Annotated in this window: 55 protein-coding genes (2 of these 55 cut by a window edge); 36 read left to right on the top strand and 19 right to left on the bottom strand. The window is 38.4% G+C overall.

Annotation, left to right across the window (positions count from 1 at the left end):
• Positions 1–390, top strand: the final stretch of a protein-coding gene (gene cydB, locus FAX86_RS12730) for a cytochrome d ubiquinol oxidase subunit II (protein WP_144393792.1). The gene continues 606 nt to the left of window position 1, outside the view; only the last 390 of its 996 coding nucleotides appear in the window; its start codon lies beyond the left edge, outside the window; its stop codon occupies positions 388–390.
• Between the two features lie 64 nt (positions 391–454).
• On the opposite strand, the gene FAX86_RS12725 is transcribed toward cydB, so the two are convergent.
• Both FAX86_RS12725 and FAX86_RS12720 read right to left on the bottom strand, forming a co-directional pair.
• The gene (locus tag FAX86_RS12725) at positions 455–1,771 is read right to left on the bottom strand and encodes a hypothetical protein (RefSeq protein WP_144393791.1); all 1,317 of its coding nucleotides are present in this window, start codon (positions 1,769–1,771) and stop codon (positions 455–457) included.
• A 279-nt stretch (positions 1,772–2,050) separates the two neighbouring features.
• Positions 2,051–3,244 carry an MFS transporter gene (locus FAX86_RS12720; protein ID WP_144393790.1) on the bottom strand — a complete coding sequence of 398 codons (1,194 nt, stop codon included), beginning with the start codon at positions 3,242–3,244 and terminating at the stop codon, positions 2,051–2,053.
• 147 nt (positions 3,245–3,391) lie between these two features.
• Here FAX86_RS12720 and FAX86_RS12715 point away from each other — a divergent pair, with 147 nt between their 5' ends.
• From FAX86_RS12715 to FAX86_RS22205, 6 genes are all read left to right on the top strand, one after another.
• Positions 3,392–3,865: a DUF4920 domain-containing protein gene (locus FAX86_RS12715; protein WP_144393789.1), complete on the top strand. Its 474-nt coding sequence runs from the start codon at positions 3,392–3,394 to the stop codon at positions 3,863–3,865.
• 32 nt (positions 3,866–3,897) lie between these two features.
• Positions 3,898–4,215: a hypothetical protein gene (locus FAX86_RS12710; protein WP_144393788.1), complete on the top strand. Its 318-nt coding sequence runs from the start codon at positions 3,898–3,900 to the stop codon at positions 4,213–4,215.
• A gap of 283 nt (positions 4,216–4,498) precedes the next feature.
• On the top strand, positions 4,499–5,305 hold the full coding sequence (gene imuA / locus FAX86_RS12705) for a translesion DNA synthesis-associated protein ImuA (protein WP_144393787.1): 807 nt from the start codon (positions 4,499–4,501) through the stop codon (positions 5,303–5,305).
• A gap of 10 nt (positions 5,306–5,315) precedes the next feature.
• Positions 5,316–6,821: a Y-family DNA polymerase gene (locus FAX86_RS12700; protein ID WP_144393786.1), complete on the top strand. Its 1,506-nt coding sequence runs from the start codon at positions 5,316–5,318 to the stop codon at positions 6,819–6,821.
• 44 nt (positions 6,822–6,865) lie between these two features.
• Positions 6,866–10,006 (top strand): error-prone DNA polymerase, encoded by a 3,141-nt coding sequence (locus tag FAX86_RS12695; protein ID WP_144393785.1) that lies wholly within the window; start codon positions 6,866–6,868, stop codon positions 10,004–10,006.
• A 427-nt stretch (positions 10,007–10,433) separates the two neighbouring features.
• Positions 10,434–10,607 (top strand): hypothetical protein, encoded by a 174-nt coding sequence (locus FAX86_RS22205; protein WP_164503568.1) that lies wholly within the window; start codon positions 10,434–10,436, stop codon positions 10,605–10,607.
• 235 nt (positions 10,608–10,842) lie between these two features.
• On the opposite strand, the gene FAX86_RS12690 is transcribed toward FAX86_RS22205, so the two are convergent.
• On the bottom strand, positions 10,843–11,682 hold the full coding sequence (locus FAX86_RS12690) for a hypothetical protein (protein WP_144393784.1): 840 nt from the start codon (positions 11,680–11,682) through the stop codon (positions 10,843–10,845).
• Positions 11,683–12,056: 374 nt separating this feature from the next.
• Between FAX86_RS12690 and FAX86_RS12685 the strand changes: the two genes are divergently transcribed.
• Positions 12,057–12,596, top strand: coding sequence for a hypothetical protein (locus FAX86_RS12685; protein WP_144393783.1), 540 nt, complete (start codon positions 12,057–12,059; stop codon positions 12,594–12,596).
• 50 nt (positions 12,597–12,646) lie between these two features.
• Positions 12,647–13,009 (top strand): hypothetical protein, encoded by a 363-nt coding sequence (locus FAX86_RS12680; RefSeq protein ID WP_144393782.1) that lies wholly within the window; start codon positions 12,647–12,649, stop codon positions 13,007–13,009.
• 68 nt (positions 13,010–13,077) lie between these two features.
• Here FAX86_RS12680 and FAX86_RS12675 read toward each other — a convergent pair whose 3' ends face one another.
• Both FAX86_RS12675 and FAX86_RS12670 read right to left on the bottom strand, forming a co-directional pair.
• Positions 13,078–13,794 (bottom strand): YebC/PmpR family DNA-binding transcriptional regulator, encoded by a 717-nt coding sequence (locus FAX86_RS12675; RefSeq protein WP_144393781.1) that lies wholly within the window; start codon positions 13,792–13,794, stop codon positions 13,078–13,080.
• Between the two features lie 213 nt (positions 13,795–14,007).
• Positions 14,008–14,619: a hypothetical protein gene (locus FAX86_RS12670; RefSeq protein ID WP_144393780.1), complete on the bottom strand. Its 612-nt coding sequence runs from the start codon at positions 14,617–14,619 to the stop codon at positions 14,008–14,010.
• Between the two features lie 178 nt (positions 14,620–14,797).
• Between FAX86_RS12670 and FAX86_RS12665 the strand changes: the two genes are divergently transcribed.
• The 3 genes from FAX86_RS12665 (at position 14,798) to FAX86_RS12655 (ending at position 18,770) form a co-directional block, all read left to right on the top strand.
• Positions 14,798–15,757, top strand: coding sequence for an SMP-30/gluconolactonase/LRE family protein (locus FAX86_RS12665; protein WP_144393779.1), 960 nt, complete (start codon positions 14,798–14,800; stop codon positions 15,755–15,757).
• Between the two features lie 336 nt (positions 15,758–16,093).
• Positions 16,094–18,067, top strand: a complete 1,974-nt coding sequence (locus FAX86_RS12660) for a PAS domain-containing hybrid sensor histidine kinase/response regulator (RefSeq protein WP_144393778.1) — start codon at positions 16,094–16,096, stop codon at positions 18,065–18,067.
• Between the two features lie 196 nt (positions 18,068–18,263).
• Positions 18,264–18,770, top strand: a complete 507-nt coding sequence (locus FAX86_RS12655; protein ID WP_144393777.1) for a hypothetical protein — start codon at positions 18,264–18,266, stop codon at positions 18,768–18,770.
• Between the two features lie 83 nt (positions 18,771–18,853).
• Here the strand turns inward: FAX86_RS12655 and FAX86_RS12650 are convergent, their stop codons facing one another.
• Positions 18,854–20,974 carry a tetratricopeptide repeat protein gene (locus FAX86_RS12650; protein WP_144393776.1) on the bottom strand — a complete coding sequence of 707 codons (2,121 nt, stop codon included), beginning with the start codon at positions 20,972–20,974 and terminating at the stop codon, positions 18,854–18,856.
• A gap of 97 nt (positions 20,975–21,071) precedes the next feature.
• Positions 21,072–21,632: a hypothetical protein gene (locus FAX86_RS12645; protein ID WP_144393775.1), complete on the bottom strand. Its 561-nt coding sequence runs from the start codon at positions 21,630–21,632 to the stop codon at positions 21,072–21,074.
• A 326-nt stretch (positions 21,633–21,958) separates the two neighbouring features.
• Here FAX86_RS12645 and FAX86_RS12640 point away from each other — a divergent pair, with 326 nt between their 5' ends.
• Positions 21,959–23,302: an FG-GAP repeat domain-containing protein gene (locus FAX86_RS12640; RefSeq protein WP_144393774.1), complete on the top strand. Its 1,344-nt coding sequence runs from the start codon at positions 21,959–21,961 to the stop codon at positions 23,300–23,302.
• A gap of 52 nt (positions 23,303–23,354) precedes the next feature.
• Here the strand turns inward: FAX86_RS12640 and FAX86_RS12635 are convergent, their stop codons facing one another.
• The 6 genes from FAX86_RS12635 to FAX86_RS12610 all read right to left on the bottom strand — a co-directional run bounded on the left by FAX86_RS12635 (position 23,355) and on the right by FAX86_RS12610 (position 29,033).
• The gene (locus FAX86_RS12635; protein ID WP_144393773.1) at positions 23,355–25,283 is read right to left on the bottom strand and encodes an adenylate/guanylate cyclase domain-containing protein; all 1,929 of its coding nucleotides are present in this window, start codon (positions 25,281–25,283) and stop codon (positions 23,355–23,357) included.
• A 2-nt stretch (positions 25,284–25,285) separates the two neighbouring features.
• Complete coding sequence (locus FAX86_RS12630) at positions 25,286–25,936, bottom strand: methylamine utilization protein (protein WP_144393772.1); 651 nt, start codon at positions 25,934–25,936, stop codon at positions 25,286–25,288.
• Between the two features lie 15 nt (positions 25,937–25,951).
• On the bottom strand, positions 25,952–26,866 hold the full coding sequence (locus FAX86_RS12625) for a hypothetical protein (protein WP_144393771.1): 915 nt from the start codon (positions 26,864–26,866) through the stop codon (positions 25,952–25,954).
• Positions 26,867–26,989: 123 nt separating this feature from the next.
• Positions 26,990–27,502, bottom strand: a complete 513-nt coding sequence (locus FAX86_RS12620; protein WP_144393770.1) for a pilus assembly FimT family protein — start codon at positions 27,500–27,502, stop codon at positions 26,990–26,992.
• Between the two features lie 168 nt (positions 27,503–27,670).
• Complete coding sequence (locus tag FAX86_RS12615) at positions 27,671–28,045, bottom strand: hypothetical protein (protein WP_144393769.1); 375 nt, start codon at positions 28,043–28,045, stop codon at positions 27,671–27,673.
• Positions 28,046–28,130: 85 nt separating this feature from the next.
• Positions 28,131–29,033 carry a patatin-like phospholipase family protein gene (locus tag FAX86_RS12610; RefSeq protein ID WP_144393768.1) on the bottom strand — a complete coding sequence of 301 codons (903 nt, stop codon included), beginning with the start codon at positions 29,031–29,033 and terminating at the stop codon, positions 28,131–28,133.
• Between the two features lie 115 nt (positions 29,034–29,148).
• Between FAX86_RS12610 and FAX86_RS12605 the strand changes: the two genes are divergently transcribed.
• Positions 29,149–29,778 (top strand): DUF2799 domain-containing protein, encoded by a 630-nt coding sequence (locus tag FAX86_RS12605; RefSeq protein WP_144393767.1) that lies wholly within the window; start codon positions 29,149–29,151, stop codon positions 29,776–29,778.
• Positions 29,779–29,799: 21 nt separating this feature from the next.
• Here the strand turns inward: FAX86_RS12605 and FAX86_RS12600 are convergent, their stop codons facing one another.
• From FAX86_RS12600 to FAX86_RS12580, 5 genes are all read right to left on the bottom strand, one after another.
• On the bottom strand, positions 29,800–30,543 hold the full coding sequence (locus FAX86_RS12600; protein ID WP_164503567.1) for an alpha/beta hydrolase: 744 nt from the start codon (positions 30,541–30,543) through the stop codon (positions 29,800–29,802).
• Positions 30,544–30,672: 129 nt separating this feature from the next.
• Entirely contained in the window at positions 30,673–32,514 is a 1,842-nt protein-coding gene (locus FAX86_RS12595; protein ID WP_144393765.1) for an Lnb N-terminal periplasmic domain-containing protein, read from the bottom strand.
• A gap of 68 nt (positions 32,515–32,582) precedes the next feature.
• Positions 32,583–33,053, bottom strand: coding sequence for a DUF3015 domain-containing protein (locus FAX86_RS12590; protein WP_144393764.1), 471 nt, complete (start codon positions 33,051–33,053; stop codon positions 32,583–32,585).
• A 158-nt stretch (positions 33,054–33,211) separates the two neighbouring features.
• Positions 33,212–33,832: a 4'-phosphopantetheinyl transferase family protein gene (locus tag FAX86_RS12585; RefSeq protein WP_144393763.1), complete on the bottom strand. Its 621-nt coding sequence runs from the start codon at positions 33,830–33,832 to the stop codon at positions 33,212–33,214.
• Between the two features lie 909 nt (positions 33,833–34,741).
• Positions 34,742–35,146, bottom strand: coding sequence for a hypothetical protein (locus FAX86_RS12580; protein WP_144393762.1), 405 nt, complete (start codon positions 35,144–35,146; stop codon positions 34,742–34,744).
• A gap of 209 nt (positions 35,147–35,355) precedes the next feature.
• Here FAX86_RS12580 and FAX86_RS12575 point away from each other — a divergent pair, with 209 nt between their 5' ends.
• From FAX86_RS12575 to FAX86_RS12485, 19 genes are all read left to right on the top strand, one after another.
• Positions 35,356–36,084 carry a class I SAM-dependent methyltransferase gene (locus tag FAX86_RS12575; RefSeq protein WP_144393761.1) on the top strand — a complete coding sequence of 243 codons (729 nt, stop codon included), beginning with the start codon at positions 35,356–35,358 and terminating at the stop codon, positions 36,082–36,084.
• A gap of 22 nt (positions 36,085–36,106) precedes the next feature.
• Positions 36,107–36,769: a 4'-phosphopantetheinyl transferase superfamily protein gene (locus FAX86_RS12570; RefSeq protein WP_144393760.1), complete on the top strand. Its 663-nt coding sequence runs from the start codon at positions 36,107–36,109 to the stop codon at positions 36,767–36,769.
• A 245-nt stretch (positions 36,770–37,014) separates the two neighbouring features.
• On the top strand, positions 37,015–37,764 hold the full coding sequence (locus FAX86_RS12565) for a beta-ketoacyl synthase chain length factor (protein ID WP_144393759.1): 750 nt from the start codon (positions 37,015–37,017) through the stop codon (positions 37,762–37,764).
• Complete coding sequence (locus FAX86_RS12560; RefSeq protein ID WP_164503566.1) at positions 37,748–38,524, top strand: lysophospholipid acyltransferase family protein; 777 nt, start codon at positions 37,748–37,750, stop codon at positions 38,522–38,524. Before FAX86_RS12565 ends, FAX86_RS12560 begins: the two co-directional genes overlap by 17 nt.
• On the top strand, positions 38,521–38,775 hold the full coding sequence (locus FAX86_RS12555; RefSeq protein ID WP_144393757.1) for a phosphopantetheine-binding protein: 255 nt from the start codon (positions 38,521–38,523) through the stop codon (positions 38,773–38,775). Before FAX86_RS12560 ends, FAX86_RS12555 begins: the two co-directional genes overlap by 4 nt.
• A 15-nt stretch (positions 38,776–38,790) precedes the next feature.
• On the top strand, positions 38,791–39,036 hold the full coding sequence (locus FAX86_RS12550) for an acyl carrier protein (protein WP_144393756.1): 246 nt from the start codon (positions 38,791–38,793) through the stop codon (positions 39,034–39,036).
• Positions 39,029–39,601 carry a COG4648 family protein gene (locus FAX86_RS12545; RefSeq protein WP_164503565.1) on the top strand — a complete coding sequence of 191 codons (573 nt, stop codon included), beginning with the start codon at positions 39,029–39,031 and terminating at the stop codon, positions 39,599–39,601. The genes FAX86_RS12550 and FAX86_RS12545 overlap by 8 nt, the downstream gene beginning before the upstream one ends.
• A gap of 2 nt (positions 39,602–39,603) precedes the next feature.
• Positions 39,604–41,022, top strand: a complete 1,419-nt coding sequence (locus FAX86_RS12540) for an AMP-binding protein (RefSeq protein ID WP_144393754.1) — start codon at positions 39,604–39,606, stop codon at positions 41,020–41,022.
• A gap of 1 nt (position 41,023) precedes the next feature.
• Positions 41,024–41,383, top strand: coding sequence for an ApeI family dehydratase (locus FAX86_RS12535; RefSeq protein ID WP_144393753.1), 360 nt, complete (start codon positions 41,024–41,026; stop codon positions 41,381–41,383).
• Complete coding sequence (locus FAX86_RS12530) at positions 41,373–43,067, top strand: glycosyltransferase family 2 protein (protein WP_144393752.1); 1,695 nt, start codon at positions 41,373–41,375, stop codon at positions 43,065–43,067. The genes FAX86_RS12535 and FAX86_RS12530 overlap by 11 nt, the downstream gene beginning before the upstream one ends.
• Before the next feature lie 30 nt (positions 43,068–43,097).
• A complete protein-coding gene (locus FAX86_RS12525) occupies positions 43,098–44,642 on the top strand; it encodes an HAL/PAL/TAL family ammonia-lyase (RefSeq protein WP_144393751.1) in 1,545 nt (514 codons plus the stop codon).
• Between the two features lie 10 nt (positions 44,643–44,652).
• Complete coding sequence (locus tag FAX86_RS12520; RefSeq protein ID WP_144393750.1) at positions 44,653–45,078, top strand: acyl-CoA thioesterase; 426 nt, start codon at positions 44,653–44,655, stop codon at positions 45,076–45,078.
• Complete coding sequence (locus tag FAX86_RS12515; RefSeq protein WP_144393749.1) at positions 45,071–45,673, top strand: outer membrane lipoprotein carrier protein LolA; 603 nt, start codon at positions 45,071–45,073, stop codon at positions 45,671–45,673. The genes FAX86_RS12520 and FAX86_RS12515 overlap by 8 nt, the downstream gene beginning before the upstream one ends.
• Positions 45,663–48,014 (top strand): MMPL family transporter, encoded by a 2,352-nt coding sequence (locus tag FAX86_RS12510; protein WP_144393748.1) that lies wholly within the window; start codon positions 45,663–45,665, stop codon positions 48,012–48,014. The genes FAX86_RS12515 and FAX86_RS12510 overlap by 11 nt, the downstream gene beginning before the upstream one ends.
• A gap of 69 nt (positions 48,015–48,083) precedes the next feature.
• Positions 48,084–48,596, top strand: coding sequence for a DUF3261 domain-containing protein (locus tag FAX86_RS12505; RefSeq protein WP_205859191.1), 513 nt, complete (start codon positions 48,084–48,086; stop codon positions 48,594–48,596).
• A gap of 2 nt (positions 48,597–48,598) precedes the next feature.
• Entirely contained in the window at positions 48,599–49,792 is a 1,194-nt protein-coding gene (locus tag FAX86_RS12500) for a beta-ketoacyl-[acyl-carrier-protein] synthase family protein (RefSeq protein WP_144393746.1), read from the top strand.
• Between the two features lie 67 nt (positions 49,793–49,859).
• Complete coding sequence (locus FAX86_RS12495) at positions 49,860–50,330, top strand: hotdog family protein (protein ID WP_144393745.1); 471 nt, start codon at positions 49,860–49,862, stop codon at positions 50,328–50,330.
• A gap of 2 nt (positions 50,331–50,332) precedes the next feature.
• Positions 50,333–51,064 carry a 3-ketoacyl-ACP reductase FabG2 gene (locus FAX86_RS12490; RefSeq protein WP_144393744.1) on the top strand — a complete coding sequence of 244 codons (732 nt, stop codon included), beginning with the start codon at positions 50,333–50,335 and terminating at the stop codon, positions 51,062–51,064.
• Complete coding sequence (locus tag FAX86_RS12485) at positions 51,061–52,290, top strand: beta-ketoacyl-ACP synthase (protein ID WP_144393743.1); 1,230 nt, start codon at positions 51,061–51,063, stop codon at positions 52,288–52,290. Before FAX86_RS12490 ends, FAX86_RS12485 begins: the two co-directional genes overlap by 4 nt.
• Here the strand turns inward: FAX86_RS12485 and FAX86_RS12480 are convergent.
• On the bottom strand, positions 52,287–52,550 hold the full coding sequence (locus tag FAX86_RS12480; protein WP_144393742.1) for an acyl carrier protein: 264 nt from the start codon (positions 52,548–52,550) through the stop codon (positions 52,287–52,289). The two genes, FAX86_RS12485 and FAX86_RS12480, sit on opposite strands and share 4 nt — an antisense overlap.
• 600 nt (positions 52,551–53,150) lie before the next feature.
• Here FAX86_RS12480 and rnr point away from each other — a divergent pair.
• The 3 genes from rnr to FAX86_RS12465 form a co-directional block, all read left to right on the top strand.
• Entirely contained in the window at positions 53,151–55,583 is a 2,433-nt protein-coding gene (gene rnr / locus FAX86_RS12475; RefSeq protein WP_144393741.1) for a ribonuclease R, read from the top strand.
• A 63-nt stretch (positions 55,584–55,646) separates the two neighbouring features.
• The gene (gene rlmB / locus FAX86_RS12470) at positions 55,647–56,393 is read left to right on the top strand and encodes a 23S rRNA (guanosine(2251)-2'-O)-methyltransferase RlmB (RefSeq protein ID WP_144393740.1); all 747 of its coding nucleotides are present in this window, start codon (positions 55,647–55,649) and stop codon (positions 56,391–56,393) included.
• 50 nt (positions 56,394–56,443) lie between these two features.
• Positions 56,444–57,671, top strand: the 5' end (the start) of a protein-coding gene (locus FAX86_RS12465; RefSeq protein ID WP_144393739.1) for a hypothetical protein. Its footprint extends 2,957 nt past the window's final position; only the first 1,228 of its 4,185 coding nucleotides appear in the window; it begins with the start codon at positions 56,444–56,446; its stop codon lies off the right edge, out of view.

Here is a 57,671-nt window from a genome sequence, read left to right as displayed (position 1 = left end):
GTTAATCCATTGATGAATCAATCTGTAGCCGAACGTTGGTTTTCCTTGCCGGGCGCACTAATTGTGTTTTTAATCCCGTTAATGTGCGGACTTATTTTATTAATTGTGGACCAATATTTAAAAAATGTTCCGGTACGTGATGATAAAGCCTGTTGGATTCCTTTTGTTGGAGCTGCAGCACTATTTACTTTTTGTTTGACGGGATTTGCTTACAGCTATTACCCTTATGTGATTCCTGGAAAGTTAATGGCGGAAGATGCGGTGAGTGCGACAGCGTCATTAATGTTTGTGTTTTATGGTGTAGCCATCGTTTTTCCTGTGATTATTGGCTACACGATTTTGTCTTACCGAATATTTCGAGGTAAGACAACGGATTTAACGTACTACTAGTTTTTTGTATATTAACAAGGAGTGATTTCAAAATTCACTCCTTGTTATTTTTAAATAATAAATATTACTCGTTGGTTTCTATCGTCATATCCGCACGATTGAACCGTCGTGGATCGGTACATCGACCATGAACATAGCGGCCATTGGCAGAAAATGGACCAGACTTTTGAATATTCATATAGTCACCAATAATAAATTGATCAATAACACCTGTCGTAATAGATACATCCGTTAATGAGCGTCTTCCTGTAAATGGTGTGTAAGCATCTTCATTATCAAATCCCCACCAGGGTTTATCTACCCACCACATTAAATATAAAGAAACTTTCTCGTCTTCATCGACAAAGAAGATATCATTATTGTTATAGTGTTTGGATAACTCGCCGGTTTCATCTGCTAGACACTTTTCAAAGTTATCGATACATTCAACCACAGAGTCTGGAGCAAGTAACCATCCATTTTGTGCAAAACCAGAAGCGTAACCCAATCGAGGATTACGAGGTGTTGGATAAAAGGTATCGGGCTCTTTTAATCGAATGCCATAGTTTTCTGGCAAACTATCACGCACCTCTTGAGGTAACTTTCTAAATTCAGATAATGGCTTAAAAAGTTGTTCTCCACTTCGTGCATCTTTCATTGTGAGTGGTCCTGCGTAAGCAAAAGTCACAAAAGTTGTTAAGTTTTCACTACAGGCTGGAACTTGTGGCGCACCAACAATGGGCTGTTGTCCATACACTGGATCGTAATGATAAACACCCCAGTCGACATCATCAGCACCAGTTAATGTACTGAATAAAACAGAACTCTCACGCGGACGTGGCGCACCAGGAAGTACGGCGCAGTGATATTTGCCATCAGGAAGATCTGAATTCCATGGATCATCAGGTTGACCTAAATCAACGCATCGTCCAGGAATGTTAATCTTTGTTCCATCGACAGGATTTGAAAATTCTCTGGGGCATTGAAATGGATTTTGGCTTTGAACATCGCAAGGAATGTAACCTTCTTCAATAGTTAAACCGAGATCTTCGGGGTTAGGAGCTGGTGTTCGAGAAATTTCTATAATGTCGACGGGACGCTCGAATGTCCAATCATCTTGAGTGGTGTAGTTACAAAAGAAGTTAGGTGGTGTGTTTCCATCGCCAAGAAATATATTAGCTGAACCTGCTTCAGGATCGGTAGGACCAACGGCATCAATGTCACATTCACCACGTACAGGTTGTGAAAACCCATTCGTTACAAAGTGGTTCGAGTTTCTAACGCGTTCTCCTTCATAAGCTGGAAGGTGAGAATAACTGAGTTGACTTGCAGTGATAAATGTAAATAGACAAATGTACTTGGCTTTGATTTTCTTTGGCGTTCTTCGAAATATAGAATTCATTTTTTTTCCTTATTCGAAAAGTTGGTTTGAAAAAACGCCGCCAGTGTATATTGAGAGTTTGTTTGATAACTATACAAGTTTTGAGTTATTCGAGAAATTAACTCAAGTCGAGTAGTTTTTTTATTGAGAGACCATAATTAAAAAGTGGTAATTAAAGCTCTTTACATGCTTTCTATTCGTTTTTGATCTGATTTGAATTCTATTGCGTACAAATGAGGTTTTGTATACAACTAGCTTTACTTTTATATGGCTATTAATTTTTCTTTACTGTGATTAATATTAAGTTGCTTCTTTAGTCATTGATTTTTTCATTAGGTAAAAGTCAATTCGATTTTCTTGTGTAGGGTTGTAAGGAACAAATCGGCTAAGTAATAAGGATGTCAAGGCCATACCTGAGCCAATTAAAAATACTAGCGAAGGAGACTGCAACCAAATCAATCCGAATATAACAGGAATAACAACCGCAGCAATGTGATTAATGGTAAACGACACCGCTGAAGTGGATGCCATATCTCCGGGTTCTGCAATTTTTTGAAAGTAGGTTTTTATAGCGATGGCCATTGCAAAAAATAGATGATCAATGACATATAACCCTGCTGCAATATATTTATCACTAACAAAAGCGTAACTGGTAAACACACAGGCGAGACCAATATATTCTAAAAGCAATGCACGACGTTCTCCAACTCTGCCAATCCAACGACCAATTTTCTCGGCGAAAAAGAAATTGAATAGATGATTAACTAAGTAGAGTAATGCAATATCTCCAACATCATATCCGAACTTCTCAACCATCATAAACCCGGCAAAAACAACGAAAATTTGTCGGCGAGCACCGCTCATAAATGTAAGCGCATAATATAGCCAGTATTTTTTCCGTAAAATGATTTTCTTATGTTGCTCGACGGGAGCTTTAAAAAGTGGGAACCGCAGCATCATATAAAGGACGAGTAGTAATGATGCGCCCGCAGTGACTAAGTAAATTTGCAAATAGGTTAGTTCAAAAACATGATTAGCGAGCCAGATAAAGGAGTAAACACCTAAAGATGAAACCGAGCCGATAGCAACCAACTTGCCCATTTGCTGCGCTGCATGCTCTTTACTCAGCCATTGCCATTTGAGAGATTGATTAAGAGTTTCAAAGTAGTGGAAGCCAACGGACATTATAAAGGTGGTTGTTAATAATCCAGCGGTTGATGGAAAGAATGGGGTTGCCAATACGCCTGCTGCAAGCAGTAACAGACTCAGTAGAGCAAATCGCTGTTCATGCAGTAGAGCCAGTATAAACACCGCTGTAAATGCAAGAAATCCCGGCACTTCACGAATGCTTTGTAACAACCCAATTTCTTTACCCGTAAACTGCGCAACTTCTACAGTAAAATTATTGAGTAATGTCATCCAGCTGGCAAAGGCCAGAGGCATCGCAATGGCCATTAGTTTGAGTAGTTGAAAAGGCTGCTGGATTGTTGTCATATTTGAGTATTCGTAATGTATTTCGAGATATTGCAAGAGAGAGTTATTGTAGAGGCGAGCGTTATTTGCTACAACTGCGTTTCTCGATATCATCGATGAATTTTTTCGATATAGAATTTTAATAATAAATCAATAGAGAGCAATACCATGAAGAATATTTCCTATTTATCTATTTTCGGTTTCATTTTGGCATTACTGGGGACGAGTTCTTTGGCTCAAGCAAAAAGTGATGTTTTTGGAACTGGGGCAAAAGAAGCAGACGCTTTAGCGGTGAATCAAGTTTTGGAGACTCCCGATAGCTTTTTGGATAAAGAAGTTACTGTTGCAGGAGAAATTGTTTCAGTATGTGATAAAAAAGGCTGCTGGATGATGTTGTCTTCTGGCGATGAACGACTTCGCATTAAAGTGAAAGATGGAGAAATGGTTTTTCCGTTTAATGCCAAAGGTAAAACAGCTTTTGCGACAGGTAAGTTAGAAAAAATGGAAATGACTCGGGAGAAAGCCATTGCCTATTTAAAACACATGGCAGAAGATGCTGGCAAAGAATTTGATGAGTCTACAGTTAAAGGCGACATGACCTTTTATCAACTTCGGCCTGTCGGCGTGACCATCAAGCGATAATACTCATTGTTAAAGCCTCGAGGTAAATACTAATGACAAAGAATATTCAGTATTGTCGGGGCTTTAGACATCTAATTTTACTATCTATTCTTTCTTTTTGTGTCTTACCGCTGCTTGCTGATAGTGAGCAAGAAGATAAACCGCTAGAGCTTTCTTGCCAAGATTTTGAGTGGCAGGATGTTGAAGAGTTGGTAAGGCCTCATCTTGACGATACGCTTTACACTGCCTTGGTTATGCAAGGGCAAAGCTCTGAATATCGAACTTCAGCCGCGGCTCGCCAGGTTATTCATGAATCCTTACCTCACGTCATTCAGCGCATTCTGCAGGCTTTAATCGATGCTGATTGTTAGGCTAAAAAATAGCTGCAGAGTTTAATTCTTTAAATATGTTTCTGGATTAGCGTTTAATAATTTTAACGGCACTTATCTTAGTTTTACTCTTATTATCCTGTTCATCACTTGTTCTTCTATTAAGCCACCAGTGCCCGTATTTTTCTCGAAAATAAAGATCCTTACCTTTCAAACAGTTAGCTTTTTCGCTCTAAAAACCGCTGGATCGCTTATTAAATAAATGCTACTTATATAAGTAGTTATTGTTGGTTTATTGCTCGATGGAGAAGTTATTTAAAATATCATGTCAGAGAAAAGTTCAATTAATCAAATACTTAAAAATCCATCCGTATGGCAAGCATCGCGTTCAGAGCGTTCTCGACCGGTCATTGAAACTGGTTTTTCGAAACTGGATGCTTTGTTGCACGATGGCGGCTGGCCGCAAGGCGCATTAACTGAACTGTTGTTGGAAACTCATGGTGTTGGCGAGTTGCGCTTATTAGCGCCGTTATTAAAACGATTATCTCAGGAGTCGGGATTTCTGGTTTTGGTGGATCCTCCTTTTACGCCTTATGGTCCGGCCTTGGCGATGATGGGGATTGATATTTCCAAGTTGTTTGTTGTGCAAACCTGCCGCGTTAATCGAAAAGTTTGGGCGGCTTATCAGGCACTAACTTCTCGAGCGTGCGCAACGGTGTTGGTGTGGTTTGATGGTAAAGCACCTTATAAGAATGAAATTCGTAAGTTATCGCTCGGCGCTAGAGAGGGGCAATGTTGGGGAATCATTTTTCGTCAAGTCGATGCTAGTGAGCATCCTTCATCGGCGCGCTTGAGAATGACATTATTCGCCGAGAAAAGTGGTCGCTGCCATTTAACTATCCTTAAACAAGCGGGAGGCTGGAGTGGTCAACAACTCACGTTAGATTTAATGCCAGAGAGCTCAGGATGGACATCAATACAAGGAAAAGATTGGCCGGTTTATTCTCCAATCCTTAAGCAAAACCGATCGGTTGCCTTTCGTGGCATCAATTCAGATAAGGTGGCATCGTTTGACGAAGCCGTTACGAATACTCAACGAAATAAAAGCAGACGTCCCTTAATAACGCATTAAGGTAAAGCTTATGTGGTTATGTGTTCGTTTTGCTTTATTGCCTTTAGAATCTTTTTGGTTGAACAATAGTGAACAATCAGAAGCTTCTCCTTTTGATCATCAAGCCGTTGCCGTTAGTGAAAAACAAAGGATTATTTGTTGTAATCAAGTTGCTTACCAAAAAGGAATTCGAGAAGGTCAGACTGTATCAACGGGATATGCGTTGCTGGATGAGTTGTTTGTTATTGAGCGAAATCTATTACAAGAGCAACAACGACTGAACCAATTCGCGATGCAGGCTTATTCTTTTTCACCTGTTTTATCAGTGTGGGATCCCGACTGTTTAGTCCTGGAAGTGGGACGAAGCTTGAGTCTCTTTGGTGGTCTTGCTAATTTACTTCAGCATATTGAAGGTAACTTTCAGCAACAGGATATCAGTTATTGTTTAGGTATCGGACCAACGCCAAAAGCAGCAGAAGTTTTTTCTTACTCGCCTTTACCTTATTCGTATGAACTGTGGGATTCTTATGATGGCAGTTTAAATCAAGAATTGTTTCGAGAGCGGATTTATCAGCTGCCCATACATCAGTTAACCATTGAATCAAAAGCGTTAGAAAAAATCAGTACGATAGGCCTTAAGAAAGTGAGCGAGCTTTTTCTATTGCCAGAATCTTCTTTAGAGAAAAGACTTGGGCGAGACGTCGTGCATTATCTTCAACAGCTCATGGGAAAAAGGCCCGATGTTCAAACAAACTTTAAGCCAAAGATTTTTTTTGACCAGTGTCTCGAGTTTATCGATGTGATTCACCATCAAAAAGCATTGTTATTTCCTATGAAGCGTTTGCTTGATGAACTTATCCGATTTCTTCGGCTTTATCAAAAAAGTGGTCAATCATTAAAGTGGACCTTAAAAGATATCTACCAAAAAGAAACCTATTTTAATGTTTACCTGGCTCAAGATGAACTGAATCTTAGTCGGTATACGGAGTTAACCCGGTTGTCTCTTGAGTCTATAAAGCTAACAGGGCCAATCGAAAGCATTCGTTTAACCGTTGACGATTTAATTGATTCGCAAGTTGTAGAAACCTCTTTGTTTGCTCAAACAGAAGCCTTTAAAACAGATCGACACTTCGCTCATAAGATCATTGCTCGCCTAGGAAAAGAAAACTGTTATTGGTTAAAAGGGAGAGATGAAGTTATTCCAGAGTTGGCTCAAAATAAAGTGGAAGAAGCAAGTTCTGTAACATATCAAGTTAATAGAAAGAGAACTGTCAAAAATAAATTCAAGCCATTCGATTATACTCTACGACCGAATTGGTTATTGTCGGTGCCTCAACCCATTGGGTGCGATGAAGATAAGCTCTATTGGCGAGGGCATTTAACATTAGTTTCTCAGCCAGAGCGTATCGTCCATTATTGGTGGAAAAAGCCAGTCGTTCGAGATTATTTTATCGCCCAACATGAGCGAGGAAATCACTATTGGGTTTTTTTTGATGGGTTAAAGCAATATTGGTTTTTGCACGGTATTTTTTCCTAAGTTTATGTATTTGATTTTTCTTTAAATGGAGTTTGGCGAGCTTTATGAAGTACTACGAATTATTTTGTCAAAGTAACTTTTCTTTTTTAGTCGGGGCATCTCATCCCGAGGAGCTTGTTTATAAAGCGAAGGAGCAAGGTTATTCGGGACTTGCTATTACCGATGAGTGCTCTTTTGCTGGCTGTGTTCGAGCTCATGTTACCGCAAAGAAAGTGAAGATTCATTTGATTATTGGTAGCTTTTTCCGAGTCAATCTTGAAACTGAAAAAGATATGGAAGTTATTTTATTATGTCCCAATAAAGCTGCTTATTCTGAAGTTTCTCAATTGATTACTCGAACGCGGCGTCGGACAGAAAAAGGAAAGTACCAAATGAGAATGAGCGACCTTGATGGTTATATAGAGAATGCGCTTGCTATTTGGTTGCCCCCTAAAACAGAACACCAACAAAAAAGTCAGTTATTTCATCTAATGAAAATTTTTAATGGTCGCCTATGGATTGGTTATGAGCGCTTATTAAAGCATGATGACTTTATTCGTTATCAGCAGTGTATTGAACTCAGTCAACAGTATAAAGTGCCGATAGTGGCGCAAAATAGAGTGTTAATGCACTCATCAGAACGTTTGTCGTTACAACATTGCTTAACGGCCATTAAACATAATCAACCGGTTCAACATTTGGGTACGCAATTAATTTCTAATGGCGAACAGACTCTTAGATGTATCGAACAACTTAACGATTTATATCCCTATGAACTATTAAAAGAGACCGAGTATATTGCTCGTCGCTGTCACTTTGAAATGGGAGAATTGAAGTATCACTATCCGAATGAAGTGATTCCTGAGGGATTATTGCCCATTAATTACTTAAGAGAGTTGTGTTTGACCGGCGCAAAAAAGCGCTGGCCTGAAGGACCATCTGAAAAAACATTAAGCACACTGAAAAAGGAATTAAAACTCATACGAGAATTAAGTTATGAGCATTATTTTTTGACGGTTTACGATATTGTTGCATTTGCTCGACGTGAAGGTATTTTATGTCAGGGGCGAGGGTCGGCAGCTAACTCTGTTGTGTGTTACTGCTTATTTATAACCGAAGTGGATCCCGAACAAAGTGATTTATTGTTTGAGCGCTTTATATCAAAAGAGCGCGATGAGCCTCCCGATATCGATGTCGACTTTGAGCATCAACGCCGTGAAGAAGTCATTCAATACATTTATAAAAAATATTCTCGAGAACGAGCCGCTATTGCCGCGACGGTTATTACTTATAGAATGAAAAGTGCGATTCGTGATGTTGGAAAAGCATTAGATATTGATGAATCCATTATTGATTACTTATCCAAATCATTAGCCTGGTGGGATAAGCCCGATAAACTGAAAGAGTACTTTCAATCTCGTCGGTTATCCAATACGGCATTGTTGGCGAAACACTATCACAAATTAGTAATGGATATACTCGGGTTTCCACGACATCTTTCGCAACATGTGGGTGGCTTTGTTATTACTAATCAACCGATTGCCTCTTTGGTTCCTGTTGAAAATGCATCAATGCCTGATCGTACCGTTATTCAATGGGATAAGTATGACATTGAAGCACTGCAATTATTAAAAATTGATGTTTTAGGCTTAGGCATGCTGACGATGATCCGTAAAGCATTAGAGTTAACGCAATGTTATTCGTCTATTAAAACGTTATCCGACATTCCTAAAGAAGATGCTGCGACTTATCGTATGTTATGTAACGGCGACTCCGTTGGTGTTTTTCAGGTAGAGTCTCGGGCACAAATGAGTATGCTACCGCGTTTAAAACCAAAAACATTTTATGATTTAGTGATTGAAATAGCCATTGTTCGGCCTGGGCCTATTCAGGGGGATATGGTGCATCCTTATTTGCGTCGGCGTGACGGACTTGAATCTACGGAGTATCCCAATGAAGCCATTAAGTCTGTACTCGATCGAACGCTGGGAGTGCCAATTTTTCAAGAGCAGGTGATTCAGTTGGCAATGGTAGCTGCTGGATTTTCCGGAGGTGAAGCCGATCAACTGCGTCGAGCAATGGCTAGCTGGGGACGAAATGGTGATTTATATAAATTTAAAGATAATTTAATTAATGGCATGTTAATTAATGGTTACAGTAAAGATTATGCCAATCGAGTTTTTGAGCAAATGAAAGGGTTTGGTAGTTATGGTTTTCCAGAGTCTCATTCAGCCAGTTTTGCCATTCTTGCGTATTTTTCGGCATGGTTAAAACGTCATCATTCAGCAGCGTTTTATTGCGCGTTATTGAACAGTCATCCTATGGGGTTTTATTCACCTTCTCAGCTTATTCAAGATGCACGGCGACATAATATTTTGGTATATCCCATTGATGTTGATCACAGTGAGTGGGCATCGACCTTAGAAATTATCGATCAAGGAAAATTAACTCACTCGTCGGAGAGAATTGAATATCCACATAACCGCTTGGCCATTCGCCTGGGTCTGCATTTAGTGAAAGGTTTTAATGCAAAAGCGGCAGAGCGTTTGGTTAATGAAAGAAAAAAGAACGCTTTTATAAACTTGCAAGACTTAGTCAATCGAGCGCAGCTCAATAAAATTGAACGTGAAGCTTTGGTTAAAGCCGATGCATTAAAACGTATAGCAAAGCATCGTTATCAAGGACAGTGGCAAGTGCTTGCATTGGAGGAGAAGAAACCCTTACTCGACGAAGTTGATCGTCAAACATCGAACTCTTTGGATGAAGACATTGAACTTCTTCCTCCTCAAGAAGTGGACAATCTGTTAATGGATTATCAAACAACCGGTTTAACACTCAATCGCCATCCGCTGGCTATTTTACGTGAGAAAGCGCCTGTTGCTGATTGTAAGCGAGCGCTCGATTTACGAACTTTGCATCAAGGACAGTTCGTAAAAATAGCCGGTGTCGTCACTTGCCGACAGCGACCAGGAACCGCTGCTGGGGTTCTGTTTCTTACCTTGGAAGATGAAACCGGGAATATCAATGTCATCGTTTGGAAGGACAAAGTTGAGAAGTTTCGAAAAGCAATTATGGGCAGTCGTTTATTACTGATTAAAGGAACGATAGAAAGAGAAAGGAAAGTGGTTCATGTGGTAGCTGGATACGTCGAAGATATCAGTGGGCAATTACCACATTTTCGTCGTGTGTCTCGAGATTTTCACTAACCTCTCGATAAGAGAAAGCATTAATTAACATTGAGAGTAAACCAAAAATGTACCATTCAAGTCTAAAAGAAAGAATAAAGAAGCAAATGCCAAGCTATCTGTGTTGTTTGAGCTTTGTTCATTTTGACCGACATTCGATTATCTGATCATCAATATATCGAATATTCTTTAACTCGAGACTGAAATATCCTGAAAGACTTCTAATGTATTGAAATATAAGAATAAATTCGTCACAACCTAACTTGCTACTCAGTTCACAGTTTTAGCCAATAGGGTTAATATCTCACAAGGAAAATGTGAATATTACAGGTGAGTGTGCGAACGGAATCACAGTATAATTTTGCCTGTTTAATACAGAGCTCTTTGAGCAGATTTCGGTGGTTAATAAGGACGCTTGCGTCACCCAATTTTCGACGGAGATAATAGGATGAATATACGAGATAATGGAAGTTCAGTAAGTTACTCAATTTTTAACCAAGATACTTGCTGGTTTATTAAGTTGGCTGAGAATAATGTAATAGGCCCTTATACATCGTTTAAAAATGCACAAAATTACGCACAGACATTAAGCTTGTTGTCTGAAGTTAAAAAAGTAGCTTAGTCTTTGTGACGCGACGATAACTTACTAACAATCACTGGCTTTTAAAAAAAGTTTCTCTATTTGGTTTTTACGTACTGCCTGATGCTTTTAGCATCAGGCTTTTTTTTGCTTAAAAATTATGATGGATTGAGTATTTGTATGGCTTAACAGTAAAGAGAATGAGTGTTGGTTTGGGGGAAGGAAAGCCCAGCTAATCAGTTGGGCTTTGAGAGCATGCTAACGTTCTTTGATAACTCTAGTAAGGAGTGCGGTAAGCTTCTTCTAGCAGAATTCGGAGAGGTTGTATATTTGTTGTTTGGCTGCTATTACTAAATTTATCTTCGTAACGAATTTGTAAGTCGTATTCAACCATGCCATCGTGTAATGGAATTTCTTCTAAAATAAGTTCCACAGCATTGAAGTGATGGAAGGCATCGTGACCGAATGGTGTATCTACATAAATTGTTCTCTCCCCTTTGCCAAGCCAGTTGGTTTTAATAACAAAACCTGATTTACCAAAGTCATCGGTACTAGCGCGCTGTAATAAGTTAAGGTTAAGGCGTTTTTCATCGAGAACAATCGATGCACGATCGGCTAGCTTATTAGCACTTTTGTCGACTAGTGGACCGTTTGCATTTAACAACTCAGGACCTAAATAATCCTCTGGATGATTCAAGTAATTATTTCTTTCGACAACATTGAGCTTTACTTCAACTGGAGAGCCAGATTGAAGAGGGGTAGGCATTCTAACCTCGACAGCAACTTCACGAAAAACCCAAGCATTTTTAAGTATGCCTTTATAGACACCACTATCTGAGTGACCATATTGGTTTGATTGGGAAGAAAGGTTGTATAAAGTGATATTGCTCGCTTTAGGAAAGTCAAATGTAATGCGCTTTATCGTTGGCTCAGGATTCTCGATTGATTTCTCAACAATTAAACTAATTTTGTTGAGATCCGATAAATCCAGCCCAGGGTACACGGGTGTTGGCGATGAACTCGGCATTGGAACTTCAAAGGTGTAGGTTTCGGCGGTAACTACGTTTGCAGTGATAGTCAATAATAATATTGTAAAAAATGTCGATAACGATTTCATAATATATTCCTTGATTAATTTTCAGCCAACAGCAAAAGCTATCGGAAATAAATTTTACGTTAGCTTGTAAGGGCATTCAATGAGTCCTGTTAAAACTGTAAATATTACTCTTAGTGATATTTATCTTGAGTAAAAATTAAGCAGAACGTCCTATTGCTGTAGAAATATATTGATAGTAAAAAAGTTACTTGTATGAGATGTATTTGGTTTTGGTATTTTTCATAGCCTGCATTGTCGATATTTTTTAGTTGATGTCTTACAAATTGTTTAACTCGCCAGTCATTTCTTAATGTGTTAAACGAAATTCGACCTAGTTTATCTCACGTTATCTTAATTAAAATTTGTCCATACTCTTTGAACAAGGACGAATTCAAATGCGACGGATCGATTATTTTATTTTAGTTTTTCTAATTCTTAATACTCTATTGCTCGCAGTTTCTTTAATTCAAAATAAAGAGCGCAACAAAAATTTTCTTCCTGAAAATAAAGTGAGTGAAGCAATCGAATCTTCTGATGCTGTCAAAGGTTTTAATACAGTTTCCAATAATCAAAAGGTTGAACAGCTTAACCGTTCGATAAGTCAACTTTTAGTAGAAACGAGCGACTTGAAATTTAAACTCGGAAAGATAGAGAAAGCACTTTCGAAATCTCAGTACTTAGAAACCGTGACTCAATCTAATCATGAAGAGTCTGTTAATGAGCAGCTAAAGGCTAAGTATGAGTTAAACGATCAAAAAGCAGAATCTTACATTGATGAGCTTTTTTCAGCTGGCGTGATGAATCAGAACGATGTACATACCTTGAGACAAAGAATGGTAAACATGTCGCCCGAGGCGCACGATCGTGAACTACAACGTATTATTATGGCGCTGAATCGAGGTGATATTGAATTGCCACCCGGTGTTATTTTTTAAATGGGAACAAACAAGACGGAATTTTAACCAAAACGTAAAGGAGCAATACTATGAAAAACTTAGTTATATTCGTTGCAACAATTATGTCGACCGGTCTTTTTGCTGGATTTATTAATCACTATCAAGTGAATGTTAGTGGAAATACCGCTTACGGTTCTTTTATTGGTGCTCGAAATAGTGCTGACAATACTCAATATATTTCATGTTCGTTTGTGGGGCGCGAGCCGAGTCCTTATGGGATATGTTCTGCAAGAAATACAGCTGGAGATCGTTTTTATTGTACTACCACTAAAGATTACCATTTAGAGCAGATTCGAGGACTCAGCAACGAATCTTATTTGTATATGCAAAAAGATGATGCTGGAAAATGTGAATACATTTATTCTGCCACAGGCTCAATGTTTCATGAATAAGAATTAAAAAACAAAAGTGTTTTTAGATTACCGAAGCGAAAGCGCTCGATCGCTTCGGTATTTTTTATTTATAGCTCTGCGTTGTGATAAACGTTTTGCACGTCTTCTAAATCATCAAGCATTTCTAAAAACTTATCGAACATTTCCACATCGTCGCCTTCAATAGGAGTTGATGTTTGAGGCACAAATTGAATTTCGTCGATTTCAAACTCAATTTCGCCGAGAGCATCAACCAAAGCTTGCTTTGCTTTAAAGTATTCTGTGTGCGGGGTAAATACGGTAATGACGTCATCTTCACTTTCAATGTCGGTAACATCGACATCGGCTTCCATTAACGCATCCAACACAGCTTCTTCGTCACTGCCCTTAAAGACAAAAATTGCGCAGTGGTCAAACATATGACTGACACTACCTTGGGTGCCAATTTTACACTTGGTTTTGGTGAAGCACTGACGAACGTCGCCAAATGTACGGTTGGGATTATCGGTTAAACAATCGACAATAACCATGGCGTTACCCGGACCAAAGCCCTCGTAGCGCGCAATGGCGAAATCTTCACCACCACCACCTTTGGCTTTATCAATGGCCTTTTCAATAACGTGTGCGGGAACTTGGCTACGTTTTGCTCGATCTAAAAGGCTTCTGAGGGCCAAATTGCCATCTGGGTCGATGCCGCCCGATTTCGCACAGACGTATATTTCTCGGCTGAATTTACTATAAAGCTTGGCGTTGGCATTCGAGGTTTTTGCCATCGAATCTTTTCTATTCTGGTAAGCGCGACCCATGAGGATTCCTGTTGTGATTATTTCTATGAGCCAATTTTACTCCGAACGCTATAAATAGAAAAGAGTATGAATTCGGTGTGATCTATTGATGCTAATAATTGCTCTCGGGGCAGATAAAAGGGCCTGCTATCTCCCGTGGTAGTTAGAGATAGCAATTTTTAAATGGGCGTCTGTTCAGTGCTCTTAAAAGTGAGGCGTGCAGTAGTGGTGAGGCTATTCAAAATACCAATAACCGGCGCAAGGACCAATTTGGGAGAATGCGATTTCGGCAAATACCGCGAGTTCCATCATGTATTTGGTGAGATCTTCCGCACCATTAGAGTTATTTAGGTAAATACCCTCTCCAGTAGTTTCGTAGAGAATGAACTCTTCGTAATTTTGTGTCGATGGGTCTTGAACATAAAAGCCATAGCGATAGTTTCCTGCATCTTGGCAACTTGATGGGCTGACTTGCTCAAGAGAATCTTTCTCGACGGTAGCACTCCAAGCACTTAATTGATCCATTTGTGCTTCGGCAATGGCTAGAATGAGTGAGCGATTATGGAAGTAAAAACTATCCAATTCATCCTGTGTGTATTCTCCGTCGACAGTCAGCTCTGGTATGGTAGAGTCTTCGGCTGTTACTGCTTCACCTTCGGCATTGATGTAAACGGCCTTGAATGACTCACCAAATGCGGCGTTGGTGTACTGCACAAAAAAGACAAATTTTTCATTACTCGAAAAAGTCGAAGTTTCTGTATTACACGCTGATAGTAATAAAGAAAAAACAACAACAATAGGTAAACTCAGTGAAGGCAAAAAATCTCGTTTTCTTTTATTAATCATAGTTTTTCACTCACATTTTGCGGTTAATTTTAGAGGTGACTATAGCATTTTAAAAATCAAGCGAGTCATTCTTTTTTATACTAACAATCGCTTTGAGATAAATATCTCAATATGAAACTTGTGTAAGAAAAAATACGCGGATAGCCTCCATAAAAAACAAAAACATCAAGGTAACGCAATGCAAAATCAACGGAATCTATCTCAAAGTACTTTCTTTAGAGCATTAACGTGTGTCATCACTTTAGGTTTACTGAGTGCATGTTATGTTAAAGAGCAGCATGTTGTTATTCCCGATGCAGAGAATATGCATTTTACGAGCGACGGTCGATTATTTGTCAGTGGTGGTAGCCAATTCTTTGAGTTGGTAGCCGAATCTGATGGGTACTCAGCGAAAGTAATCGAGTCGCCAAAGTGTGCATTTACTGGAATTACACAAATTCGGGATGTTTTGTTTGTTATATGCAATGAAAAAAAATTAATTAATGCGGAGAATGCGTTACTCGCTCTTAACTTATCAAGTGAAGAAGGAAAACTTGAGAAAGTCGCGAGCTTAACGGGGATCAATTTACCTAACGGAATGACTACCGATGGAAGAAATACATTATACATTGCGAATACTGCCTATTTTGGCCGAGGCACCTTGGTTAAAATTGAAGTTGAGCAAGATAACCCTGAAAATATTCTAAGTATCGACAAGGAATGGGCCAGTGAAGTAGAAAATGTCTTTCATCCCAATGGAATTTTCTATATCGATAATACACTTTGGTTTACCGACGGTGGTTCAATTAAGCGTTTATCCTTAGGTAATGAAATTCAAGAAGGAGAATTAGGTCAAGCTGAGCTCTTCTATCATCGCAACACGATATTTGATGACCTAACGCCCTATTGTGGAGGCGTTATTGTTACTGATTACTTGGGTGGTCGGGCAATGTACATTGATGAAGATGGAGAGAAACAATACGATACCGGTATCGCTAGTTTTGCAGGGGCTTCCTCCGTATTAATCGGTCGGGCACCTTTGTTTAACTCGAATGAAGCAGTAATTACAGAGAAAGGGATTTTGTTTGATGAGAGCTCTTCCATCGGAAATCGTCTGAGTACGGCCTCTTTTAAATTTGACCTTTCGAGCTGCCAATAAATAATAAGTTTTAATGAGTTCAACCGTCGATGTGATAATTGCAACTTAAAGCACTTGCAATAAGTAAGTGCTTTAAGTTGAGAATTCATTAGCCAGCGTTAATGTTTTTGCATTTTATGTGTTTTTTGTAGTAGTGAACAGAGCTCTAAGTGTTTACTCAAAAATGTGTATCGACTATCTAAAGAAAATAGACTTAGAGTAACGCAGTGAGAAATGGAATGCCTATGAGCTTTGAGTTTTCTTGGCAAATTTGAACACGCAAAACTAACGCTTTGCGTTTCGCTGATCGCTCGAGTAATATCTACTAAGATATTATGTAAGTTGAGTCAATATTAAATGGATAAGAGTCAGACCCTCGATAGTGCATTACTCGATCATCTTTTTAATAACCCTTATTCTCCCATAGCCCTTCTGGATATAGAATTCAATTTTATCCGTGTTAATTCGGCTTACGCTGCCGCAGATCAAAAAACGCCGATAAACTTTGTCGGTAAAAATCATTTTGAACTTTTCCCTAATGATGAAAATAAATTGATATTTGAAAAAGTACGAGATACCGGAAAGCCTTATCACGCGTTTGCAAAACCCTTTGAATATGAAGCTAACCCCGAACGTGGTGTTTCGCATTGGGATTGGACATTAACACCTGTCTTTGATGACTCTAAAGCTGTTTCTGGGTTATTACTGGTTTTGATTGATGTAACTGAGCACGTTAATGCTCTGATTTCTGCTGAGAGAGAGCGTAAATTCAGTAAAAGCATCATGGATTTAGCAGGAGAGTTGGTCATTGTTTTAGACGCTCAAGGCAAAATTAATTTCTTCAATAAAGCTTGTGAGCAATTAACGGGATATTCGAGAGAAGAAGTATGTGGAAAGTTTGTTTGGGACTTTCTTTTAAAATCTGAAGAATGCGAAGCAGTAAAGAAAACCTTTGAGAACATATCTAAGACACAAAAACCGAGTCATTTTGAAAATTATTGGGTTGGAAAAGATGGAAGCTCTTATTTAGTTCGTTGGAGTAATACTACGATAGTTAATGAGCTCAGTCGCAATGTTGATTATGTGATTTCTGTTGGTTCAGATATTACTGATCAAAAAGAACAAGAGCAGATTTTGGCTAACTACCGTACATTATTAGAAAGAAGAGTCAACGAGAGAACCGAAGAGCTGGTTAAAGCAAAAGAAGAAGCTGAAAGTGCCAATGCTCAAAAGTCGGTGTTTCTTGGTCGAATGAGTCATGAACTTCGAACTCCCATGAATGCTGTACTTGGTTTTGGTCAGCTCCTGGAAGAAAAAGAGCTCGATGAAGATACTAAGTCGTGCGTTGATGAAATAATGAAAGCAAGTCGCCACTTGTACGAGCTCATTTCAGATTTATTAGATTTGTCTCAAATTGAATCGGGTAATATCAAGATTGAGTATAAAGAAACACAGATTTTCGACTTCATTGAAAGTTGTATTTCTATTGTTTCGAATTTGGCACAAAAAAAGAACGTTTCTATCATTCAATCGACAGAAAAAAATATGCCACACTCTGCTTTCATTGATGAAAAAAGATTGAAGGAAGTTTTAGTCAATATACTGACGAATTCAATTAAATACAGTTCTGATGATAGCCATGTAATGCTGTCTTTAAAATACTTAAATAGTGGCTGTATTCGTGTAGAGGTATGCGATTCAGGTTATGGTATATCAGACGATGATATTTCTTACATTTTTGAACCTTTTCGACGTTCATCATACCACAGTAATCATATCGAAGGCGTTGGTATAGGTTTATCTGTTGCAAAACAATTGATAGAGCTTATGGGGGGGACGATAGGTGTTAGAAGTCAGCTTGGCAAAGGCAGTCTATTTTGGTTTGAGATCCCTGTAAGAAAACAGCTTGAAATGATGATTGAGAAAGAGAATAACTTACCCATCAAAAATATTAAATCTACGGGACGCATATTGTATGTTGAAGACAATCCGGCAAATTTAAGATTAATCCAGCAAATTCTAAAACCATATTCTCAATATGAGTTGGCAGTGGCCTCTAGCGGTAATCAAGGTTTGGAATTGCTAAAAAGTGAAGTTTTTGATCTTGTATTATTGGATATCAATTTGCCCGATATTGATGGCTTTTCAATACTGGAAACTATAAGAAGTTCACCCAGATCGAAAGATACTACAGTGGTTGCTATTAGCGCGGCGGCTCGTGAGCAAGATATTAATAACGGCTTATCGGCTGGGTTTAAACGTTATTTGACCAAGCCAATTGATATCAATGAATTTATTGAACTCGTTAAAGAAGAGCTTTCTCATAAATAGTGACGATGAGTTATAAAGCGATTAATAAAGTATCTCAAAAATGAGTAGGTATTAAATATCAATTGGTTACTGAATTTCAACCCAGTTTCTCCCGGTAAAAAGATTGGGGACTAATAATGTCACGTTTAAGATGACGACTGACCATAAGAGTTAATTTGTTCAATCAGTAAATAAATATTTTAATAGGTGAGTTGTTATGTTTATTAGGAAGAAAATATCGGTATTTAAATTATCAGTGATAGCGCTATCTGCTGTTTTATCTCATAGTTCAATGGCGCATGAAGAGCCGATGGAAGCAGGGTGGTGTGAAAGCGGGCAAATTCAAGTGCTCGGTACTTTCAATTTAAATGAGCGTCTTTTGGTAAAATTTCGTGATGAACAAGATGCAGTCTGTGCAAACTATAATTACCGGAGTTGTGGTCAATTTGATGACGATTACGGTTTGGCAACGCGCATTGCGGGATCGATGTGTCACTCTTTCAGTAGCGATGAAATATCTGGACGGTCTAACGGTGATCACAGAACCGTTCGTCCAATTTTTCATGGACCGGTCACAATAATGAACGCGCAAAGTGCACATCATTCTATTTACACTTTGTCACAAGGGTTGCACTTTAGCTGTGGATATTGTGAAGCGGATGGGGTTGCTGTTGAAGCTGAAGTGGAAGTGGAAGTTGAGCAGGCACCGGCTGAATTTGAATAATTAAATATCCTGACTTGTTTCTATCCGGCTCTATAATAGTCATAGAGCTGGTTTCAATTAAATAAAAAAACAAATAAGGGAGTTTATAACAGTGCTTCAGCGCGCACATGCTCAGTGACTGAGTTTAACTTGCTTTCGAGCGTTTGCTTAGTGTCGTTGTCCAGTGAGCATTCCGCTAAAACATAATGAGCGGTTCTAAGCACCTCTCGCCAACGCGGTTTTTTGGGTAGCGATTTAATAGATAAGTAGCGATCAAGTGAGCGTGTTCTTAATCGCCCATCATCTATAGATACTCTCCATATACCACTTTTCTCTGCCAGCTCTAATTTTGTTGATTGCGTTGCTAGTTCCCAGGAATGCAGGCAATAATTCATTAGATCAACTAATTGTTGGTGAAAGCTCGCTTTCGGCAATAATGCATTAAGAGGAACTTGCTCTGACTCTTGCTGTTCGTCACACAGAACAATGACTCCAATAGATTCTTCTCGATGCATGGTTGAAATCAGTATGTTATGCTTGGCTGCAATGTCTCCTTGCTGGAATGTGACATTTTTCAAATACTGATTGTCAATTTCTTCATTTCCCAGCCAGGTATTCCAGAATATTTCTTCCGATTTTGGAATAAGATATTGAAGTGTTAGTAATGAGTCATCATTTTTAATGTTGAATATTTCATTTAATGCAGCGTTTGTAAAAATAAGTTCTTGCCTATTATTGATGATCATAATGGGTTGTTTGAATTGTCCAAATCCATGCTTTAGTGATTCGTAGTTAGTGCCTAATGTTTTTACTTTTTCTCTATGATAATTGATGGCTTCATTATATTTATGGGAAAGTTCTTTTCGCTTTTTCCAAAGCCATACTATAGCTACGATCATTAATATTAGGCTTAGTAAGCCCGCAAGTATAATGCTAGACAATTGTGCTCGCTTGTTTTCTAATTCTAACGTTTGAATTTCTTTATTCTTATTGAGCAACGCGATCTCTTTTTGTTGCTGCTCGTATTCGAAAGCTGCTCGTTTATGCGCTAATGCATCGGTAAAAGCAATTTTTCGTACCAATAGGCTTTTTGCTGTCAGTTCTTGTTGATAATGAAATGCTTTTTTCCATTGTTTGAAAATTGTTGCGTTATTAATAAGGGCTCTTAATAGCTCCAGTTGATTGTCTCTTTGGTGATTGTCGACTGCATTTTCTAGAGCTGTAAGCAATAGCGATTCTGCTTGTTGATACTCACCATTTAAACTGGCCAGGCGTCCGAGTTGAAGTTTTAGCCGATTGGTTTGATCGGTTTCTCCTAGTTTTATGTCCAGTTTTGATGCTTTTTGTAAAATATTTTCAGCCAGAGACGGTTTTTCAAGTTCAATGTAGGATTGTCCCAGGAGTATGTAGAGACGTAGTTGAGCATGTTCATTGTTTTTTTGGTGAAAGTAAGCAAGCGATTGCTCAAACAATGTGAGTGCATCATTGACGTTATTATTTTTCAGATAGATTAATCCCAAGTTTTCTTGTGAATGAGCAATTCGACTAGGCTTATTGGCGGTACTATAGAGATCTATTGCTTTTTGATAGTAGGATTCGGCTTGCGTCCAATCTTCCATCCTTCGATAAACTGAACCGATATTGTTTAGGGTAACGGCAACTGATTCGGGCGGTCCAAGTTTTTCTTTAAGTGCCAGGCTTTGTTTGTATGCATCGAGTGCTTCCGGAAATTCCATCATGGCCAAGTGTGCGGTGCCAATGTCGGAAAGAGACTTTGCGATGTTATCTTCCATCGATTGCTGTTTTGCGAGTTCGAGTGCGAAACGGAATTGTTTTAATGCTGCTGGTAATTGTCCTTGTCGATACTCCAGTATTCCTTCGTAACGCTTCAGTCGATAGTTCTGTTCGGGACTGATAGAGGAATAAAGTTCTTGTTTGAGTTCCTTAACTGCAGTAACTGACGAGTCGAAGTCGCCTTGATGGTTGTTAAGTCTAATAAACTCTAAATAGTGTTCTATTAATTGACCTTTTTGTTTATCTGTTAAGTTTTCTTGTTTCAGTTGTTCGATATTTTCCTGGCAGTTCTTTATTGCTTGAATGGTGTCTGCTTGCCGGTCTAGACAATCTGTTTTTAATTGGTTCGAATGCTCTTGTGCGAAAACTGATGGTAAAGTAACCAGAGCAAGTGTCGTTGAGAAAATAAGTTGGAGAAAACGTAAATTCATTAGGTAATGTGTTTAGCCGCTAGATGGCTTCACACATTACCCAATAACAGCGCATTTTTAAATTAATTCCGATGTTTTATCAAAGCACAGGCTTGAATTAGCGCTCAATTCTTTGAGTCTCTTCTGCTTCGAAGTCTTCATCTTCGTCGGGATCGGTAATAGGACTTGTCCAGTATCTTTCCATTTCTTGTAATCCGTCATAAGGTTTAACAATAATACCTCCGCTATCATCGCCTGGCTCAAGCTCTCGAACTTCAAGATGAGCCGTCAAAGGTGGAATGGTATAACATTTCTCCATCTTGAAACTCACACCTTGGCTGGTGTAATAGTGACCAGGCCCAACCATGTTGGTATAAGTATAAGGTGCATAAGGAGTAACTCTAACTTGACCGGAACCAGGCACGGAATAACCACCAAAGCCGCCGCCTCCACCAGCAAATCCTGCGGCATAATTGTGCGTTGCGGTGTATGTGGTGTAATACTCAGGATCTAAAACACCGGAAGGAATTCCTCCACTAAAGTTTGCCAAAATTTGCGCTTGTGACCAATTAACATCGGCAATTTCGACAATGGTGCCACGATGACACCAAGGCACTGCGCTGGCCGTTGTAGATAATAAAGCAGCGCCCACGGCGATTGAAATCATTGAATTTTTCATTTTTAACTCCTCTTGGTGAGAAACATATTCTCTGTTAAGAATGGTTAAAGCTGATGCGCAACAGCCGAAAGCCAATTGTTGGCTGACAAATCCAAACTAACGTTGATTTTCCTTTTGCTCAATAAAAAGAGAGGGCATTTCTGGGTGCTTTATCTATACTTTTACCCGTTTTTCCATTGTTTCCAGATTATTTCAACGATAATAACTTAATGGCCTATAATAAGAGGGATTATGACTCTCAGGAGATAGTTTGTTTGCAAAAAGGACTTCCTGAGATATTATATGCTAAGTATGTCTCACATTTTGAAGCCTTTGTTGGAGTTTGCATGAAAAAGTACTTTTTGATTTTATTTAGTTGCTTCACTTCACAGATTGTTATTTCTCAAGAGTCTTTACCTAGCGATATTTATCCGGCGAAAGACCCAAGCTTGTTTACTAGTGAAAATGTAGCGTTAAAATCCGATCCAGATGGTTTTGAAACCGGTGGTAGTGGTGCAAATAACAACGACTCGTTTGCGTTAAGAGAAACGACTCAGCTTGGTAGCAGTTCTCCCAGTGCGGTAGCTTTTGGAGATGTTGATGGTGATGGTGACTTAGAGTTGGTAGCCGTCACTTCTTCAAATGCTGATGTTGAAAATGATTATTCGATTTTCGTGTTCAATCCTACTACAGATGGGTTGGGTGAAGCTGTTCGTATGTCTTATGGGGCTCAGGCAGAGAAGAACGGTATAGAAATTGTTGACTTGGATGAAGATGGAGCTAGTGAAATTATTGTTGGTCATGGCTCCGGCATTTCGATTTTCTCCAGTGATGGAGCGGGGGGATTTGATATGCAATTGGTTACCTCCGGCGAAGCTGAAGTTTTGGCTTCAACGGATATTAATCAAGATGGGAATGTCGATATAGTCGGCATTACTTCTGTTGATAGGGCAAACTTCTATTTTGGCGATGGAAACAAGAATATTTCTTCCGTTGGTGGTTTTTTTATAAATACTTTAGGTGGTAATGACCTTGCCGTTGGCGACTTCGATGATGACGGTTTTGAAGACCTACTAGTCATGTCTGGAGAAGGAGATGTACCAAACTTTAATATTCATTTTCACGATGGTGTTAATGCATTTGAGGCTGAACCAAGTGTCTTTTTTGCAGATGTGGGACAAAATTCCGGAGGTGTTGGTGTCGGTGATATCGATGGTGATGGTAGGCATGATATTGTTTTAAGTCGACGTGCGGAAGTGCCAACTTCTATTTGGTCTTATATCCAAGGAGACAATGGTCAACTTTCGGGTCCATCCTCAACGGATTCGAGTTTCGGTAATCCGGAACCAGTTACAGTGCTGGACTTAAATAATGACGGATATGACGATGCGTTAGTGCTGCATAGTGGTGGTGAGGCTATGACGAGCTATATGGGAAGTATTGCGGGAATGGGAGGGGGAGGAATGCTTCAAATACCTCTTTCCACTAATTACGGGAAAGAATCTATCGCTGGTGGGGACATTGATAATGATGGTTGCCCTGAACTGATTGTAATTGCAGACGGTGATAATGGTCTTTTGTCGGTAAGAAATAAGAATTGTTTTAGTAGTGGTGGTGGAGCGTTTGATTTCAGCTTTTTACTGTTATTGCTTGCACCTTTATTTCGACAAAGAAAAGCAGATAGTATTTAGTTTGGAATGTAGATTCTTGAAATGAGTTTTTAAGTACTAATAAGTTTGATATCTATTTGGTATCAAACTTATTTGAAAAATCCCAGTTATTCGGTGGAGGCGTATTTAGGAAGCTATCTACTCTTTTCTGATAAATTTGTCCAAATTTAGAATCATCATATAGTTTAATTTGCTCAATAACTTCTTTAGCTTTGTCCCATTCTCGGTTTCTATAGTGAAAGAGTATTTTTCTATTTAACTCTAACTGTAAAGTTTGTTGCTCTGATAACTGTCCCTTTGTTGCTATAGGTTGAAATATAATAATGGGTTCTGCTTTTCCCTTAACGATAACTTTATCCAGCTCTAAAAACTCCCAGTTTGTTGCACGGTTTCTTGTAGACTCGCTGACAATAATATTGACACCATAATATTTGGTTAACCCTTCGAGTCGAGAAGCCAAATTAACTGCGTCGCCAATAACTGTATAATTGAGTCGATTAGGAGAACCCATATTTCCTGCAACGACAAGCCCTGTATTAATTCCTATACCCATTTGAAAATTGAGTTGTCCGAGCTGCGATTTTTCCGTCAATTTTTTTAGATTTTCAATCATCGACATGGCCGCTGAAACGGATTGATTGGCATCTGTATTGTTCGATAGTGGAATTCCAAACAATGCCATAATAGCATCGCCGATATATTTATCGATCACGCCTTTATTGTTTTCGATAGCTTCACTCATTGATGTAAGATAAATATTCAGGACATTTAATATTTCTTTTGCAGAATATCCTTCGCAAAGCGTTGTAAACTGACGAATATCAGAAAATAAAATTGTGGCTTCTTTTTCCTCTCCGCCAAGCTCAATATCTTTACTAAGCAACTCTTCTGCAATCTCTGAGGAAACGACTTTTCCCAATAAGTTTCTAACTTTTTCTTTTTCTTCGAGTCCTTTAGCCATTTTATTGAATGAGTCGGCAAGTTCTCCAATCTCGTCTTTTAAGTTTATATTGATTCGTGCTGTATAGTTACCTGACTCAATGTTTTTAGCACTTTTAGTTAATTCTTTAACGGGCTTTGTGACTTTTCTTGCCAATGCGATAACCAAAGCGATGGACAAAATTAACGTTATCCAGAAGAGTGTCTGTAGCGTTGCTTGCAATTTGAGGTAAGGTGCTAGTGCCTTATTAAGAGAACGTTGAAGTAAAGCCGTCACTTTAAGCTTCTTATCAATAGGTTGGACAAAGGTAATTAGTTCATCTTCGCCATACTGAATACTTCCCAAAGAGTGCTTTTTATCAAAAATAGTTTGAGTAATAAGATGCTTTATCTGATTTTGGTAGTCTTCAGTTGTCATTGGAAGGGTTGTTGATGAAATCTTCCAGTCGTTGCTCTTAGTATGAGTCAAAAAGCTCACCTCACTTTGAATCACTGACTTAATATCATCTGCAACAGATTGGTCGATAGCAAATCCAATAATAACCCAGGCACTAATGTCGGGGGAGAAGTAGGGAACAACAATCATCTGATAGGGAGTGTCGCCGATCATTTCTATTGATGTTGCTTCGGCATATTCATTTTGCTCTGCCTGTTTAATCAGTTCTGGCCAGACAAACTTTATATTTGTTTGTAGGGGAGCCAGTGTTTTGGCGATAACATTATTATCGAGGTCGACGAGAGTCATTAGTTGAGCCCCCTCTAACCGAGCCAGATGATTTTCCATCGCCGATAATATGGTTGGATGATCGCCTGAGTGGAAAGCTGGTTTAAATGCATAGTCTGCTGAAAGTAAGCGAGCATACTGAAATAAATTTTGTGTGCGCTCAGTCAATATTCGATTAAAAACACCGGCGCCAACTTTTAAGTTGTCACTTATTTCGACTTTCGCATGTTGTATATTGGCTGTACGTACGCTGATATAAATTGCCAGTTGTAAAGAAAGTAGTAATAGAACCAGAAAAAAGAGCAGTCGAGTTTGAAATTTTCTAAATCGGAAAAGCATGGTCACTCTTCGTATCGGCGGCCGTGCCGACCTTTGGGGCGACGTATTTTAACCATGGGTTTTAGAGTGATTGAGATTGCTTTTTCAATTATCGATTTATCCTTAAATGAAAAGTCGACGGGTTGAAAGTCTCCTTTTATTTGTGGGTGCCACAACTCAAGCTGATAATTGCCGTCTGGAAAATTCTTGATTGATGTTTTTCCGGACTCATTTGTAATAGCAATATAGGGAGAGTCGCTAACGTAAATGTAACCACGCATCCAGTCATGAATATTGCATCCTAAAACAACGATGCCTGGATTATCAAAAACAACAGGGTTTGCTGGGGTTCCTTCATATAAAGGTAGCTCAAAAGGTTTGGCATCAGAAAAAGAATAAACGTGATGTTTTATATTGTCTTTATTAGGAAATGTTACCTTGCTTCCTTGAGTGATAGCGATGACTTGAGGTACGTACTCTTTATTGACTTGATCTATGATGGCTTTTTGGGGTTGTGGTTTTGTTTGACTATTATTTGAAAGTAATTTGACAACGGTATTTGGTAGCGCCTTCTTATTTTGATCATAAACGGTAATTATTAGATCATTCGCCACTAGCGATGGTGAAAACTGAAAAGTATAAATAAAAAGATATGGAAAAAAATATTTAATCATTGAATATTCTTTGAGTTATAAAATTATAATTAAGTTTAGGGATGTAATTCCCGTTTTATAGTACACTTTCGCACTGTTTGCCTGAGCATCACGATATTGATATTTTGCACTCAATGAGTATGTTTCGTTAATGGCATAATCCCATGAAAAGGTTCGAACTTCTGTCTTTGCATCCAGTTGGTAAGCAAAGACGCCATCATCTAAAGCGTTATCGGGAGTAATGGCTGTAGATGCATTGACAATATTTTCATTGGGTGCCGCACTTGATACAACATCGCCGTTCATCCAGGTTGTATCAAGTTTAAAGTAATGACTGTCGCCAAGCGCGTATCCTATGGACAAAGATAGATTCAAGCGTGAGAGATCGTAAACATCGCCTGGTTTATCCATTCCCATTATTGGACCATCACCCGAGTCCGTTCCAGAGGGACCTGCTTTCTCATTATTTTCCGCGAAAGATTTAAATACGCTTAAACGAGTTTGTATGTCCCAGTTTTCATCGATGCGTTTTAGCCAAAATAATCCCAAGTCTATTTCAGTACGATTGCGAACATCTTTATTGTAAGTTCGATTAGCGACCGAAAAATCGGCACCAATATTGGAGACATAAGGTCCTAGTCCGAGTTTTTTCTTGAGTTTAAGGTTAGCTATTAAATCGAAATGACTAAATTCAGACCAGTCTTGATAATGAAAATAGTCTGCAGTACCGAGCGTGGTAAGGCTTAAACCATTATCAAAGTCAGTAAACAATCCAAAATTATAATTGGCATAAATAACAGAATCTGAAATTTTTTCTGCGCTGGACTGGGTATCTGAAAGGTTATTGTTATTGTGAATGCCAAAGCTTGCATCACTAAAGGTTTCTGCAGTTAACTGTAGCGAACATAAACCTATCAATAAAAGAAAAAGCGAAGACTTTGAGTCAACCATTTGGGCGGCCTTTCCATCGTAATGTAAGAGTTACCGTTTTCTCACACAGTATAGGCGATAGGGGAGGGACTGCCAGTTACGAGCATTAACTGTTATTGATGGTGATTCAGAATGACTCTGTATTTAACAGTCAACGGTGACAACAGTGATGGTGCAATTGGGATCGCCAAAAGAATCATAAATGACATAACAACCTTGGTTGGTTGGAGCAGAGAGATTTGGAATATCATACCCAATTAAAGTGTACTGGTTGTTAATTTGAGTTTGTAAATCGTCTCCTGAAAAGCTTATAAAGTCGAGCATCGTCAGGTTGTCACCAAGTTCAGCCCGGGATTCTGGGCATAAATTTCGCCAATCTACCTCCGCACTTCCAAACGGGAAGTCGACGATAAACCCAGTCTGCGTTGAGCCTCCTGGATTTGAGTTTGCAGGCGATAAACCTTTAACTCGAGCTTTTGCTCGAACCATTGACGTTGTTGAGCGTATTGCACCGGCTATTCCTTCGAGCACCTCTATTCGGGAATCCTTTGATAGGGCTGTCAGTTTGGGGATTGCAACAGCCGTAAGTACTGAGATAATGACGATAACGGTTATTAACTCAATTAGAGTAAAACCTTTTTGGGAATAGACAAGCACAGACCAAAAGCCTTATAAAAAACTGAAATAATATAAGAAAACGAGTTAAGTATATCTCATAATTGATATATGTTCAAAAAATGTACTTCCGATTATAGGATTGGGAGCTGGTTGAAACACCGGCAGGGATTGTTATTCCACAGATTGGTTTGGGTTGCGAAGTGTAAACTAATTGCTGGTTTGTCGTTTTAACTCCGCAACTCTCGAATGATGACGAAAAATACCCATAGCGACTGCTTGGTCTGGGTTTTTTAAGTTAAAGATCAAAATTTTTCCTTTAAAATCAAGGGTATTATCGTTAAGTCTTTTACCGCGTATGGTTTTTTTCTGAAATCCACCGCCAATAAATTCTTCCCATTCGTAAAACGCAGAAAAGTAGCCGTCATGCTTGTCGATCGTGAAACAGGTTTGAAATTTATCATCCCATTCGCCGCACCAGCGGCCTTTAAACTCTATTGTACCGTTTGACTCTTTCGCCTTTACGACGCTAAACATCGATACCAGAACGAGTAATAACGTAAAGTTAATTTTTTTTAATCTCATTGTTTTATATCTTATCATGGCGTGAAATCACATTTGGACGCTGCTAATACTACTAATATCGCGTTTGTCTTCTTAATTCTGCCGATTAATTCAAATAACCGAGTTGATCAATATTTCGGAGGACGCAACGTTCGCCTTCCTGAATAATTTCATCGGCTTTATCGGTTTCCAGAAAGCCAATATGCGAGAGCCTTGGATTAAATATAGCATCAGCTGGATCTCCAGCGAGTCGACTTCGGGTAATTCGGTCTTGCATTACATTAACTGTGCACGACATCACATCCATAATACTTGGGCGATACTCTCTCGATTTGGTTGGAAATTTAAGCTTGTCACCAAAAGTATCGATGATTTTATCGCGCACTTTGCCAATAATTGGGTAGTCCAGGTTGATTAAGCCATTTTTTTCTTTTTCTTTGCGTTCTTGAGGAGCCAATAAGTCGTGATTTAAATTTACGCCAATAACATGAGTCGCTCCCAATGCACGACATACTGTAACAGGAACGGGATTTACGATACCTCCGTCAAGCAACCACTGGCCATCGCGATTGACGGGAGTTAGTAATCCAGGATAGGCACCAGATGCTCTTACTGCATCCCAAATCGATCCTTCGGTTATCCAGACTTCTTTTCCTGAATTCATATCGCAAGCAACAGCAGCAAATGGGATGGGTAGATCTTCGATTTTATAGTCGCCAAACTCTGTCTTTAAAATGTGAATAAATTGTTCGCCGTCAGCCAACCCGCCACTGGCAAACAATTTTATGTCGAGGTGACTTAGCATTTTCCGAGATGACTGCTCGCGAAACCAAGATTCAAGCGAGTTTAGGTGATCGGTAACGTAAGCTGCGCCGACAAGTGCGCCGACAGATGTACCGCAAATGACGTCGGGACGGATACCTTCATTAAGCAATGCTTTTAAGACACCGAAGTGACAGATTCCTCTTGCGGCGCCACTTCCAAGAGCAATTCCGAGCTTTTTCTTCATATTTGTGTGTGTTTTCTCTTTGATGAATCCAGTTTATTTACTTTATCATTAACACAGACTTAACAAAAAGTGCTATGTTTCTACTGTTAAATAAGATCAGAAATTCGAGGGTGCAATGCGACTTAAATTTATACGAACATGTTTTTTAGCGATGATGTCTATGATGCTTTTGTCGAGCTGCGCTACGTTATCGGAAGAAGAGTGTCGGATAGCCGATTGGCAGACGATAGGGTATGAAGATGGTTTACGTGGACTTCTAACAAGTCGCATCAGTCAGCATCGAGAGGCATGTGCTGATGTTGGTGTTAAGCCTGATTTACAATCTTATTTGGCAGGACATAAAAGAGGTCTTGTCCAGTTTTGTGTCCCCAACAAGGGGTTTGACTTAGGGCGTCGTGGTGGTCGATATAATGGCGTCTGTTCTGGTCCAGCTGAACATGAGTTTTTAAGAGGTTATCGTTCCGGTCAGCAGATTCATCAGCTGGTCACGAAGATAAACAACTTAAAGCGATCTATGGATCAGCTGCACAAAGAGCAGCATGAATTTGAAGATGAAATTAAAAGTAATGAAGAATTGATAGTGGCAGACTCGACATCGCCAAAATTACGTAAAGAATTATTAAAACAAAATAAAAAGCTAGAGCAGCTAATCTTGGAAAAAGATATTCAAATTCGTAACCTTGATAGCAGAGTGCATCGTTTGCAGTACCAAGCTGATCGACTAACAGCCAACTTTCAACCTTAGGTTAACTTTAATTATAAAAAATTAATCATCTGAGAGTGATTGATGCTTTAGAAAATACAAAAGCTTTTCTCGATAGGCCTTGTAAAGTAATGAGCGAATATGTTTATCGTGGGTTTTTAGTAAATAGGACTTTTGGGAATTGAGTTTTTTATTTAACTGTTTGTAATGATGAAAAGGAATAATTTGGTCTTCTTCGCTGTAGATGAATAGAACGGGCCGGTCTCTCAGCTTATGGATGGTATCTTCAGGATTATAATTATTAGTGATTGTCCATGATAACGGATATTGTAATGGCCAGGTTAACCAGTTTTTTCCTAATGCGTCTCTCGTGATTTGTCTAAAGTTTGCGAAGGGAGCTTCAAGTATATAGCCATCTATTTTTTCCATTAAATGTTCAGAGTGTGTAAGTGCTGTTATTGCCAAAGATGCTCCAAGACTTTGTCCAAGAATATATGTTGGTACGTTTTTTTTATTCCTAATTTTATTCAAAGTAAAATCTACTGTATTTACGACGTCATTAAGTGCTCCTTCTAAACTTGCTGTCCCAGTTGAACGCCCATACCCCTGATAGTCAATTATCACAATTTGATAACCAAACTTGACCAACCAATATACACTTCGAATATGAGTACTGATGTTTTCTGCATTACCATGAAGAAAAATAATAGTGCCAATACTTGGTTCTTTAGTCTTTAAGTGCCAGCCATGTAATAAGTTTTTGTCCGTTGTTGGAATGAATATATCGGAATATTCTATATTGAGCATATCCGGCGTAAGTAGTAATTCTCTCTCGGGGTGAAAAAATAAGTGTGTACAAGATGAGAGTGTTAACACTATAAAGGATGTCATTACTATTTTTTTAAAAGAGTTCTTACAGCCACACATTTGTGTTCTCTATAAAAAGTAGTGGTAAACAACGTTTATGTTTGAGTTGTATTTGTCTACAACGCGCTCTCTTACTAGTTGTACGTTAAAGCTCTGATCTTTACTAATGTTTTTTGTATAGCTTAATCGAAAATTGTTGATGTCAAATGAATCGTTACTTAAATCATTATGGGAATTAAATTCTAGTAATAGCTGAGTCAGATCATAGTTAATTAGCCAGCCTGCTTTTACTGACCATTGAAAATAAGTTGTACTAATTGATTGCTCATTATTGAATATTTGTCCACCGAGTAGAAAGTAAGTACGATTTATCTCATTTCCATAAGTGAATCCTGCACCACCTTGTATGTGGTTAAATAACTCACTTTTATCAGAGCTGAAAGTAAAGCGCTCGGAACCAATATCAATATTCCAGGAGAGTGGTTTAAAAAAGTCGTTTCGAGGAGAAAGTGACATTAAGTTAAGTAGCGTTAGTTTCTCAAGTTTTAAAGACTTATTATCATTAATTGAAGCCTGTAAATTGAAAAACTCTATTTGTGCGCCATTGAGATAACCTGGAGATGGATCATCTAGACTGTGGTATGCTGAGCGTATAGAAAAGAGGGCTAAACTCTTTTCGTCTCGCTGCTTTAATCCAAATGACATTCTTAGTGTGTTATGACCTTGGTCATCACGAACTTTTGGTTTTGGGACTTTTTTTAATGGTGATTCTTCTGGCAGCTTACTTCTTTTTAGTAACAACTTATAGCCTTCTCGAGCGTGACTTTTATCACTTGGCATATCACTGAGTTTATAACGAATCCATTGAGTTGTAACTTCTAGTATTGCTGCTTTTTGAGACGGTAAGAGTTGCTTAAACTCATCAGTATCTGAAAAGTCAGGGTTTGAAAAAAACTTAATAACCCATACCTTTTCTTGATTAGACAATTGCTTTATTTTATTGGCTAAATCGGTAGCAAGAGAAGGGCGATAGTTTATTTTATTGACTAAGTCTACTTGGTTTATGGCTTTAATTACATCAGCAGGAATAGCTCTCCCATAAAAAGAGGAAAGCAAGTCGAGCTCTGGGCGTGCAACTTCTAGTAAAGCTAGTATTCGATATGCGCAATTTTCGTCAATAAAATAATAATCAAAGTGAATTTGTTTGAGTTCCCAGACGTGAAGTATGAGTCGATAAATTTCTTTTTGAGAAAGATTTAACGAATACTCCCAAATATCACGGTTTTCGATATCACTATATTCTTTGACTTTTTCATAATAAGGGACGATGGAAACAACGCCTGGATAGCCACCAAAAAGTCCTTTAAACATATAAGTTAAAGACCCGTCTTCATTATCTACGTTAGCTCCAAAATTTATACTATGGGCTAAGAGATCGTTTCTTTGTGCATTTGAGTCAATTCTTATAAATAAATGACCGAACATTGAGGATGGGCTATTCATATAGGAAGCCGGGAATATCACAGAAGCACTTTGGGGATTTATCGTATTAAACCAAGCTTTTAGTTTTTTACATTGATTCATGAGACTGCCAAAGTCACTATTCCAATTCAGTTGTTCTGAGAGCCATAAGTATCGAGCCGGATATTGACAAGCTGTTTTTGGATTGTGCTTGAAGCTATTTAGAGTTGCTTTTAGTTCTTTCTGTAACGAATATTTTCCCTCTGGACTCAGGAAGAAGTCAGGGTCATCTACTTCGCTCTGGTAATTTAATAAGCTGCTTTTATGATAATGTAAAAGCTTACGCCACTGTTCAGATTCAGATAGCGTTTTGATCAGATTTTTATCAATTTGAGAGCTTGGTGATAAAGTAGAATAGAGCAGCGCAAATAAAGTAAAAATGTATTTCACTATTTTTCTTTTTATTATTTTGTAAAAAACATAGAGAGGAGGAAAGACTCCTCTCTGTGGACTATAAACTAGCTGATATATACGTTGAGTATACTATCCTTCTCCATAAGAGCAACGATATTATTTATAGCTTCATTTGATGTGGTTTCTTCCGAAGCGAATACCTGGTTAAAGTTCTCTTTTAGCAATTGATTAAAGTGTGCTTTATGTTTAGCGTCTACTCCTAACAACTCGGCTAAAGCATTTAGTGATTCTCCTTTTCCAATTGACATTTCTGCAGCGACTTTATCGACATTAGAGTCCATATAAAGACTAGCGACTTGAATGGTCTGGTTAGCATCACAACCAAGAGTACCTGATGTCATTCCAAAAGTTTGGTTGCCTGAAGTACCATTAGTGGTCGCTGCCAGAACATGAGAAAAAACACCTTTCTTTCCTTTAAACACTTGAGAGCCTAAGCCACAACCTGGTCCTGTTTCTGATGCAAAGGTAAATGAAGACACTGAAATTACTAACGCTCCGATTAATACACGTTTCATTTTTTGTTGCTCCTTTTTTTGGGGTTCATTTCAAAAATACATCACGTTTGTCAAATGTCAATTAATTCGCTTATATAGTGTCGAACAATATTTTGGAAAATAATTATTACCTAACGAATGAGATATTTTACCTGGTCTAGCTGTCACCTGCGTGCGTATTAGGCATTTATTGATTCAGATAAGCAGTTGACTTCGACTGGAGCATTCGAATGCAAAGCAATCGACAAAGTTGAGTTGTCATTTTCATCGGTATAAAAGTACCATGACTTCTCATTAAATACGCCGTGTATCAACTTTTCTTTTGGTAGTGAAAGTAGTTTTTCGGTTATGTACTGACTCTCAACTATCGAACTTCCTTGGGCTTTGGTGTAAGCTTCAAGTTGAGTCCAAACTGCATAAAATCGCTCAGCGGTTAAAGACTCTTCAAATCGATTCAATTTTTCCCACAACATGTTTAAGTTTTTTTTGGGAATTTTCTTCTCTAAGTCGATACCCATTTCGGGTATTGATGATATTGCAAAAGAGGCAAGCTCAAAAGAGTGGCTAATGCTGATATTCACCTTATCGGCTAGGTTACTAAGGTAAGGTTTACCACTATCATGATAATCAATATGAGCTTCTTCTTTCGATAATCCATATTGCGATATTAAAATGTCATCTATCCAGTCATGAGTGAGTTTTTGCCATGATTTCTTTTGTTCTCTGACAGGCTGCGATGTCGTCACAGGAAACTGCGTGCGCCATAAATGTATTTTATTATCGTCGGGTAATGAGTGCATATCGTTTCTATATTAATACCAACACATTTAGTGTAGACGGTTTATTCAGATTATGTGAAGTTAATCAGTGATGTTTATAAGCTAATATCATAAGTATTAAGGCTCACTTATCAGGCCCACTATATCGATATTTGGCGTAAATAGATTGAACTTTCTTAAATCAAATAATTACAGGAATTTTATGAGTCCTTTGCTTGCGAATCCGCATGTTAGCTTTTCGTTATTTTCGCAGGAAACGAATGGTCTGCTCGATGGCCTGACGAATCATGAGTTGGACCTCGAGCGGACCAATCGTTCTACAGCATTGAAAAACAAGATCTTCTCAGGCAATCATTGCTGGTATCTCGTCAACCACCGACTATAGTTGTACCCAAAAGGGGAAAGTATCATCAAGTTTTCCTAAAGGGTTGGATGATATGCGATGGGTTTTAGTGGGAAAAAACACCGAGATTAGAACAGCTTTTCAATCACTTTGTGCAACCTGGCTGTAACCCCAGATATTCAGGCTGAGGTAAACGATAGGGCAATGTTTCGGCTATTAGCTTGTGACAGCATTACATTGGTTGTGTTGCCTTCTGTTGTGGTAACCGATGAAATTCAGCAGGGGATCCTTGAAGAGTCCCTAACGCTTTTGATAATTTCTATGCAATAACAATTCAACGAAAATTGACATCTGAAGTCGTGCTTGATTTGCTAAAACAGCAAATCCCCATGCAACAAGATTATTCTTCAATTTGGGTATACTTGTTTATTAGTCTAGAGACATCATTGTTGATGTATTTGGTTGGTGGGTTGATTATTGAGGTTTTATAAATAAACTAGAGTTGTTTTCTTAGGCAGGTTCAGTATGAGGCAGTTCAGTCTTTAGTACTACCTCATACATTATCAGAAAGTCTTTTAACTATTCTTCTATAAATTAAGCGAAGTTAATTGAACTCTGATATCTGAATTCAAGTTGTTTATCCAAATATTATACTTAGGATGAATTTTGCCTGACTTTTGAGGTAAATCACTTTTCTTGAAGATGATGCTATACGATTCTTGATTATAAGGAATTTCAACTGTGACGTTATGCTTACCACGAACGTTGATATCTCCCTGAAGTAGGCCTGGCTTAATTTCCTGGATTACCCAACCTCTGGTGATTCCAGCTCGAATAATAGCTGTTTTTACTTGTTCGGTAGTGTATTTTTTGCCAGTTAAGTTTAATACAGGTGCATTTTCAATGTTGTTTATAGGCGTCAGGCTTCTGCAAGACATTAAAAATAAACTTAGTATTACAAGTCCAAAAGCTTTTATATATACGCTTTTCATAATAAATTCCTTAAAATACAATCGGTTAGTGGGCTCTTCGTTAGTAAGAACTATGAAGTTAGTTAAGGTATAATCAATTTCAGCGCGGTATCTTATTATAATAGATAGACAGTTATCAATTTTTGCACTTGTGTATTAATGCCAACTACTTAAAGTAGTAATAGTGGATACTTATAAGTAAATCTTTATTATTCTTTTTGAGAGATAGAATGACAAACAGTACTAAAGAAATATCTTATTCAGAGGCCCATGTTCCGGAAACACGATTTGGAAAATGGTTTCTTAAAACAGGAGTTTGGACAGATCACGTATTAGAAGTCGCCTTAAAAGATTTGACAAGGTTGCTCGCTGAGGAGCCTGTATCTTTTTCGACTATCGTTGACGTAGGATGTGGTTTTGGACGTTCGTTAAAAAAACTTAACGATCGATTTTCACCAGATGAAATGATAGCGATTGATATAGATCCTGAAATGTTACAGAGAGCTAAAGATGAGTGTGGCAAGCACAATCTCACATCGGTTCAGTTTTTGAAGTGTTCAAACTCAAATCTCTTATTACCCGATAATTCGGTGGATTTATTATTTTGTCATCAAACTTTCCATCACTTAATTTATCAAGAAAAGGCTATCCAAGAGTATTTTCGGGTATTAAAGCCCGGCGGTATATTAATGTTTGCTGAATCTACTAAGCGGTATATTCATTCGTGGATGATTCGTCTGTTGTTCAGACATCCAATGAAGGTACAAAAAACGGCAGAGGAATATATTGAGCTTATTCGAAATGCTGGCTTTGAAATTGATGAAGCACAAATTTCTTTTCCCTATTTGTGGTGGAGCAGGGAAGATTTAGGTATTTCAGAAAATTGGTTTGGAATAAAGCCAAAGCGAGATAAAGAGGAGACGTTAGTCAATTTAATCGCTAGAAAGCCTAAGCTCTAGTTGAGAGTGACAGGAATGATAGATGGATAATCTTAAGTTACCTGACATGGATGAAATCCATATTTGGAGTCGCTCATTTGACACTGATTTTGAGTTGTCAGTTCAAAAGCAAAAGAAAAGTTGGAGAGAACAAACTCATAATTGGGTTCAAAAGGCCTTAAAGGCTTATCCATTCGACACTTCATTAAGCTTAAAACATGAAAGTAATGGTTGTCCGGTTTTGTGGTGCGATTTTAATGATGTGGTTATCGATGATTTCTTTGTGTCTATTTCTCACTGCAGGCAGCATTCGGTGTTTGTCATAGGGCATTTCAAGCAAATAGGTATCGATCTCGAAAGGATCACTGAACGTTCTAATTTAGCTGGCTTGTGTCAACAATTAAACCTTGAGTATAAAGGTGATCGATCATCCATGAAGGAGATGTTTTACCTTACTTGGACGAGATTGGAAGCTTTTACGAAGGCGGTACGCTCAGATTTATGGGCCAATATTGATATGGCTCGACATCTGAGTGAGGAAACAAAGGTAGGCGAATTCTGTCTAGTTAAGCAAATTATCATTGATACTCAGCCTTGGACTTTTGTTAACAGAAAACTTAATGAAGAACTCATGCTAGCTATTTGTATAGGGAACACAAATCAAGTACCCAAGCTCAAATACTACGATAATGATCTATTTACATAAGTATCTGCGCTACTTTGACTGCTAAAGTGTGCCTTCAGATTGACTAGGTGATTTCGTTTTTTCGCTTGAAGACCTCTGGATAAGGCCTAAAATTAGAAATCTCAATTGCTTTTTTAAGACAAGAAACGTACTATTGCGCCCCGCAACAGTAGGGGTATACAGTCGATACCTTAAAAAAATATTTAGGCATTTTTAAGGCATTGCTTTAACTATTTGCGCTACCTTACTGATCTTTAAGTGTATTTATGGTCGATATTTCCTTTTATATAGAACACTGGTTTGCTTGGGCTCCTGGTTTAAACAGCCTTCCAGAGTGGAAAGAATGGGCAATGGGTAGTCGGGAGATACTGCCTGAGGGGCAAGCAGACGTAAAATTTGTCCCTCCAATGCAAAGAAGGCGATTTAGTCGATTAACAAAAATGTCATTATTAGCTGCCAATCAGGCTAATACAGTTGGGGATAATGTCATAACCATTTTTGGCTCGAGGCATGGGGAATTTCATCGTACTAGCCAACTACTTGAAAGTTTGATTGAGCAAGAACCACTATCTCCTACTGCTTTTAGCATGTCAGTTCATAATACAGCGAGCGGTTTATATTCAATATTGACGGGAAATAAGCAGCCATCGACTTCAATTGCCGCAGGTGTTCAAACTCTAGAACAATGCTTCATTGAAGCTTACGGCTGGTTAAAGTCTGAGGAGAGCGATAGAGTTCTGGTTGTCATTGCTGATGAACCGGTGCCGGGCAATTATGAACAGTTTATAGATTATCAAGAGTACTCGGTTGCTGCTGCTTTTTTGGTGTCGCTCAATAAACCTAACGATGAACCTGCCCGAAAAGCAAATTTAAAATTGACGTCGTGTAGCGCTACCTTGAAATGCTCTGAGATGCCCGTTCTTTCGTTGTTGCGCTTAATGTTGTCGGAAAATGACGACTGCCAAGTTATTAATGGTAATTCTAATTGGTGTTGGAAGAGTGAACTCCAGAATTAATTATTATTGGCGAGTTATAGCGACGGGGTGGTGCTTTTTACTATTTGGTCTTGGTGGCTTGCTGTTAACGTTTTCCGTATTTATTTGGATACGGTTAGCAATAAGGGATAAATATAAACGTAAAAGAGTCGCTCAGAAAACAATTCATAATTGCTTTCGTTGGTTTATCCAACATATGGTTAACTTGGGAATTATGAAGTTTAAGGTAATTAACGAAGAGAAGTTATCTCGTCGAGGAGGCCAGCTGATTTTGGCATCTCATCCAACTTTGATCGATGTGGTTCTTTTAATTTCATTGTTACCAGAAACAAATTGTATTGTTAAAAAGTCCCTATTTAAGAATCCATTAGTTCGTAGCATTATCAGTGCTGCAGACTATACCAGTAACTCTGACGATCCAGAAGAGTTAATTGATAGCTGTAAAAAGTCTCTTGATGATGGACAGTCACTTATTATTTTTCCCGAAGGTACTCGAAGTGTACCTGGAGAAGAGATTAAATTGCAACGTGGTTCTGCTCGGATAGCGTTAAGTGCGAAAAAAAATATTACGCCGGTGACTATAACTTGTAATCCTCCGGCATTAATGAAAAACGTACCTTGGTATAAGGTGCCTAAAAGTCCTTTTCACATAACACTAAAAGTTGGTGAAGACTTAAATGTAAGTCAATTTTTAGAAAAAAGTTCAATGGAAAGTAAACAAGCACGTTATTTAACAAAGTACTTAAAAGATTACTTTACAGAGGAAGCAAATTTGTTATGAGCCAACTTGAACAAGAATTGAAAGTATTGATTATAGATACTTTAGAACTTGAAGATATGACAAGTGAAGACATTGACTCGAACGAACCATTGTTTGCTGATGGTTTAGGGCTCGACTCAATAGATGCACTAGAAATTGGTGTTGCCATTCAGAAAAAATTTCAAATTAAACTCGATGCAAATTCGGAAGATAACAAGAAGCACTTTCAAAGTATTTCGAGTATTGCCAAGTTTATTGAGTCAAATCAGTAATTCAAGGAAACAATTGTGAAAAGTAGAGCTGAAATATTAAACACGTTAAAAGATGTTCTTGAAGAAATCTTCGAGATTGATCCTGAAGAAGTGCAAGAATCTAGTCATTTATACAATGATTTGGAGCTGGACAGTATAGATGCCGTTGACTTGGTAATAAAGTTGCAAGAAATTACAGGTAAGAAGATTAAGCCTGAAGAATTTAAAAGTGTGCGAACTGTCTCTGATGTTATTGATTCTATAGAGAAGTTGGTTGCTTAACTTGTCAATGTTTGTTCGCATTTTTGTCGGATTGGCTCTAATACTTTATCCTTTACTGGTTTATTTGGGTATAAAAGTTTTTGAGCCAAAAGCTATTGGTATCGGACTTATCGTATTACTGGTTATTCGGCAACTTGCTCTCAAAAAGCATCTTAAATCGGAAACTATAAACCCAGTTCCTATTACGCTAGGAGCTCTTTTACTTGCTTTGCTAGGCGTTGCATTCAACTCTTTAAGTTGGTTTTTATTTTATCCAGCGTTGGTTAGTTTTATATTCTTGATTCTGTTTTTAGTGACTCTCAAGAAGCCTCCAAATATGATCGAGCGGTTTGCCATTGCCATGGGGCAGCCTTCCTCAAAGGAATTATCAAGTTATACCTTTAAGGTTACTTTAGTTTGGTGTTTATTCTTTATACTTAATATGATGATATCTTTGTACGTAACGCTATATGAAACCCTAGAGCTTTGGACTCTTTACAATGGCCTTCTTTCTTATTGCGTTATGGGAGTAATCTTTCTTCTCGAATACTTGGTGCGCCCAAAAACAAATGTATCGCGAGAATAACAATGATTAGCCAGATAAAAAAGCTCTGGTTCCTGGATGACTTGGCGGTGAATAGTGCGAAAACACATGTCGTTTCTACTTACAGCGAGAAAGAGATAAGTAGTGAAGAGTTTCTCTCCAGCGTTCACAAACTATCTGACTCGATTTCTAAAGTAGAGAGCGATAGATGGTTGCTTTACTGTGATAATAGCTACTTATTTTTAGTCGCCTGTTGGTCCCTTGTTTGTACCGGTAAGACTATCGTCATGTTGCCTAATGTTCAGGCTGGAACTTTATCTGAAATGATTGGCGAATACGATGCTGTCTTAACTGATGTAGAACTGCCTCAATCTAAAAAGTCGATCGTTATTTCGAGAGATTGCTTTTTAGACTCGAGTCGCTTATCAAATAGTCGAGGTATTGTTTACTCTGATGTCGACTTGGTTTTTTATACGTCTGGCTCCACCGGAAAACCTAAAAAAGTAGTAAAGAAATTATCAAACATTTTAAGCGAAGTTATTGTTTTAAATAAGTGCTGGGGCAAAAAGGTTGCTCAGTCAGTGTTTCTTAGTACGGTTTCTCATCAGCATATATATGGTCTTTTATTTCGTGTGTTATGGCCATTCTGCTTTAAGAATATATTTTTCGCCGAACGCCAAGAGTTTCCGGAACAAATTAATGAGGTAATGAAAAAAACTAAAAAGTGTACTCTGGTCAGTAGCCCAGCTCATTTGAGCCGTATAGGTGATGTCTTGTCAAAGCCGTTGATGAGCGATGTTATGCAGATGGTTTTTAGTTCTGGCGGTCCTCTAAGTGAGTCAACCAGTTATTATTATTATACACAGTTCAGTATCTGTCCCATGGAAATATTGGGCTCAACAGAAACCGGTGGTGTAGCCATGCGTCAGGTTTTTCCAAATAACAAATCTGGCTTATGGAATTTATTGCCCGAAGTTAAGGCTCACTCTGAGAAAGAAACACAGCAATTGCTGGTTCAGTCACCATTCATTTATATGGCGGATAATCCATTTTTAATGGGTGATAAAGTTGATTTTGTAAACACTGATCAATTTAAGTTATTAGGACGTGCTGATCGAGTTGTAAAAATTGAAGAGAAACGAGTTTCATTACAAGAAATTGAAGATAAGCTAACAAGCTCTAATTTAGTTAAAGAATGTCGAGCCATTTTAGTTCGCCGTCATTTAAGAAGTCAGTCTGATAATGCTATTAATGCCATAGGTTGTGTCTTAGTTTTGTCAACATTAGGAGAACGACAGTTAAAGAACGGAAAGTTGAAGCTTATCAATCAATTAAAAGCGTTACTACTGGGCCATTTCGAGTCAGTAGTTCTGCCAAGAAAGTGGCGTATTGTGGATAGTTTACCTATAAATCAACAAGGTAAAGTTACAAATGAAAGGTTAGTAAGACTTTTTGAGAGGTAAAATGAGAATTCCATTATTCAATGAAAGAAAGAAAACAACGGATCAAGCCATTTGGGAATTAACAATCGATCCTGACATTATTTTTTTTCAAGGTCATTTTCCAGACAGCCCTGTATTGCCTGGTGTTGTTCAAACACAGTGGGCAATAGAGTTTGCAAAGTTGGCTTGGGGTGTCGAAGTGAACTGTTCTCAATTAAAGCAAATTAAGTTCAAAGAGGTTATTCTCCCAGATACTAAAGTTGTTTTGAAGTTAGATTTAATTACGACAAAAACGCAACTTCGATATGAGTATTGTGATTTGGATGAGCAGGTTTTGTCTTCTGGCATAATTGAAAAAGTAACCATTGCTAATGAACATTAAGTCTTGCGTAATAATTCCGGTTTATAACCATTACCAAGTAATAGAGAAAACAGTCTCGTATATTGTTGATTTGGATTTGTTCGTTATTCTTATTGACGATGGTTCAAATACTAAAACTCACGATGTACTGCTAGATTTAGAGAGTAAGTTTCCAAATGTATATTTGGAAACTTTACCTAATAACCAAGGAAAAGGCGCGGCAGTAATGACAGGTTTGTATGTTGCCGAGTCTTTAGGTTTTACTCATGCAATTCAAGTGGATGCAGATGGGCAGCATACTTTGTCGGATATCGAGCATTTTTTAATAGATGCGGAAAAAAATCCAGACAGTGTGATTTGCGGATATCCATCATACGATGAGTCTGTACCAAAACATAGATTCTATGCGCGCTATCTTACACATGTTTGGGTTTGGATTGAATGTCTCTCATTGCACATTAAAGATTCTATGTGTGGGTTTAGGGTTTATCCTTTAAGTCAAACAATTTCAATGCTTAGCCGAAATAATGTAGGTAAAAGAATGGATTTCGACACGGAAATTCTTGTTAAGTTGTTTTGGGATCGAGTTAATATAGTCAATAAGCCAACCAAAGTTATTTACCCTGAAGGTGGTGTATCACAATTCAACCTTGTACGAGATAATTGGTTGATTACGAAAATGCATACCCGGTTGTTCTTGGGAATGTTAATTCGAAGTCCTTTTTTGTTGGCGCGAAACCTCTTTTCGAAATTGGGTTTTTCATTAAGAAAAAAAGAGCTTAAAGAGACTGAACCTAAGCAATCTGAACGTGGCTCTAGATTGGGAATGACCATCTTATTTTATTGTTTCAGATGGTTTGGAGTAAAGTTTGTAAAGTTGCTGCTATACCCAATTATTTTTTACTATTTTTTATTTTCTCCTCAGCAGAGAAAGCATTCATATAATTATTTAAACAAGTTATACCGTTACTCCAATAAAGATCTTTTTAGTAGAAAACCTAGCTTTTGGGATGGATTTAAGCATTTTTATTCATTTGGGGAAATAAATGCAGATAAATTTGCTACCTGGGCCGGAGAATTCGATTTAAACGATATCGTTTTTGAAAATGAGCATTTAATCGAAGAGATTCGTCAATCGGGTAAAGGTGCTTTATTTTTAGTGAGTCATATTGGGAATATTGACACAGGAAGAGCTTTGTCAATGAAGTATAAGGATGTAGCAATAAATAATATCGTTTCTTTTAATGAAGCGCCTATATTTAATAATACATTAGAGAAAATCTCACAAGAGTCTACAAAGCGCTTGTTTATGGTCTCTGAGTTGGGAATTGAAACCGGTATTATTTTAAAGAAAAGACTCGACCAAGGTGAAATAATTGTAATTGCCGGTGACAGAATCGCTAACTCTGGCTCTGAAAGAACGATTAGCACAAAGTTTTTGGGTGTGGATGCGAGCTTCTCTGCTGGGCCATTTAAGTTAGCTGGCGTTCTTGAATGTCCCATTTATACTTTTTGTAGTTTGAAGCGGAATGGTCGATATCACATATATATGAATAAGTTATGCGATGCATCACTGCTTACAACAGGTAAAAAGAAGGTTGGGCTGAAAGCTGCTGTTGGTAGGTATGCAGCACAACTTGAGCAATATTGTGAAATTGCGCCATATCAATGGTTTAATTTTTTTGATTTTTGGAAACGTCGGTAAGGGCGTTTAAAAGAGACAGGGTAATATCTAATGAGTAACAAGTCATCAGAAGTCTGCTTCGGAGGAGAAGCTATCTCTATTGAAGATGTAGTTGGGCTTGCTGAGGGGCGTTGTAAAGCAAAGTTATCAACGCAGGATGATTTTAAACAAAAAATTAATGAAGGAGCAGCTTTTCTTGAAAAGCTGCTTAAAGAAGATGGAGTCATATATGGCGTGACCACTGGGTATGGCGATTCATGCACAGTGAATGTCCCTGGTCACTTAGTAAATGAATTACCAATAAATCTTACCCGTTATCATGGTTGTGGATTAGGTGATTATTTTTCCGAAAAAGAGTCAATTGCTATTCTGGCTGCTCGATTAGCGTCACTAAGTCAAGGGTATTCTGGTGTTCGGTGGGGATTGTTAGAGCAATTGAGTTGTTACATTAATCAACGAGTTGCACCATTGATTCCTCAAGAAGGTTCAGTTGGGGCAAGTGGAGATTTAACGCCTTTATCCTATGTTGCTGCATCATTGATCGGAGAGCGCAAAGCTTACTTTAAAGGTGAGATAAGACTTGTCGAAGATATTCTCAAGGAGTTAAGTGTACAACCAATAAATCTTTACCCTAAAGAAGGTTTAGCCATTATGAATGGCACTGCTGTAATGACTGCTTTAGCATGTTTAGCATGGACTCGAGCCGATTACTTGGCAAAACTTTGTACTCGGTTAACTTCTTTAGCATCGTTAGCTTTGCTTGGAAATAGTACTCATTTTGATGAAATATTATTTTCCGTTAAACCCCACGCAGGTCAACAGTTGGTTGCGGAACGAATCAGGCATGATCTCAACCACCACGAGCATCCGAGAAACTCTGCGCGATTACAAGATAGGTACTCCATTCGTTGTTCACCTCACATTATAGGTGTTTTAGTAGATGCTCTACCTTGGATGAAAAGGGATATTGAGAATGAATTAAATAGTGCAAATGATAATCCAATTATCGACGGCCATGGTGAACACGTACTTCATGGAGGACATTTTTATGGTGGCCACATTGCATTCGTTATGGACTCTATGAAAAACTGTGTAGCCAATTTAGCCGATTTGATGGATCGTCAACTTGCGCTTCTAGTTGATCAGAGGTTCAATCATGGACTTTCTTCTAATTTGTCAGGTGCTGTCGAACACAGAGCTATGATAAATCATGGTTTTAAAGCCGTACAAATCGGTGCATCTGCGTGGACAGCAGAAGCCCTGAAATTAACTATGCCCGCGTCTGTTTTTTCTCGCTCTACCGAATGCCACAATCAAGATAAAGTGAGTATGGGGACTATTGCAGCGAGAGACTGCTTGAGGGTTCTTCAATTAACCGAACAGGTCGCTGCTGCCATGACTATGGCAACCGTTCAAGGAATTCGACTTCGAGTTAAAGAGAATCAAATTGATCTCGACTCATTAACAAAGACTGTACTAACCAGTGTTACTGAAGTGGAAAATCTAGTTGGATTTTTGGAGGAAGACCGACCACTAGAGGATGATTTAAGAGCTCTTACTGAATCCATTCAACAACAACAGTTTACTCTTTACTAAGGAATTTAGTATGGATAAAAAGTTAACAGGTAGCGTTTCTATAACTATTCCATTTCATGATGTTGATCCAATGAGAATAGTTTGGCACGGACATTACGTTAAGTATTTTGAAATAGCGAGATGCGAACTGCTAAAAAAGATTGAATATGACTACCCCCAGATGGCGGAGTCGGGCTATTTATGGCCAGTAGTCGACCTAAAAATAAAGTATGTAAAAGCAATTGAATATGGCGATTTAATAAACGTTACAGCATCTTTAATCGAATATGAGAATAGAATTAAAATTCAATATCGAATTTCTAATGAGAGCGGAGATGTTATTACTAAGGGGCAAACGACTCAAGTTGCCGTAAATGCAAAAACGCAAGAACTTGAATTTTGTTCGCCTCAAATCTTAATAGATAATGTTAAAGAAGAATTAAAGAGCTATGATTAAGCATTTTTTTATCCTGTTATTGATAATACCTTCTATGGTAACCCTGGCTGATGAGAATACTGATGCAACAATATTAGATAAAGTCTATCAATGTGTCGAAATCAAAGATAAGGTTTCTGGCGAATTCACACAAACCAAGCATTTGTCCATTCTCAAAAAACCTTTAATAATTAATGGAGAGTATGTTTTATTAGATAATGGTGATTTAGAGTGGTCACAGGTTAAGCCAATTAAAGTGACTTATTTTATTGAAGCCGATAATATCTATCGATTAAATGACAATAATGAAAAAGAAGAGCAAAGGTCTTTTAACCAAGGTGCGGCGTCCAGCATGCTGACAACGCTAAAAGCTTCTATGACTGGTAATTTCGATTTGTTGCTTGATAATTTTGAGTTACAGGTTAGAGAAGTTGATTGTAAATGGACTATTTTTCTAACAAGTAAAAATGATGATTTAAAATCTTTTCTCAAAAGTATCGTATTAAAAGGAACTAGCCAAGTTGATGAAGTATCAATTCTTGAAGTTAATGGTGATAAAACAACCATTGAGTTGAATCAAAGCTCCAGTAAGAGAATGTTGTTGAATGCAAGGTAATAAAGAACATGTTTTTGCTATTGCAGCATCATTTTTATGGATTGGAATTGTACTATTTTCTTTAGTTTATTCACTATATTCAGTTAACTCACAGTCAACGATCGAAACGAATTTATTAAGTATTATTCCGGAAGCGGGTATTGATGAAGATTTTCAGTTAGCTGCTGATAAAATTGTATCTCGTCGTGAAAATTATGTTGCTGTTTTACTTCGTTCTAAAACTAAGAAAAATGTTTTAAATGGATTTGAAAGTTTAAAGCAAGTATTAGAAAACAGCGCTAAGAAAGAAAGTGGGATTGAGATCCAGTTAGCCTTTGATAAAAGGGCGGGAGTCAAACAGTATTTTATAGAACTCGCTCAATTTAAGCCTTTATTATTAGCCCAAAGTGATATACAAATACTTTTAGAGAAAGATGAGTCTAAACTTTTTGATGTAGCAAAGTTAAACTTTTTAGATGCGCTGTCTCTCGGAATTGGCCCTCGGTTTGCGAGCGATCCATTCGGTTTTTATGAGAGATTTATAAGTGAGCAATCTAGTAAAGCGGTTAATGATGGAGGAGAATATTTATTATTTAATAGAAAAAATAATTACCTTTTGCTAACAGGGTTGAAGTTATCTGGAGCTGTTTTTGACGAGTTAATACAAGAAAGTTATTTTGAATTTGAAGAGCAGTTAAGAGATTCTCTTGATGAAGGCGTAGATTTGAAGTCTGTTGGCGTAATTCATCATGCGAAGAAATCACGCGATATTGCCAAGCAAGAGATAACGATAATTAGCTCAATTTCGACGATTAGCATATTGTTTTTATTTTTTATTTCGTTTAAGCGTTTCTTACCTATTGTTTTGGCGGTGGTAACACTATCTGTTGGCTTGCTCATTGCATTTACTATTTCGTTGCTCGTTTTTTCGAAGGTTCATATTTTGACCTTGGTTTTTGGGGCAACTGTGATTGGCATCTCTATTGACTATGCTTTTCATTATTTTTCTCATTTTTATATTAATCAATGTTCTGGGAAGTTAGTTATTAGCAAAATAAGAGTTGCTGTAACTATTGGCTTTCTAACAAGTGTGTTTGGCTTTCTGTCATTGTCACTAACAAGTTTTCCTGCGTTGGAGCAATTGTCTCTCTTTGCTGTTGGAGGTCTTTCAGGAGCTTACTTTACAGTTTTTTGTTGGTATCGCTGGATTCCTTATTTTTATCATCAACCAAGGAAAATTTGGTCGCCGAAACATCCTTTATTTAACCAATTTAGAAATCATCCAAAAAGTTTTCGAATACTAATCGGTGCGGCCATTGCTCTAACTGCTATTTTAGTTATTTTTCCAATCAAGTCGAACAGTGATATTCGATTATTACGAATTGAATTTCCGGACTTAGAAGCTACGAGTGAACAAATATCTGGCCTAGTATCAAATTACGGCGAGCAAGGCTTTTATCTAGTACATGGTAATACGTTAGATGAACTTTTAACTAATGAAGAGAAATTAACAAAGCAATTAGAGCGCTTAAAAGAAACGGGTGAGATTAATGGTTATCGGGCGATATCTCAATGGCTCCCGCCGGTAAGTACTCTTAATAACAATAAACAATTATTATCAGATGGAATCATCAAAAGCGGAGTTGGAGAGCGAGCTTTAGAATCATTAGGTTTAAAAACAGAAGTCGCACAAAATTATCTATCGTCGCTAGAGGATCAAGAGTTAGTTGACATCTATAATGATAAGATTGAACAAATGATCAAGAATCATCCTTATCAAGAGCAGGTTGTTCATGATACTAGCACGGGTTGGTTTAGTCAGGTAATCATTGATAAGGGAAACGATACTTCAATAAATTTATCGAATTTAAATTTAACTGAAAAATACATTTGGTATGATAAAGTTTCAAGTATTAATCAATTATTTGAGCGATTCAGAACTTTATCGATCGAATATTTAACATTAGCTTATATATTCGTTAGCCTTATTTTTTTGATGAGATATGGCTTTAAGAGAGGTGTCGCGACAATACTTCCTTCTGTTGTTGCAATTTTGACATCATTATTGAGTATTTCGTTGGTTGGTTTGGAGCATAATCTTTTTCATGTCTTGGCAACTATTATTGTCTTTGCAGTAGGTCTCGATTTCAGCTTATTCATTAATGAGTCGAAAGGGGATTATCAGCCCGCTATATTGGCGAGCACTTTATCCGCCATTACGACAATTCTTGCGTTTGGACTATTGGCATTTAGCTCTACAACTGCATTGGCTTCCTTTGGGCAAATAATTTGTATTGGAATTACTGTTGTTTATCTTTTAGCACCAATCTCGGTTTCATTAAATATCGAGAAGCAGAGTTAGTTAATTATGAGATTCAAGTGTTATCAATATTTATCAAACGGCATGTTTTTAATGTTGATAGGGGCTCTAATGACAGGGTGCCAAACTTTCGGAGTTAATCATAATTCTAAAATTTATTTGAATCGTTGGTTATCGATGGATACGTATGAAGGTGAACCTTCATTTAGTCACATACTTAACTTTGTAAGCGGAGAACAATCACACCAACTTTTATTTCAGGGAGAGGCCAACTCGAGTGGCATGGTGATGGTAGGCATGTCTGAGGTGGGTATTCCATTATTTGAGATTCAGTTACGAAATAATCAAATTGACTATAATTCTAGAGTAGCGATGGAGCTACCTGTTTCAGCTGGAACTATTATAGAGGCATTTCAATTGATTTTTTGGCCTGAACAAGCTGTTCAAAATGAATTAAAGAGCGCGTGTCGTGTTGATAATCGTAGAGAACGACGTGAAATATATTGTCATAATGTATTGGCTGTTGAAATCAATTACTCTTTTGAAAATAACATTCTTAATTCAGTACAATATAAGCCTGTCGATACTTCTTGGATCATTAATATTACTACCTTAGAGCAATAATTATGGAATCAATTGTCATTAAAGATGTTGGAATTATTTGTGCTCTCGGTGCTGGTAAAGTCCAAGTGGCTGAAAGGTTGTTTCGGGGAGAGAGTCCCGGTATTACAAAGGAGTACGGATGGCTCCCTAATCATTCGGTTCCTGTAGGGAAAGTATTAGAGGTTCTCAATGATGTGCCTACGAACTTGAGTCAATATAATTGTAGAAACAATCGCTTAATTACTTTCGCTGCGGATGAAATAAGTGATTCAGTAAAGGATATTAAAAGCAGATACCCGGCAGAGCGAATAGGGGTCGTTGTTGGTACAAGTACATCGGGCATCCTCGAGGGAGAGGATGCTCTAGGTGTTAAAAAAGACACTGGAAAATTTAATTCAGATTATCACTATTTACAGCAAGAAATAGGCACTCCTGCGTTATATTTGCAGCAATTTTTAGGATTAGAGGGAGTTGCTTACACGATTTCAACTGCTTGTTCGTCCAGTGGAAAAGTTTTTGCAGCGGCGCGAAGATTGATGAGTTCGGGACTTTGCGATGCCGTTATCGTGGGTGGCTCAGATAGCCTCTGCCGCTTGACTATTAATGGTTTTTCCTCCTTAGAGTCAGTGAGTGATGATGTATGTGATCCGATGGGAGAAAGTCGAAATGGAATTACCATAGGTGAGGGCGCTGCTCTATTTGTGCTTGAAAAATGCAATGAAGCCGATCAAAAAGATATTCTGCTATTTGGGATTGGAGAAAGTTCTGATGCTCATCATATGTCAGCTCCAGATCCGACGGGTGATGGAGCTGAAGCTGCGATGCTTGATGCGTTGGAAAAATCTCACTTAAGTGCGGAAGATATAAAGTATGTCAATTTACATGGTACAGCAACGGTTAAAAATGATGCTATGGAATCTCTAGCTGTTCACCGTCTATTTGGAGATTCTGTGCCTTGTAGTTCAACAAAGTCACTGACCGGTCACTGTCTTGGAGCTGCGGGAGCGATTGAGGCGTGTATATTATGGCTGACACTTTCCGATTATAATAAGGAAAACAAATTACCTCCTCATATCTATTCTGGTAAGAGAGATAGTACCTTGCCTGAAATTCGTTTAGCTGAGGATTTGCATTACGATGTAAAGGATAGAAATATTTTTATGAGCAATTCATTCGCTTTTGGTGGTAGCAACGTTAGCCTGATAATCGGTCGTTGAATTAGCCACAGGAGTTAGAATTGTTGTCAGAATTTATTAAGATTCACATTTGTAGAGAATTTAATTTATGGTAGCTGTTACTGATTTTAAGATTGAAGAGTTAGTTCCTCATGCTTCACCAATGGTTTTAATCGATGAACCGATTTCGGCTGATCAAGACCATTTTAGCTCATTAATCAAAGTAAAATCTGATAACCTTTTTTATGATGATGATATCCGTGGAATACCAAGTTGGGTCATCATGGAAATGATGGCTCAGACAATCGCGGCTTATGCGGGATTTCAGGAAATACTTGCAAACAAGCCAGTGAGAGTGGGCTTTCTACTTGGGACTCGAAAATTCCAAAGTAATATTAGTCACCTTGAGTTAAATCAAGAGTACGTAGTAACGGTGAATAAACTGTATCAAGAATACAATGGATTAGGTTCTTTTGCGTGTTCCATGACAAAATCAGAGACCGTGATCGCTACCGCGAACCTAAACGTATTTTCGCCCGAAAATGTTAATGAATTTTTAAATAAAAGATCGGAACTGTAATCATGAGTGATCTTAGAAGAGTATTAGTAACAGGCGCAAGTAAAGGAATAGGACAAGAGATTGCCCAAGAGCTTGCCAAACAGCCATTCGAAGTAACTGTGCATTACAATAGTGACAAAGAGGGTGCTTTGAATACTTTGTCAAATATTGAATCCGCTGGTGGTAAAGGAAAAATTTTACAATTTGATGCGAGTGATCGTTTGGAGTGCAAGTCAGTCTTAGAGAAACATATTGAGGCTAATGGCGCATTCTATGGCGTTGTATGTAATGCAGGAGTTACTCGAGATACTGCTTTTCCAGCCATGACTGATGATGAATGGGATACAGTTATTCATACTAATTTAGATGGAATTTATAATGTTTTGCACCCCTTGATTATGCCTATGGTTCGATTGCGAAGTGGCGGTAGAATTGTCACTATGTCTTCGGTATCGGGAATTGCCGGAAACAGAGGCCAGGTGAATTACTCTGCCTCAAAAGCCGGCATTATTGGCGCTACCAAAGCTCTCGCATTGGAATTAGCGAAGAGAAAGATTACTGTTAATTGTGTTGCGCCAGGTTTGATTGAAACGGGTATGCTTCCTGATGAAGTTAAAAATGAAGCTATGAAATTAATTCCGTTAAAAAGAACGGGAACTGCAGAAGAGGTCGCTAGTTTAGTTAATTATTTGTTTTCTGATGTAGCTGGGTATATCACACGTCAAGTGATTTCAGTGAATGGGGGCATGATATGAACCATCGTGTAGTGGTGACGGGTATTTCTGGTTTAACGGCATTTGGAACGGATGTTGATAACATTTTTTCTCAAATGAAAACCGGGCAAAATGCTGTTCGACATATGGAAGAGTGGGACAAAATAGAAGATCTAAACACTCGCCTTGCGGCTCCCATTACTGATTTCATTAAGCCTAAGCATTACTCTCGAAAGAAAACGCGTTCCATGGGGCGCGTTTCATTGATGGCGACACGAGCTACAGAAGGGGCTTTAGAGCAAGCTGGGTTATTGGATGAGCCCTCTATTAAGAATGGTAGTATGGGAGTGTCTTATGGATCATCATCTGGCTCGACGCAGCCAATTACTGTCTTTGGAAATTTGCTGTCCAATAACAACATGCGTGGCTTTTCTTCTACTTCCTATGTAGAGATGATGAGCCACACGACACCCGTTAACATAGGCGTTTTTTTTGGATTGACCGGAAGAGTTATTACAACGAGTAGTGCCTGTACATCTGGAAGCCAAGGAATAGGTTACGCCTACGAAGCGATTAAGCATGGATTACAGACTCAGATGGTTGCAGGTGGTGCGGAAGAATTGTGCGTTACTCAAGCTGCTGTGTTTGACACTTTGTTTGCGACGAGTACACAAAATGATTCTCCTCAAAATGTTCCCAGGCCTTTTGATCGAGACAGAGATGGCTTAGTTATTGGTGAAGGGGCGTGTTCATTTATTTTAGAAAATTATGAGCACGCAAAAGCTAGAGGAGCAAATATTCTGGCCGAAATAGTCGGCTTTGGTACTAATTCTGATGGACAGCATATTACTCAGCCAACTTCCGATACGATGAAGGTTGCAATGGAGCTGGCATTAAAGGACGCAGGTGTTTCTGCGTCAGATATCGGTTATGTTAGTGCTCATGGAACGGCAACGGATCGCGGTGACGTTGCTGAGACTCGTGCAACGTCACAATTGTTCGGTAGTGCTATGCCAATCAGTTCACTGAAGAGCTATTTCGGTCATACATTAGGAGCTTGCGGAGCCGTTGAAGCATGGCTCACTATTGAGATGATGAAAAGGAACTGGTTCGCTGCTACCGCGAATCTTAAAAACATTGATCCTGAATGTGGGGAATTGGACTACATCTGTAATCCAGAGGGATTATTGAAAGAGACTGAGTATGTAATGTCTAACAACTTCGCGTTTGGCGGTATTAACACATCTTTGATTTTTAAAAGAATCTAAACACTTGCTGTTTTTGAGTGAGCATTTTTAAAAATAAATTCGATAATATCTGAGATAGTTGCGACAGATTTAAATTCGTAGGGTGAAATTTTGGTGCCTGACAAATCTTGCAGTCTCACTGCTAAGTCGATGGCATCAATACTGTCTAAATCGAGATCTTGATAGATATCACTTGTTTCTGAAATTTCATTGGGATTGATTTCGAATACTTCACTCAACATTGACTGCAACTGCGAGAATATTTCAGATTTAGACTTCATTACTATATTACCTGGTACTACAAGAGGGTTAACGGTATTCAGTGGCTACTGAAATAACTATAAAACGAAGGTGTATTCAGCAGGGTAATTAATGCTCGCCATTTATTGTTAAATTTGCTCCTCTAAGCTAAATCCACAACACTATGGCAATTGAGGTGGCTATTTTATATCAATGAATGCAATTTGTTAATATCTCGTTAGAATATTTTTTGGTCAATTTTGAGTGTTGGTTGCTTATTTATAAGTGCTTTCATGAATAAAAAGTGTTTTTATAGAAGTAAATCCAATTAAATAATCCTCTTTTATTAACTTGATTGAATTTCCCTGTCGATGTCCGCCGAGAGACATGCATCGTTCATTTTACTTATTGATGCGCTGGGTCGCTCTCAAATCACACATTGCTTATTCATATTTGTCAGGATTTCTTTTTCGATGAAATAGGTTAAAGCTCAATGGCTTAGATTGGGGTCGTCGTCGGGCTTGGTATTTGTGTGGTTGAGAATGGAAATAGAGAATAAGTCGTCAAAAAGCGTAACATAAACTATATCTGTTACTTGAATATTGGTTACACTGAGTGTAGTTAATAAAAATGGAATAATAATGGCAAAAAACATCACAGATGATCCGCATTTTAAGCGTGAATCTTCAAAATATGAAAATCCTATACCCAGTCGGGAGTTTATTCTCGATTTTTTAAAGCAGCACACAGGCCCTGCGCGTTTCCCGGAGATTATGGAAGGTCTCGGTCTAGTTGAAGAAAATGACCTTGTTGCATTGAGTCGACGGTTAAAGGCGATGGAGCGAGATGGCCAGGTTCTTCGAAATCGAAAAGGTGCTTATGCGCCAATCGATAAGTTGGATCTTACGAAAGGAAAAATTTTAGCCCATAAGGATGGGTTTGGCTTTTTTACCCCCGATTCAGGAGGTGATGACTGGTTTGTCTCGCCACGCGAAATGCGCAAAGTCTTTCATGGTGAGCGGGTTGTGTGCCGCTCTAAAGGCTATGATAGCCGTGGTCGAGTTGAAGCTAAAATCGTCGAAATACTAGAGTCGGAAGATCCTATTCAAATTGTTGGGCGCTATTTTGAAGAGAGCGGCGTGAGTTTTGTAAAGCCCAACGATCAACGATTTGCGCAAGATATTTTAATTCAACCTGGCATGTCCGCCGGTGCCGAGCAAGGGCAGGTGGTTGTTGCGCGAATTACCACTCGACCTTCAGATAAATCTCAGCCAGTTGGAGCTGTTGTTCAGGTGCTTGGTGAGTATTTGGCGCCTGGAATGGAAATTGAAGTCGCAATCCATAATTATGGTATTCGTCGCGATTGGCCAGACGATGTACTCAATGAAATACAACATCTCTCTCCCGAAGTTGCGGAAAAGGACAAACGAAACCGAGTTGATTTAAGGCATTTGCCGTTAGTTACCATCGATGGAGAAGATGCCCGCGATTTTGATGATGCGGTGTATTGCGAGTGGAAAGACAGTGGCGGATGGCGACTTTGGGTAGCGATTGCTGATGTTTCCCATTATGTGCAAACGGGGAGTGCCCTGGATAATGAAGGTAAACAGCGAGGTAACTCCGTTTATTTTCCAGAATATGTCGTTCCGATGTTGCCCGAACAAATATCGAATGGATTATGTTCGCTCAATCCTCACGTTGACCGTTTGTGTATGGTTTGCGAGGCCACAATCAGTGAAAAAGGAAAGTTGAGTGGCTACAAATTTTATCCGGCAGTAATGCACTCCAAAGCTCGGTTAACCTATAATAAAGTGTGGTCGATATTAAATGGTGATGAATCTCTCCGAGCCGAATACGCAGAATTAGTTCCACACTTAGAGGAGCTTTACGATCTCTATAAAGTACGAGCGAAAGAACGACAGAAACGCGGAGCAATAGAGTTTGAAACAACAGAAACTCAAATAGTGTTTAATGAAGATAGAAAAATTGATCGTGTGGTACCGGTAGTTAGAAACGATGCGCATCGTATTATTGAAGAATGTATGATTTGCGCGAATATTGCGGCTGCTCGTTATTTCTTGAAGCATAAAACGCCGGGAATGTTCCGTGTACATGAAGGGCCAACAGAGAAAAAACTTGAAGATCTTCGCTCGTATTTATCGGAAATGGGAATTTTTCTTTTTGGTGGCGATTCTCCGGAACCTAAAGATTACTCTGAGGTTTTAAAAGCGGCGTCTGAGAGACCCGATGCTGAGCAGATTCAAGTGATGTTACTTAGGTCAATGAATCAAGCGGTGTACACTCCCGATAATGAAGGTCATTTTGGTTTAGCATTTAATGCTTACACTCACTTTACCTCCCCGATACGGAGATATCCTGACTTAATTGTTCACCGGCTAATTAAAAATCACCTTAAAAAATCGGATAAAAAACTATCTTATTCTGGTGCCGAATCTTATAGCCATGAAGCTTTGGTGCAAGCCGGAGAGACGTGTTCTGCAACGGAGCGTAATGCAGACATGGCAACCAGAGAAGTGGTTGACTGGCTGAAGTGTGAGTTTATGTCGAGCCATATCGGTCATCAGTACGACGGTGAGGTTGTCGCAATAACCAGTTTTGGAATGTTTGTCAGAATTCCTGAGTTTCATATTGATGGGTTAGTGCACATTTCTTCGCTTGGGCAAGATTACTTTCATTATCAGGCCGGTAAACAACGGTTAGTTGGTGAGGCTTCGGGTGTCAGTTATCGTTTGGGCGACTCTGTTCGAATAGAAGTCTCTAGTGTTGATTTAGAGGATCGAAAAATAGACTTTGAACTAATATCTTCGAAGCAGTCTAAAAAAGTGAAGCCGTTAAGTGAGAGAGAGAAGCTCTACGCTCGAGCCAAACAAAAGGTGAGCGGAAAGGGTAAAGACTCTAAAGGAAAAAGTGGAAAAGGAAAAAAAGACGGCTCTTACAAGAAAGATAGCAATAATAAAAAAGGCAGAAAGAAAACAAATAATAAAAAGTCTGATAAAGCCAAACCATCAAGGTCTAAAACGAAGAAAAGCACTTCAAAGAAAAAGAAACAGTAAATAAATTTTTTTAGTTAAAAATAAAGAAAAATCGAATTGTAAGTTTAGGAAGCCTGAAAAAGTATGTCTGATAACATTGTATATGGAATTCACTCTGTCGAACTATTATTAAAGAAGAGTGTTGACCAAATAAAAAAATTATATGTTCAAGCGAATCGTCAAGATGGGAAGACATTAAAGTTAATTAGTTTGGCATCAAAACACCGTATTCCTGTGGTTCGGTGGGATAAGCAAAAACTGGATAAGATGACCGATGAAAATCATCAAGGAATTATTGCTGAAATTGCTAATACAGGCGCAATGGTCCAGTCTGAAAACGACCTTTATGATTTGGTAGAAAATAAAGCGGGTCCTGTATTATTGCTAATTCTAGATGCAGTTACTGATCCTCATAACTTGGGGGCTTGTATGCGAACCGCTGATGCAGCAGGTGTTGATGCTGTTGTTGTTCCTAAAGACAAATCGGTTGGTTTAAATGCGACTGTGAGAAAAGTAGCTTGCGGTGCAGCGGAAACGGTTCCTTTTTATGCAGTCACTAACCTCGTTCGTGCAATTAAGTCGTTACAAGATTTGGGAGTTTGGATAATTGGAACTGCAGGTGAAGCTGAACAAAATATCTATCAGTCAAAGTTTAAAGGCTCCATGGCTTTGGTAATGGGAGCTGAGGGTAAAGGATTGCGTCGCCTGACAAGAGAACATTGTGATGAGCTGGTTAAAATTCCCATGTTTGGCAAAGTATCAAGTTTAAATGTTTCTGTGGCAACCGGAGTTTGTCTTTTTGAAATGGTAAGACAACTCGAACAATCATAGATTAAGTGATCGATAATAAAAGTAAATGATAACTCAGAGGGAGTGCTTTGATGAATGGTTTGCTCAAGATTCTTGTGATTTTTGCATTTATGATTCAATCGCTAACCGTATTTTCGGCAAGCGATACAAATAAAAGCATTCCTACAGAGTTAAAGCCTTGGGTGCCCTGGGTTAATAAGCACTTAGATTTTATTGATTGCCCGATGTTTAACGGAGGGCAAGTTCTTAGCGAATCTGATCGAGCTTGTATTTGGCCGGCGACTTTAGAGTTTAAAGTCAGTCGTACGCGGGCGGAGATTGAGCAAAACTGGAGAGTATACAAAGACAGTTGGATTCCATTACCGGGAGACCAGCAGACATGGCCTGTTATGGTCATGGCCAATGGTAAGCGAGTTTTGGTTCAAAAGCGTAATGGTCATCCTTATGTGTTCTTGAAAGAAGGTGCGGCTAAAATTCAGGGGTATTATAAGTGGGATCAGCAACCAGAAAAATTTTATATACCAGAAGTTGTCGGTAACCTGGACTTAACGGTTAATGGCACTAAAGTACATTCGCCAAATTATGAAAAAAATTATGTCTTGCTGGGACAAGGTTTTTCATCGGGAAATAATATTGCATTAAAGTCAGAAAATACTTTGCAGGTTAAGGTGTTTCGATTAGTTAAAGATGACCATCCTATCTTTTTGACGACTCGGTTAAACTTGGATATATCGGGAACAATTCGTGAAATAAACTTAGGGCCGGTTTTAATTGATGAATTTCAGCCCATCGGAATTGATTCCGGCTTACCAGCCTTTTTAAATGAAAAGCGTGAACTGATCATTCAAGCTAAGCCAGGCAGCTGGGTTTTAAAACTTCATGCTTATGCCTTACCACATGTGACTTCTCTCACAACGCCTAATAACACGAAATCTGTATGGCCTGAGCAAGAAGTCTGGGCTTTTAAAAATAATCCAGAAATTCGAGTAGCAACATTAATTGACTTGCCCGTTATTGACGCCGAGTCAGCTGACTTACCTTTTGAGTGGAGAGAGTATCCTAGTTTTCTGTATGAAAAAGGAGAAAAAGCCACAATTGAAGAAAAAGTTCGCGGTGTTCCCGAAGATACGAATAATCAAATGACACTTAACCGAAATGTATGGTTAAGCTTTAATGGTCAAATGTGGATTTTTGATGATCATATTTCTGGCCGAATGAGAAAAGATTGGCGACTGGAAATGGAAGAGCCATACCTACTCGAGCATGCACAAGAAAATGAAGAGTCTTTATTAATTACGA

Origin of the sequence: Pleionea sediminis (genome assembly GCF_007570825.1) — a bacterium.
GTDB classification, from domain to species: domain Bacteria; phylum Pseudomonadota; class Gammaproteobacteria; order Enterobacterales; family Kangiellaceae; genus Pleionea; species Pleionea sediminis.
This window is presented reverse-complemented; position numbering and strand designations above follow the sequence as displayed.

What these genes read in the sequence shown, in the direction of transcription:
- FAX86_RS12725 (WP_144393791.1), bottom strand. Translation starts at nt 1,771, where the DNA reads ATGAATTCTATATTTCGAAGAACGCCAAAGAAAATCAAAGCCAAGTAC.
- FAX86_RS12720 (WP_144393790.1), bottom strand. Translation starts at nt 3,244, where the DNA reads ATGACAACAATCCAGCAGCCTTTTCAACTACTCAAACTAATGGCCATT.
- FAX86_RS12715 (WP_144393789.1), top strand. Translation starts at nt 3,392, where the DNA reads ATGAAGAATATTTCCTATTTATCTATTTTCGGTTTCATTTTGGCATTA.
- FAX86_RS12710 (WP_144393788.1), top strand. Translation starts at nt 3,898, where the DNA reads ATGACAAAGAATATTCAGTATTGTCGGGGCTTTAGACATCTAATTTTA.
- imuA (WP_144393787.1), top strand. Translation starts at nt 4,499, where the DNA reads ATGTCAGAGAAAAGTTCAATTAATCAAATACTTAAAAATCCATCCGTA.
- FAX86_RS12700 (WP_144393786.1), top strand. Translation starts at nt 5,316, where the DNA reads ATGTGGTTATGTGTTCGTTTTGCTTTATTGCCTTTAGAATCTTTTTGG.
- FAX86_RS12695 (WP_144393785.1), top strand. Translation starts at nt 6,866, where the DNA reads ATGAAGTACTACGAATTATTTTGTCAAAGTAACTTTTCTTTTTTAGTC.
- FAX86_RS22205 (WP_164503568.1), top strand. Translation starts at nt 10,434, where the DNA reads ATGAATATACGAGATAATGGAAGTTCAGTAAGTTACTCAATTTTTAAC.
- FAX86_RS12690 (WP_144393784.1), bottom strand. Translation starts at nt 11,682, where the DNA reads ATGAAATCGTTATCGACATTTTTTACAATATTATTATTGACTATCACT.
- FAX86_RS12685 (WP_144393783.1), top strand. Translation starts at nt 12,057, where the DNA reads ATGCGACGGATCGATTATTTTATTTTAGTTTTTCTAATTCTTAATACT.
- FAX86_RS12680 (WP_144393782.1), top strand. Translation starts at nt 12,647, where the DNA reads ATGAAAAACTTAGTTATATTCGTTGCAACAATTATGTCGACCGGTCTT.
- FAX86_RS12675 (WP_144393781.1), bottom strand. Translation starts at nt 13,794, where the DNA reads ATGGGTCGCGCTTACCAGAATAGAAAAGATTCGATGGCAAAAACCTCG.
- FAX86_RS12670 (WP_144393780.1), bottom strand. Translation starts at nt 14,619, where the DNA reads ATGATTAATAAAAGAAAACGAGATTTTTTGCCTTCACTGAGTTTACCT.
- FAX86_RS12665 (WP_144393779.1), top strand. Translation starts at nt 14,798, where the DNA reads ATGCAAAATCAACGGAATCTATCTCAAAGTACTTTCTTTAGAGCATTA.
- FAX86_RS12660 (WP_144393778.1), top strand. Translation starts at nt 16,094, where the DNA reads ATGGATAAGAGTCAGACCCTCGATAGTGCATTACTCGATCATCTTTTT.
- FAX86_RS12655 (WP_144393777.1), top strand. Translation starts at nt 18,264, where the DNA reads ATGTTTATTAGGAAGAAAATATCGGTATTTAAATTATCAGTGATAGCG.
- FAX86_RS12650 (WP_144393776.1), bottom strand. Translation starts at nt 20,974, where the DNA reads ATGAATTTACGTTTTCTCCAACTTATTTTCTCAACGACACTTGCTCTG.
- FAX86_RS12645 (WP_144393775.1), bottom strand. Translation starts at nt 21,632, where the DNA reads ATGAAAAATTCAATGATTTCAATCGCCGTGGGCGCTGCTTTATTATCT.
- FAX86_RS12640 (WP_144393774.1), top strand. Translation starts at nt 21,959, where the DNA reads ATGAAAAAGTACTTTTTGATTTTATTTAGTTGCTTCACTTCACAGATT.
- FAX86_RS12635 (WP_144393773.1), bottom strand. Translation starts at nt 25,283, where the DNA reads ATGCTTTTCCGATTTAGAAAATTTCAAACTCGACTGCTCTTTTTTCTG.
- FAX86_RS12630 (WP_144393772.1), bottom strand. Translation starts at nt 25,936, where the DNA reads ATGATTAAATATTTTTTTCCATATCTTTTTATTTATACTTTTCAGTTT.
- FAX86_RS12625 (WP_144393771.1), bottom strand. Translation starts at nt 26,866, where the DNA reads ATGGTTGACTCAAAGTCTTCGCTTTTTCTTTTATTGATAGGTTTATGT.
- FAX86_RS12615 (WP_144393769.1), bottom strand. Translation starts at nt 28,045, where the DNA reads ATGAGATTAAAAAAAATTAACTTTACGTTATTACTCGTTCTGGTATCG.
- FAX86_RS12610 (WP_144393768.1), bottom strand. Translation starts at nt 29,033, where the DNA reads ATGAAGAAAAAGCTCGGAATTGCTCTTGGAAGTGGCGCCGCAAGAGGA.
- FAX86_RS12605 (WP_144393767.1), top strand. Translation starts at nt 29,149, where the DNA reads ATGCGACTTAAATTTATACGAACATGTTTTTTAGCGATGATGTCTATG.
- FAX86_RS12600 (WP_164503567.1), bottom strand. Translation starts at nt 30,543, where the DNA reads ATGCTCAATATAGAATATTCCGATATATTCATTCCAACAACGGACAAA.
- FAX86_RS12590 (WP_144393764.1), bottom strand. Translation starts at nt 33,053, where the DNA reads ATGAAACGTGTATTAATCGGAGCGTTAGTAATTTCAGTGTCTTCATTT.
- FAX86_RS12585 (WP_144393763.1), bottom strand. Translation starts at nt 33,832, where the DNA reads ATGCACTCATTACCCGACGATAATAAAATACATTTATGGCGCACGCAG.
- FAX86_RS12580 (WP_144393762.1), bottom strand. Translation starts at nt 35,146, where the DNA reads ATGAAAAGCGTATATATAAAAGCTTTTGGACTTGTAATACTAAGTTTA.
- FAX86_RS12575 (WP_144393761.1), top strand. Translation starts at nt 35,356, where the DNA reads ATGACAAACAGTACTAAAGAAATATCTTATTCAGAGGCCCATGTTCCG.
- FAX86_RS12570 (WP_144393760.1), top strand. Translation starts at nt 36,107, where the DNA reads ATGGATAATCTTAAGTTACCTGACATGGATGAAATCCATATTTGGAGT.
- FAX86_RS12565 (WP_144393759.1), top strand. Translation starts at nt 37,015, where the DNA reads ATGGTCGATATTTCCTTTTATATAGAACACTGGTTTGCTTGGGCTCCT.
- FAX86_RS12555 (WP_144393757.1), top strand. Translation starts at nt 38,521, where the DNA reads ATGAGCCAACTTGAACAAGAATTGAAAGTATTGATTATAGATACTTTA.
- FAX86_RS12540 (WP_144393754.1), top strand. Translation starts at nt 39,604, where the DNA reads ATGATTAGCCAGATAAAAAAGCTCTGGTTCCTGGATGACTTGGCGGTG.
- FAX86_RS12535 (WP_144393753.1), top strand. Translation starts at nt 41,024, where the DNA reads ATGAGAATTCCATTATTCAATGAAAGAAAGAAAACAACGGATCAAGCC.
- FAX86_RS12530 (WP_144393752.1), top strand. Translation starts at nt 41,373, where the DNA reads ATGAACATTAAGTCTTGCGTAATAATTCCGGTTTATAACCATTACCAA.
- FAX86_RS12525 (WP_144393751.1), top strand. Translation starts at nt 43,098, where the DNA reads ATGAGTAACAAGTCATCAGAAGTCTGCTTCGGAGGAGAAGCTATCTCT.
- FAX86_RS12520 (WP_144393750.1), top strand. Translation starts at nt 44,653, where the DNA reads ATGGATAAAAAGTTAACAGGTAGCGTTTCTATAACTATTCCATTTCAT.
- FAX86_RS12515 (WP_144393749.1), top strand. Translation starts at nt 45,071, where the DNA reads ATGATTAAGCATTTTTTTATCCTGTTATTGATAATACCTTCTATGGTA.
- FAX86_RS12510 (WP_144393748.1), top strand. Translation starts at nt 45,663, where the DNA reads ATGCAAGGTAATAAAGAACATGTTTTTGCTATTGCAGCATCATTTTTA.
- FAX86_RS12505 (WP_205859191.1), top strand. Translation starts at nt 48,084, where the DNA reads ATGACAGGGTGCCAAACTTTCGGAGTTAATCATAATTCTAAAATTTAT.
- FAX86_RS12500 (WP_144393746.1), top strand. Translation starts at nt 48,599, where the DNA reads ATGGAATCAATTGTCATTAAAGATGTTGGAATTATTTGTGCTCTCGGT.
- FAX86_RS12495 (WP_144393745.1), top strand. Translation starts at nt 49,860, where the DNA reads ATGGTAGCTGTTACTGATTTTAAGATTGAAGAGTTAGTTCCTCATGCT.
- FAX86_RS12490 (WP_144393744.1), top strand. Translation starts at nt 50,333, where the DNA reads ATGAGTGATCTTAGAAGAGTATTAGTAACAGGCGCAAGTAAAGGAATA.
- FAX86_RS12485 (WP_144393743.1), top strand. Translation starts at nt 51,061, where the DNA reads ATGAACCATCGTGTAGTGGTGACGGGTATTTCTGGTTTAACGGCATTT.
- FAX86_RS12480 (WP_144393742.1), bottom strand. Translation starts at nt 52,550, where the DNA reads ATGAAGTCTAAATCTGAAATATTCTCGCAGTTGCAGTCAATGTTGAGT.
- rnr (WP_144393741.1), top strand. Translation starts at nt 53,151, where the DNA reads ATGGCAAAAAACATCACAGATGATCCGCATTTTAAGCGTGAATCTTCA.
- rlmB (WP_144393740.1), top strand. Translation starts at nt 55,647, where the DNA reads ATGTCTGATAACATTGTATATGGAATTCACTCTGTCGAACTATTATTA.